Genomic DNA, 57,671 nt, shown 5'->3' on the forward strand with positions numbered 1-57,671 from the left:
TGATTCTTTTTTTTTTTTTGTTGGTTTTTTTTTTCCGTCTGGTGCAGTTCGCGGGGGGGGGGGGCCCGGGGGGCCCCCCCCCCCCCGCCCCTCCGCCGTTCCCGTCAGGCGCTGAGCGGGAAGACGTCTCCCAACTCCCGGAAGACGGCCGTGTTGAGCGCGAAGGCGCGCTTGCACTCGTCCACGATGCGCTGCCGCTCCAGGTCGTCGGCGTCGACCGCGTCCAGCAGCTCGCGGTAACCGCGCTTGAAAGCGGCGGGGTTGGCGATCTCCTCGAAGACGTAGAACCGCACCCCGTCGCCCTTGTGGGCGAAGCCCCAGGTCTTCTCGGCCCGGTCGCGGATGATCTGTCCGCCGGAGAGGTCGCCGAGGTAGCGGGTGTAGTGGTGCGCTATGTAACCGGCGGGCCAGTCACGGGCGCAGGTGGCGACCCGCTCGGCGTACGCGGCGGTGGCCGGCAGCGGCTCCAGGCCCTCGCGCCACTCCGGCCCCCGCAGGTGCGCCAGGTCCCGCTCCAGTTCGGCGAGCCGCATCAGCGGCGCCTGTATGAAGGGCCCCGCGACCGGGTCCCGCCGCAGCCGCTCGGCACCCTCTTCCAAAGCGCGGTACACGAACCACAGTTGCTCGGTGTAGCGGGTGTACGCGTCCACCCCCAGGCGCCCGCCGAGCATGTCTCCCATGAAGGTGGAGGTCTCCGCCTCCGTGTGCTGCTCGTGGGACGCGGTGCGGATGACCGTGGAGAACGGGGTGACGGGGGTGACGGTGCCGGTGGACGTGTCCAAGGCGGGCCTCCGGGGCCGAGAGAGCGGAAAACCGGGAAGGACGGAAACGTGTGGCACCGACGCGGCGGCTCGCGCCGCGTCGGCCACCCCCCGATCCTCTTACTTAGGCTTACCTAAGTCAACACGTTGCCGACTTCCTGTCGGTAAACACCCCGTGCCCGGGGAACGCGCGCGCCCGGTGGCCCGGAACCGGAATCGCCGGTCCCCGGCCACCGGGCGCGCGCTCCTGCCGGAGGTGCCCGCGGGTCCTACGGCAGGGTGAGGATGTCCGCTCCGGTCTCGGTCACCACCAGGGTGTGCTCGAACTGGGCGGTGCGCTTCCGGTCCTTGGTCAGCACGGTCCAGCCGTCGTCCCACATGTCGTACTCATGGGTGCCCAGGGTCAGCATCGGCTCGATGGTGAACGTCATCCCCGGCTGCATCACGGTGGTGGCGTGCGGGCTGTCGTAGTGCGGCACGATCAGACCGGAGTGGAACGAGGTGTTGATGCCGTGCCCGGTGAAGTCCCGCACCACGCCGTACCCGAAGCGCTTGGCGTACGACTCGATGACCCGGCCGATCACGTTGATCTGACGGCCGGGGCGGACCGCCTTGATGGCCCGGTTCAGCGACTCCCGGGTGCGCTCCACCAGCAGCCGCGACTCCTCGTCCACGTCGCCGCAGAGGTAGGTGGCGTTGTTGTCGCCGTGCACACCGTTGATGTACGCCGTCACGTCGAGGTTCACGATGTCGCCGTCGCGCAGCACCGTCGTGTCGGGGATGCCGTGGCAGATGACCTCGTTGACCGACGTGCACAGGGACTTGGGGAAGCCGCGGTAGCCGAGCGTCGACGGGTAGGCGCCGTGGTCGACCATGAAGTCGTGGGCCACCCGGTCCAGTTCGTCGGTGGTGACGCCGGGCGCGATGTGCTTGGCGGCCTCCCCCATCGCCTGCGCGGCGATCCGGCCCGCGATACGCATCCGCTCGACGGTGTCGGAGTCCTGGACCTCCGGGCCGGTGTACGGCGTCGGACCCGGCTTGCCCACGTACTCGGGGCGCCGGATATTTCCGGGTACGGAACGGACGGGAGAGATCTCCCCGGGTGCGAGCAGCGACTGACCAGACATGTCAGCGAGTCTAACCAGCGCCCCTGGGGCAAGCTGGCACAGAGGAAAGGAGTCCCGATGGCCCTGTTCAAGAAGCGCACGGTCGGCAAACCGGGCGAGTGGTACTACTGCCTGGAGCACAGAAAGGTCGAGGAAGGCCCCGAGTGCCCGGCGAAGGACCGCTTCGGCCCGTACGCCTCGCGCGAGGCGGCGCAGCACGCCATGGACACCGCGCAGGAGCGGAACCTGGAGTGGGACACCGACCCCAAGTGGCACGACCGCAACCGGCCCCCGGCCTCCTGAGCCCCGCGCGGTGACCGCGCTCAGAACGCCGGCACCCCCGGCGCGGCGGGCGCGTCCGGGTCCGCCGGGGCGGCCGTCGCGGCGTCCCGGCGGCGAACGGCGTCCTCGTCGGTGGCGGAGTCGTACCGGAGCAGCTTCGGGAGCGCCGCCGTCAGCAGGGCCACCGAGGCGACACAGGCGACCCCGCCGGTCCAGACCGCCGAGCGGGTGCCGGTCCAGCCCGCCATCGCCCCGGCCCGGACCTGGCCGAGCTGCGGCCCGACGCTGTAGGAGAGCACCTCGATGCCGGCCAGCCGGCCCCGCAGCTCCTCCGGGATGGTCTGGTTCCAGATGGCGGAGCGGCCGAGTCCGCTCAGCATGTCGCCCGCGCCCGCGATGCCCAGGCAGACCAGCACCGGCCAGACGCTGTCGAAGAGCCCCGCGCCCGCGATGGCCAGCCCCCACGCGGCGGCCCCGGACACCACGAAGAGCCCGTGCCGCCGCACCCGGGAGGTCCAGCCGCTGGTCAGCCCCAGCACCAGCGAGCCCACCGACCCGGCGGCGTACATCAGCCCCAGCGACCAGGGGGCGTCGAGGTCGTCCGCGAGGAACGGGAAGACCGCGTTCGGGAAGGCGAAGAACATCGCCGCCAGGTCGATCGCGTACGTCCCCAGCAGCACCGGCCGGCTCCACGCGTACGCCGCGCCCTCGGCGATCCCGCGCAGCGACGGCTTCCGCGCGGTGCGGGCGGGTGGCGCGGGAGTGAGCCGCAGGCAGAGGACGACCGAGACGGTGAAGGTGACGACGGTGACCCCGTACGCGGTGGCGTGCCCGGCATAGGCGACGACCAGGCCCGCCAGGGCCGGCCCCGCGATCGCGCCCGCCTGCCAGCGCAGGGCGTTCAGCGCGGCGGCCGCCGGCAGGTGCTCGTGCGGCACGATCCGCGCCAGCAGCGAGTCGAGCGCGGGCCGCTGGAGCCCGGCGAGCGCCGAGACGCCCCCGGCCACGACGTACAGCGGCCAGAGCAGCGGCTCCGGCAACAGGGCGTTGACCAGCAGGATCACGGCCAGCACACCGAGTCCGGCCTCCGTGCCGAGGATGACCTTGCGACGGTCCACCGCGTCCGCGAGCGCCCCGCCGTACAGCCCGAAGACCACCAGCGGCACGAGTTCGACCGCGCCCATCGCCCCGACCGCCAGCGGGGACCCGGTCAGCTCCTTGATCTGGAGCGGCAGCGCGATCAGCGCCATGAAACTGCCGAAGTACGTGATCAGGCCCTGGCCCCAGAGCAGCCGGAAGTCGGCGGAGGCGTGCCAGGGGGCGAGGTCGGGGAGGAGGGAACGGAGGGTACGGGAGGCGCGGCGCGGGCGCGGGTCGTTCACGAGAGATCATGGTCCGGCCCTCCGGGGGTCCGGCGCAACCCCTCCTCGGGCCCTGATACCCGCCCTACCAGCGAAGACGTCCCGGCGGCGGGTGCCCGGCGCCGCTGCCGCAGCGCGTGCCCGCGCTCTACCACCGCGCCGGTGGCGGTGCGGTGAGCCGGTCCGCCAGCCGCGAGAGCCGGTCCCGGAACGAGCGCCGCCCGTGCGCCGACGGCCGCCCGGTCTCCCCGGCCGCCGAGCTCACCAGATGCTGCACGGTGTCCAGGTCCACGTCGTCCTCCTCGGTCACCACCAGGGCCTCGTGGCCGAGCCCCCGCACCTCGGGATCGCCACCCCCCAGCGTGAGCACCGTCGCCCCCGAGCGCCGGGCGTCCCACACCCGTTCCATCAGCCCGCCGTCCGGCCGTTCGGGCGCCACCAGCAGCAGCGTCTCCCCCCGCCCGGCCGCCTCGATCCGGCCCAGCCCCACCGCCAGATGCGCCGGATCGGCCGGCCGCACCCGGTGGCGCACCAGCGTGGGAGTCAGCTCCGGCAGCCCCGACCACGCCGCCTCGTCGACGAGGTGCGCCGCCAGGTGCCAGGGCTCGTACGCCTCGGTCCCGACCAGCAACAGCCCGCCGCCCTGCGGGACGACGGACGAACGCAGGGCCCCGGCGAACCGGCGGGCCGCACCCGGCCACTCGGTCCCGGCGAGCACCTCACGCAACAGCGCCACGCGCACGGCATCCATGGCCCGGCATCATGCAGCAGCCCGCGGGCGTTCCGCAGCCGGACACGGAAGGTGCACCCGTACGGGACGCGTACGGGGCGCGCGCGGGACACGTACCGGACGTTCGCGCACGGGCCGGGGTGTGCCGCCGGAGAGCCGGTACTCCGCAGTAGTGTCGGGGCCATGACTACCCACGACAGTGCCGGCGCGCCCAAGGCGCCCGCCAAGGACCCCTGGGACCTGCCCGACGTCTCCGGACTCACCGTCGGCGTGCTCGGCGGCACCGGCCCGCAGGGCCGCGGCCTCGCCTACCGCCTCGCCCGCGCCGGGCAGCGCGTGACCATCGGCTCCCGCGACGCCGCCCGCGCCGCCGAAGCCGCCGCCGAACTCGGCCTCGGCATCGAGGGCGCGGACAACGCCGCCTGCGCGCTCCGCAGCGACATCGTGATCGTCGCCGTGCCGTGGGAGGGCCACGCCAAGACGCTGGAGTCGCTGCGCGCCGAACTCGCGGGCAAGCTCGTCGTCGACTGCGTCAACCCGCTCGGCTTCGACAAGAAGGGCGCCTACGCCCTCAAGCCGGAGGAGGGCAGCGCCGCCGAACAGGCCGCCGCCCTGCTGCCCGACTCCCGCGTCACCGCAGCCTTCCACCACCTCTCCGCGGTGCTGCTCCAGGACGCCGACATCGACGAGATCGACACCGACGTCATGGTGCTGGGCGAGGCCCGCGCCGACACCGACATCGTGCAGGCCCTCGCCGGCCGCATCGCGGGCATGCGCGGCGTCTTCGCCGGACGGCTGCGCAACGCCCACCAGGTCGAGTCGCTGGTCGCCAACCTGATCTCGGTCAACCGCCGGTACAAGGCACACGCGGGACTGCGCGCCACCGACGTGTGATCCGCGCCGGGTGATCGGTGATCCGTACCGGGTGATCCGTGGCGGGGAACCGTACCGGGTGATCCGTACGGGAGCCCGCGCCCCGGGGGCGGGCGTACCCGGGGCGGAACGGAACGGGGCATGAGGGACACTGGACGGGACCGCGCACCACCCCCGGACAGGAGCCGCCCCCATGCCCCGCATCGCCCTCTACCCGCTCGTCGTCTGCGTCCTCGCCGTCGTCGCCGCGGTGGTCTCCTTCGCCCAGGGCAGCCTGCTCGGCATCCTCTGGGTGCTGGTGGCGGGGCTCTCGTCCAACATGACCCTGTACTACGTGCGCCGTCACCGCGCGACCACCGGCGACTGACCACCGGGTCCGCGGGCGCGAGGAACTGGGGCCCGTTCCGGCGAGATCCTGGGGTCTACCCGGACAGCGCCGCCGACAGCGCCTCGCAGCGGGGGTCCTGCTGGTCGGAGAACGCCTGCCAGAAGCGGTAGGTGTCCAGCCCGCAGTACGTCTCGAAGTCGCTGACCCCGAGCCCCCGCAGCAGCGCGTCCACGGCGTCGAAGAACACCGCGTTCACCTCCGGCACCCACAGCAGTCCGAACACCGCGATCAGCCCGAACGGCGCGAACGGCTCCACCTGGCGCCGGACCTTGTACGACAGCCAGGGCTCGATCACCCCGTACCCGTCCAGCCCCGGCACCGGTACGAAGTTGAGGATCGCCGCCGTGACCTGGAGCAGCGCCAGGAACGCCAGCGCGAACCGGAACACCACCGGCACCCCGTCGAGGCCGCCCAGCCAGAACGGCGCCGTGCAGACGACGGCGAACAGGACGTTCGTCAGCGGCCCCGCGGCCGAGATCAGACTGTGCTTCCAACGCCCGCTGATCCGGCCCCGTTCGATGTAGACGGCCCCGCCCGGCAGCCCGATGCCACCCATGATCACGAAGAGCACCGGCAGCACGATGCTGAGCAGGGCGTGCGTGTACTTCAACGGGTTGAGCGTCAGATAGCCCTTCCCGGCGATCGAGATGTCCCCGCTGTGCAGAGCCGTACGGGCGTGCGCGTACTCGTGCAGGCAGAGCGACACGATCCAGCCACCCGTGACGAACAGGAAGACCGCGAACCCGGTCTGCTCGGCGAACCCCGTCCACACGGCCACGCCGGCGACGGCCGTGACGGCGACGATCCCGAGGAAGATCGGGCTGATGCGCCGGTCGTGGCGGCTGATCGCAGTGGTCATGCGAGGAGAGTAGGGCCTTTCGCGCGGATCGGGCCGAGCCCACCGGCCGCCGTCCGCCCGTCACTTCGGGCCGGCCTTCGGTGGGCCGCCTCTCCAGCCGCCCGCTCTCGTGGCTCCGGTTCCCCGACTCGCCCCTGATCGCCCGGGGTTCACCTCCGATGCCACGCGTCGCCCGCTGGAGCACCGCTCGGGGCGCGTCCCCGCGGTAGCCCGCGCTGCCGCCGGACCCATGCCCCGCTTCCGCACGGAGTGCGACCGGACCACCGCGTAAGGTCACCCGACGCCACGCGAGCTATCGGAATATATCGGGTGGCTGTGCGAGTCCCGATCCCCTTCACGGACAATGGCCCCGTGCGCTACTGCATCCTCGGTACGACCCAGGTACTTCGCGACGACGGCACGGCCGTCGCCCTCGGCGGGGCGCGGCTGCGTGCCCTGCTCACCGTTCTCGCCCTGAGCCCCGGCCGGGCGGTCCCGGTCGCGGTGCTCGTGGACGAGGTCTGGGACGGTGAGCCGCCCGCCGACGCGCCGGGCGCGGTCCAGGCGCTCGTGGGCCGGCTGCGCCGGGCGCTCGGCCGGGACGCCATCGCCTCCGTCGAGAACGGCTACCGGCTCGCCGCCGAGCCCGACGCGGTCGACCTGCACCGCTTCGAGCGGCTGGCGGGGGAGGGGAGCCGGGCGCTGGAGGCCGGTGACGGCGCGAAGGCGCTCGACGCGCTCGACGCCGCCCTCGCCCTGTGGCGCGGCCCCGCCCTCGCCGACCTGCCCGACCGCACCGCCGTCGCCGCCCGCTGGGAGGCCCGGCGGCTCGCGGCCCGCCGCGCCCGGGGCGGCGCCCACCTCGCGCTCGGCCGCGCCGAGGAGGCGCTGCCCGAACTGGTCGCGCTCTGCGCCGACCACCCGCTCGACGAACCGCTCCAGGCGCTGCGCATCCGCGCCCTGCACCACGCGGGCCGCACCGCGCAGGCCCTCGCCGCGTACGAGGAGGTGCGCGCCCTGCTCGCCGCCCGGCTCGGCACCGACCCGGGTGCCGAACTGCGCTCCCTGCACACAGAGTTGCTGCACCACGGCAGCGCCCCGCCGGCCCGCCCAGGGGCGGGCGCCGCCCGCCCCGGTCATCCCGGCGACCGCCCCGCGGTACCGGCCCGCCCGCTCGGCCCCGTCGTCCGGACACCCGCGAGCGGCGTCCCGGAGGTCCGTACCGCGGCCGCCCGGTCCGCCACCCCGGTCGCCCTGCCGCCCCTCCGCCCGGCGTCCGGCAACCTGCGGGCCCGGCTCACCAGTTTCGTCGGCCGCGAGACGGACATCGCGTCGCTGCGCGAGGACCTCGACAGGTCCCGGCTGGTCACGCTCCTCGGCCCCGGCGGCGCGGGCAAGACCCGGCTCTCGCAGGAGGCCGCCGAGACCGTCGCCGGCAACTGGCCGGACGGCGTATGGATGGCCGAACTCGCCCCCGTGGACGACCCCGAGGCCGTGCCCGAAGCGGTGCTCTCCGCGCTCGACGCCCGGGAGACCGTGCTGCGCGGCGCCGGTGCCGAGGAGATGCGCGTCGCCGAGGGAGGCACCGCGAGCCCCCTCGTACGCCTCACCGAGCACTGCGCGCGCCGCCGGATGCTCCTGCTGCTCGACAACTGCGAGCACGTCGTCGGCGCCGCCGCCGCGCTCGCCGACCACCTCCTCGCCCGCTGCCCCGACGTGACCGTCCTCGCGACGAGCCGCGAACCCCTGGGCGTGCCGGGCGAGTTCGTCCGCCCGGTGGAACCCCTGCCGGACCCCACGGCGCTCCGCCTCTTCGAGGAGCGCGGCAACGCCGCCCGGCCCGGCTTCCGGAGCGACGCCGACCCGGCGACCGCCGCGGCCAGCGCCGAGATCTGCCGCCGCCTCGACGGACTGCCGCTCGCCATCGAACTCGCGGCCGCACGGCTGCGGATGCTCAGCCCCCGGCAGATCGCCGACCGGCTCGACGACCGCTTCCGGCTGCTCTCCAGCGGCAGCCGCACGCTGCTGCCGCGCCAGCAGACCCTGCGCGCCGTCGTCGACTGGTCCTGGGACCTGCTCGACACCGCCGAACGCGCCGTACTGCGCCGGATGTCGGCCTTCGCCGGCGGCTGCTCCCTCGCGGCGGCCGAGGAGGTCTGCTCCCTGCGCGCGGGCGACTCCGGCGGCGCGGGACGCCAGGAGGGCCAGGAGGCGGTCGACTTCCGTGACGTCGCCGTCCTCCTCGGCTCACTCGTCGACAAGTCCCTCGTCGTCGCCGAGGAGTCGGGCGACGGCGAGATGCGCTACCGGCTGCTGGAGACCGTGGGGGAGTACGCCTCCGAGCGCCTCGACGAGGCGGGCGAGCGCGCCGCCGTCGACCGGTCCCACCTCGTGTACTACCGCGAGCTGGTGCGTACCGAAGGCCCCCGGCTGCGCGGCGCCGGACAGCCGGCCACCCTGGAGCTGTTCCGGCGCGAGTACGAGAACGTGCGCACCGCCTTCCGCCACGCGGCGGCCCTGGAGGACGAGCACGAGTGCCTCTGCATCGTCATGTCGATGGGCTGGTACTGGATGCTGCGCGACCTGCGCGACGACGCCCGTCAGTGGGCCGACGTCACGGCGGCGCTGGGCCCCGACCCGTTCGCCCCGCCCGGGACGCCCGCGCCCTCGCTGTACGAGCGGTGCACGGACAGGCCGCCGCCGATGGATCCCGACCAGCTCATGGAGGCGCGGCGCGGGGTACGGCTCATCCAGATCGCCAACATGGACCACGAGATGGACCTGTGGATGACCGAGGACAGCATGGAGCGGCTCCGGGTCATCGCCCGGACCTACACCCCCGGCCAGCCGCAGACCTGCCGCTCGCCCGGATCGCTCTGGATCTTCGCCGTCATCATCACCGGTGAGCGGGAGGAGCTGTACGGCGTGATGGACGAGACCGTGCGCGCCTGCCGTGAGTACGGCTACGAGTGGGAGCTGGGCGCGGCGCTCCAGACGCGGGCCAACCTCCTCGCCAACCGGCCCGAATCGACCCCGGAGGCCCGGGTCGACGCGGACGAGAGCCTGGAGATCTTCACCCGGCTGCAGGACGCCTGGGGCTCCGCCGAGGCCCTCGCCTCGCGCGGCGAGGCCAACGAGCAGTCGGGCGCGTACGAGGCGGCCGCCGAGGACTACCTCGCCGCCATGGAGTACGCCGAACAGCTCGGCGCGCAGTCGCAGGTCGCCGTGTTGCGCACCCGGTACGCGAACGTCCTCGCGGAGACCGGGCGGGAGGCGGCGGCGGAGGCCATCTTCCGCGAGGTCATCGGCATGGACCGGACGAACTCCGGGCACGAGGCCACACCCTTCGCCCGGATGCACCTGGGCATGCTCCTCGGCCGCACCGGGCGGGTAGGGGAGGCGCGCGCCCAGATGGAGCTGCTGGCGGCCGAGTTCCACTCGCAGACGCTGGCCATCTTCGAGGGCTTCGTCGCGGGCGTGGTGGCATGGCTGGACAACGAGGAGGGGCTGTACGCGCACGCCCTGGACACCGCGCTCAGGGCGGTGGAACGGGCGAACGACCGGCTGGCCCAGATGGTGGCCCCCCAGATGACCCCCATCCACCTGGTGTCGGTGGCCTGGGCGCTGGCCGGGCTCGGCGGTGAGGAACGCGGCCGGGACGCCGCCCGGTTGCTCGGCTCGCAGGCCGCTCATCTCTCGCGGATGCACGTGCCCACCATGGTGGAGCGGCAGAACCTCGTCCGCGCCGAGGAAGCGGCACGCGCCGCGATCGGGGACGCGGCGTTCGAGGCGGCATACGCCGAGGGCGGTGACCTCTCGCTGGAAGAGGTCACCGCCCTGGCGGACGCGCACAACGGGTGAACACCGTCCCGTGGTTCCCGCCAGGTGCGCGACGACCGCCACGGCACCTCGCCGCGTAGCCGGAGCGTTCGCGCACGGTGGCGCGGCAGGGGAGCGACACGCCCAGGCCGGGTGGGTCCGGGGGCGTCGCGGCCTTGGTGATTGCCTGTGTTCCCGCAGTCCGGTCGGAAGGGTGAGAGAGATGGGCACGCACGAGATCGGTCCACGCATGGTGGGCGAGAGGCTGATGTACAACCGCGCGGTCCGGGTCGAATCTCCACGGAACTGGCTCTTCGTCTCCGGGCACGAGGCCCGCGGCGACGACGGCGCCATCGCCTGCGAGGGGGACATGGCCGGGCAGATGAGGCTCACCCTGCAACGGCTCGGGCAGACCGTCGCCGAAGCGGGGATGACGATGGCGGATGTCGTGCAGATCCGGGTCTTCACCACCGACCTGGCCGGCTGCAAGGCCCACTACACGGTCCTCATGGACGAACTCGCCGCAGTCCGCTGTCGTCCGGCCAGCCTCCTGGCGGAGGTCAGTGCCCTGTCCGACCCCGACATGCTCATCGAGATCGAGGCCGTCGCGGTGGACTGAGTCGTCCCGCCGCTCCTTTCGCGGGAGCCTGCCTTCACGCGGGAGCGCGACGGCGGGAGACCGCGGCCGGGTTCGGCTCCCGGTGACCCGAGCCGGCCGGTGATCACGAATCCCCGCGCGCCCCGGTGCCGCGACCGGACCAGCCGTCCGCCGTACGTCCGGCTCCCGGGCGTACGGCGGACGGCGGGGCCCCGGCCGTCAGGACGCCTTGCGGAACTTGGCGACGGCGAGCGGCGCCATCACGACGGTGATGATGCCGGCCCAGGCGAGGGTCACCCAGACCGAGTGGGCGATCGGGCCGCCCATCATCAGGCCGCGCGCCGCGTCGGCGAGGTTCGACAGCGGGTTGTACTCGGTGAACGTCTGGAGCCAGCCCGGCATCGTCTGGGTCGGCGCGAAGATGGAGGATCCGAACTGCAGGGGCATCAGCACCAGCATTCCCGTCGCCTGGACCGCCTGGGCCGTCTTCATGGCCAGCCCGAGCAGGATGAAGATCCACATGATGGCGGCGCCGAACACCGCCGAGAGCGCGACGGCTTCGAGCAGACCGAGGAACGAGGTCTGGATCTCCATGCCGAGCGCGAAACCCATCGCCAGCAGGATGATGGTGGCGACCATCATCCGGCCCAGCTCCACCACGATCTTCGCGATCAGCACCGAGGACCGGGCGATCGGCATCGTGCGGAACCGGTCCATGACGCCCTTGCGGAAGTCGTCGTTGACCCCCGTGCCCACGGCGGAGGCGATGTTCATCCCCATCATGGCCATCAGGCCGGGGATCAGGTAGTTGAGGTACTCCTCCCGGCCGCCGCCGAGGGAGCCGCCGACCGAGCCGCCGAACACGTACGTGAAGAGCAGCGTGAAGATCACCGGCATCAGGAGCGCGTCGAACATCGACTCCGGATCCTTCTTGATCTGGAGCAGGTTGCGCCGGGTCAGCGCCCCGATGTGGCGCAGGTTGGCGCGCAGCCCGATCCTCCCCTCGTCGCTCGTGGGCCGGACCGGCGCCCGGTCGATGGGGGACTTCGTCAGTGTGGTCGTACTCATGCGGCGACCTCCTCGTCGGTCGGAGCGGCGGCGGACGTGGTCTTGCCGCCGGTGATGGCGAGGAAGACCTCGTCCAGGCTGGGCAGTGCGGTGGCGACGTGGGCGAGGGGGAAGCCCCGGGTGCCCAGCAGGCCGATGACAGCGGTCAGTTGCTCGTCGCTCAGGATCGGTACGTACAGCAGGCCCTCGTCCGGGACCGCCTGCGCGCCCGAGACCCCGTCGAGGCCGGTCTCGCGGAGGGCGCGGGCCATCGCAGGCAGGTCGGCCGGGTCGGACGGGCGGATCTGGAGGGTCCGGCCGCCGACCTTCGCCTTCAGCTCGTCGACGCCGCCGCGCGCGATGATGCGGCCCTTGTCGATCACCGTCAGCTCGCTGGCGAGCTGCTCGGCCTCTTCCATGTACTGGGTGGTGAGCAGCACGGTCGCCCCCTCGGCGACCATCCGCTGCACCTCGTCCCAGACCTCGTTGCGGGTACGGGGGTCGAGCCCCGTCGTCGGCTCGTCCAAGTAGAGGACGGCCGGGCGGCCGATCATGGAGGCGGCCAGGTCGAGCCTGCGCCGCATGCCGCCGGAGTAGTCCATCGCGGGGCGGCGGGCCGCCTCGGTGAGTGAGAACCGCTCCAGGAGCTCGTCGGCGCGGCTGCGGGCCTCCTTGCGGGGCAGGTCGAGGAGCCGGCCGATCATGTAGAGGTTCTCCCAGCCGGAGAGCTTCTCGTCGACGGAGGCGTACTGCCCGGTCAGGCCGATGGTGCGGCGCAGCTGCCGGGGCTGCTTGACCACGTCGTAGCCGGCGACCGTCGCGTAACCCGCGTCCGGCACGATGAGCGTGGAGAGGGCGCGTACGAGCGTCGTCTTGCCCGCGCCGTTCGGGCCGAGCACACCGAGCACGGTGCCCTCGCGCACATCGAGGTCGACACCGTCGAGTGCCTTGGTGGTGCCGTAGTGCTTCACCAGCCCCCGTACTTCGATGGCGATTCCGCGCCCGGGGTTCATGTCGTTTCGCGTCATGTCCACCATGGGACCAGACGCGGCCGACAGCTCACCGATATATCGCCGACAGCGGGACGTGGAACGGATTTCCGGGTGTCGATTCTCCCGTCGGCGCCCTGTCGGCCCTCTGTCGGCCCTCTGTCGGCTCTCTGCTGCCGGCCGGCCGGCGGGCCGTCGCGGGCACCCGCGCGCCGGGTGGACGGGGGGCGTGCGGGGGTGTGCGTCAGCCCGCCGATGGGGGAAGTCGGCGGGCTGACGGTGGTGCCGGAGGTGGCTGTGTGACCGGCGCGGCGGGTGCGCCCCGCACGGCCGGGGGGTGGCGTGGGGAGGGCCCGCCCGTACCGTCCACGGAGCGGGCGGGCCCGCCCGTACCGTCCATGGAGGCGGCGCGAGGGCGGGGCCCGCCCGTACCGTCAGTGGAAGGTGTGCTCCGGCGCCGGGAAGGCGCCGCCGACGACCTCGCCCGCGAACTCCTTCGCCGCGTCACCCAGGACCTGGCGCAGATTCGCGTACTGCTTGGTGAAGCGCGGCACCTTGCCGCCCGTCAGCCCGACCATGTCGGTGTAGACGAGCACCTGGGCGTCGGTCTCGTTGCCGGCGCCGATCCCGACGGTCGGGATGTGCAGGGTGCGGGTGACCTCGGCGGCCAGCTCGGCCGGGACCAGTTCCAGCACGACCGCGAACGCCCCCGCGTCCTGTACGGCCTTGGCGTCCCGCAGCAGCTGCTGCGCGGCCTCCTCGCCGCGCCCCTGCACCCGGTACCCCATGGAGTTGACCGACTGCGGGGTGAGGCCGATGTGGCCCATGACCGGGATGCCGGACTCGACCAGCAGCCGGATCTGCTCGTGGCTGCGTTCACCGCCCTCCAGCTTCACGGCGCCGACACCGGCCTCCTTGACCAGCCGGGTCGCGCTGCGGAGCGCCTGGACGGGGCCCTCCTGGTACGAGCCGAAGGGCAGGTCGCCGACGACGAGGGCGCGCTTGGTGCCCCGTACGACTGCGGCCGACAGCATGGTGATCTCGTCCATCGTGACGGGCACGGTGGTGTCGTAACCGAGGTGGCAGTTCCCCATGGAGTCGCCGACGAGCAGGACCGGGATACCGGCCTCGTCGAACACGGACGCGGTCATCGCGTCGTAGGCGGTCAGCATGGGCCACTTCTCGCCGCGCGCGGTGGCGGCGGCGATGTCGTGGACGGTGATGCGGCGGGTGCTCCTGCCTCCGTACAGCGCCTTGCCGCTGTCGGTGGAAGAGGGTCCGGCAGGGGGGTGGGCAGACTGATTCTGCGCAGCGTTGAGCGACATGGCCAACGGCTCCTTCGTCATCTCGAGGCGCCCTGACGGCGTCCCCGGATCCCTTCCATGGTGGCATCCCCCGGTGGTGCGCGGGAAGTGGGCCCGCGGTTCGCCTTCCGCCGGATCGTCGGGGCGGGCCCGGAGAGCCGGACGGAGACGCGGCGGGAAGGGTAAAGACTTTACAATACGAGACGGTCTCGTATCGAAATGACGCTACTCTCTTCACCATGTCCATACCGTCCGGCGCGCCTGCCGCCGTGTCCCGTGTCCCGGAGGCGGTCCACCGTCGCCGTTGGGCCATTCTCGCCGTGCTCATGTTCAGCCTGCTCATCGTGGTGCTGGACAACTCGATCCTGAACGTCGCGGTCAAGACGATCGCCAGTCCCGCGCCGGACGGGATCGGCGCCACCCAGAGCGAGCTGGAGTGGGCGATCAACTCCTACACGCTCGTCTTCGCCGGCCTGCTCTTCACCGCCGGTCTGCTCGGCGACCGGCTCGGCCGCAAGTGGGTGCTGCTCTGCGGCATCACCGTCTTCGTCGTCGGCTCCGCGCTCGCCGCCTTCTCCGACACCCCGGGCCAGCTCATCTCCTGGCGTGCGGTGATGGGTCTCGGTGCGGCCTTCGTGATGCCGGCCACCCTCGCCATCCTGATGAACGTCTTCGAGCCCGCCGAGCAGCCCAAGGCCATCGGCATCTGGGCCGGCGGCGTCGGCCTCGGCATCGCCATCGGCCCGATCACCGGCGGACTCCTGCTGGAGCACTTCTGGTGGGGCTCGATCTTCCTCGTCAACGTGCCCGTGGGCCTCGTCGCCCTGGTGGCGATGGTGATCCTCGTACCGGACTCGCGCGACCCCAAGCCCGGCCGGCTCGACCCGGTGGGCGTCGTCCTGTCCGTCGTGGGCCTCGTGCTTCTCGTCTACGGCATCATCCGGGGCGGCGAACTCGCCGACTTCACCGATGTCACCGTGCTCGCCCCGGTCATCGGCGGCGTGGCCGTCCTGGTCGCCTTCGTCCTGTACGAGAAGCGCGTCGAGCACCCCGCGCTCGACGTCTCGCACTTCAGGAAGCCGGCGTTCTCCGCCGCCGTCGCCGCCATCGCGCTGGTCTTCTTCGCGCTGATGGGCGTCACCTTCTTCTCCGCCTTCTACCTCCAGAGCGTGCGCGGCTACACCGCGCTCCAGTCCGGCCTGCTGGTCCTGCCGCTCGCCGCCGCGCAGATGATCTTCTCGCCGCGCGCCCGGATCGTCGTCCAGCGCTTCGGCGTCCGCGCGGTCTGCACCGTGGGCCTGATCCTGGTCGCCGGCGGGCTCGCCGCCTTCGCGGCCTTCGACGCCGGCACACCCGTCTGGGTGCTGTGCGTGGTCTTCTTCGTCCAGGGCACCGGAATGGCGCACATCATGCCGCCGGTCACCGTCGCCATCATGCAGACGCTGCCCCGCGAGAAGGCCGGTGCCGGTTCCGCCATCAACAACACCTTCCGCCAGGTCGGCGGGGCGCTCGGCATCGCCGTGCTCGGATCGGTGCTCTCCACCGTCTACCGGGGTGACATCGAGGGCCACCTCTCGGCCGTACCGGCCGGAGCCCGGGACGTCGCCGGAGAGTCGATCGAGGCCACGCTCGGCGTCGCGGCGAAGCTCGGCCCGGCCGGCAAGCCGCTCGCGGTGGCGGCCTCCGACGCCTTCATCGGCGCCATGCACGTCGCCGCCCTCGGCTCCGCCGCCATCGCGCTGGTCGGCGCCGTGGTCGTCGCGCTGTTCCTGCCCGGCAAGTCCGCCGCCGGTCCCCGGCCGCAGGCCCCCGAGCAGCCCGCCCCGGTCCCGGCCGAGCAGGGCCGCTAGGAGAGGGCCGCAAGCGCTGAGCCCCGCGGCCCCGGCCCGGACCCCCACGGCGTACGCCCGGGGGCCCGGGCCTTCGCACCGGCCCGGACCCCGCCGCGCCGAGGCCCGGCAGGAAGGCGGGGTTCCGGTCGGCGAGAATCGTCGCAGCGGTCGTAGGGCGAGGAGAGGCGGAACGCAGGTGCGGCATCAGGAGCGCGAGCAGGGCCTGGGGCACGACCTGGAGCACGGTCAGGAACCAGGCCCGGAGCAGGACCCGGCCCCAGGTCCGCAAGCCGGTCCGGGCCGCAGCCCGGAGGAGGATCCGGCGCACACCCGGGCACACGACCACGACCGGGGTCCGGGCCGCCCCCGCAGCGCCGCCGCCGAGCGGGCCATCCTGGACGCCGTCATCGCCCTCCTGGAGGCCGGTGAACCCCTCGCCGGACTCTCCATCGAACGCATCGCCCGTACCGCCAAGGTCGGCAAGGCCACCATCTACCGCCGCTGGCACGGCAAGGAAGAGCTCTTCCTCGACGTACTCCGCGACATGGAACCGCCGGACCCCGTCGTCTCCGGCACCGCCGGACTCGCCGACCTGCGCCTGCTCATGGAGTCCCAGCGCACCCGGGGGCTGGCGCAGCGCTCGTCGGTCCTGCTGCACAACGTGTTCGCACAGATGAAGAGCCACCCCCGGCTCTGGACCGAGTACCAGGAGACCGTCATCGCGCCACGCCGGGCCGCGATGGTCGACGCGGTCCGCCGCGCCGTCGACGCGGGCGAGCTGCGGGACGACCTCGACGTCGAGCTGATGGACGACCTGCTCATCGGCGCGATGCTCGTACGGACTCTGCACCGCCGTGACGCGCCGCTGCCGGAGGACCTGGTCGACCGGGTCATCGACGCCCTGATGCAGGGCCTGGCCCCGGTGCCCCGCCCCGCCGACGCTCCCCGCCCCGCCGACGCGTCGGGCGACTCCCGCATACGCTGATCCGTGCCGCCCGCCGCCACCGCTCCGGCCGCGGGCAACGCGAGCGCCGACGCGCCGGACCGGTCCGGCCGGAAATGAGGGGTCGGTCACAGGCCCGGACGGTCCGGCACAAAGCGGAACCCATGGCCCCGTTCCGGTCGTCCTCTTCTCCGTGCCGCCGACACCGGCGGAGGGAAAACGGTCGCCGATCCCCTAGGGTCAAGGGCGCGGCGACATGCAGGGCAACGCAGTGAGGAAGCGCGATGGTGCAGGCGTACGGAGCGGACACCGGCAACGACAACGCGGAGCCGCCGCGCGCCGGCTCCCGCTTCCGGGCCGGTCTGGCCCGCTTGAGGGCGGACCGGGGCATCTGGCGGCGCGGCATCCTGCTCGCGGTCTGCTCGGTCCTGGTGATGCTGGTGATGGTCTTCCACGCCGAGATCCCCAACCGGCTCGGCAACCTCGGCAGCCTCACCGAGACCTTCCTGCCGTGGATCGGGGTCCTCCTCCCGGTCCTGCTGGTCCTCGGCCTCGTACGCCGCTCCGCCACGGCGCTCATCGCCCTGCTGCTGCCCCTGGTGGTGTGGCTCAATCTCTTCGGCGGCCTGCTGCTCGACGACAAGTCGGGCCCCGGCGGCAACCTCACCGTCGCCACGCACAACGTGAACGCCGGCAATCCCGACCCTGCCGGCACCGCCGAACAGGTCGCCGGCTCCGGCGCGGACGTGGTGGCCCTCCAGGAACTCCCGAGCAGCCAGGTCCGCGCGTACGAGAAGGCGCTCGACGCGCCCTACCCGTACCACTCGGTCCAGGGCACGGTCGGTCTCTGGAGCAAGTACCCGCTCAGCAACACCCGCCCCGTGGACATCAAGATGGGCTGGGTCCGGGCCATGCGCTCCACCGTCACCGCCCCCGGCGGCAAGGTCGCCGTCTACGTCGCCCACCTGCCGTCCGTCCGCGTCAAGCTGCACGCCGGGTTCACCGCCAACCAGCGCGACAACAGCGCCGACGCCCTCGGCGAGGCCATCTCGGACGAGCCGCTGAGCCGGGTCGTCCTCCTCGGCGACCTCAACGGCACCATGAACGACCGCGCCCTGCGGGCCGTCACCTCGCAGATGCGGTCCACCCAGGGCGCCGCCGGCGACGGCTTCGGCTTCAGCTGGCCCGCCGCCTTCCCGATGGCCCGCATCGACCAGATCATGGTCCGGGGCGTCGAGCCGATGTCCTCATGGACGCTCGCCGCGACCGACAGCGACCACCTGCCGATCGCCGCCCGCGTCCAGCTCTGACCGGGGCCCGCACGAGCGGGGAGCCCCCACGCGAGGCGTCGCGGTGTCCGCCGGGGCCCTGGCGGACGCCTCGGCCGAACTCCGCCGAAACGACCCGTTCACCTCCAGGAACGGATTGTCTGCCACACTTTGTTCGGGTTGCTGACCTGAGCATGCCCGAGGTCAGCCCCTGGCAGAGCCGCCGGAGCACCGTCGCCCGTCCCATCGCCATCCGCCCGCCCCCTCCCCGCCCGGTCCGCGCGCACGTCCGCGCGGCCGACCGCTGCGCCACGTCCCCGTACGGTCCTGCCGTCCGCCCACGGACCAGGCGCGCGCCCTTCTGCTGAAAGGTTCCTTCCCCATGCCTCTGGCCTTGCTCGCCCTGGCGGTGAGCGCCTTCGGCATAGGCACCACCGAGTTCGTGATGATGGGGCTGCTGCCCAACGTCGCGGACGACCTGGGTACCTCGGTACCCACCGCCGGTTACCTCGTCTCCGCCTATGCGATCGGCGTCGTGCTCGGCGCCCCGCTGCTCACCGCCCTCGGCTCCCGCATCCCGCGCAAGCGGATGCTCCTGCTGCTGATGTCGCTCTTCGTCCTCGGCAACGCCGCCTCCGCCTTCGCCCCCGGCTTCGGCTGGCTCGTCGCGGGCCGCCTGATCGCGGGCCTGCCGCACGGCGCCTTCTTCGGCGTCGGCGCGGTCGTCGCCGCCCGGCTGGTCCCGGAGGGCCGCCAGGCGCGGGCCGTCGCACGTATGTTCCTCGGGCTGACCGTGGCCAACATCGTCGGCGTACCGGCGGCGACCCTGCTCGGCCAGCACCTCGGCTGGCGGGCCACGTTCGTCGTGGTGGCCGTGATCGGGCTGCTCTCCCTGGCCGCCCTGGCCCGGCTGATCCCGCAGATCCCGGTCGCCGAGCACCAGGACGTACGCCACGAACTACGGGCGCTCGGCAACCGACAGGTGATCCTCGGCCTGCTCACCGCCGTCTTCGGCTTCGGCGGCGTGTTCGCCGTGTACTCGTACCTCTCGTCCATGACCACCGAGGCGATGGGCTTCGGCGAGTCCTCGGTCACCCTCGTGCTGGCCCTGTTCGGCATCGGCATGACCCTCGGCGCGCTCGCCGCCGGACCGCTCACCGACCGCGCGCTGCGGCCCACGCTCTTCGGCTCACTGGGCGCGCTCACCGTCGTCCTGCTGGTCTTCCCGCTCACCGTGCACGTGCGGTGGCTGGCGCTGGTGATGGTGGTCCTGCTCGGAGCGGTCGGCTTCATGACGACGACCCCGCTCCAGATGCTGGTGATGCGCAAGGCCAAGGACGCCCCCACCCTGGCCTCAGCCTCCAACCACTCGGCGTTCAACCTGGCCAACGCGGGCGGCGCCTGGCTCGGTGGGGCGGCCATCTCGGCGGGCTGGGGCTGGACCTCGCCCGCCCCGGTCGGCGCGGCCCTCGCCGTCGTCGGCCTCGGCATCGCGGTCACCGCGACCGTCCTGGACCGCGACCGCAACCCCTCGCGCGTCGTCGCCGGGCGTACGGAGGAGACCGGCGCGGACAGCCGCCCGACCGTACGGAGCGCACCGGGGGAGTGAGGCAGCGCCCCGCCGTCGCACCGGAACGGGCCGGACCACGTCACCCACGTGGTCCGGCCCGTTTCTGCTCTGCGGAAGGTCCTTCGCGTGCTGCGGAAGGTCCTTCGCGGGCTACGGGAGGTCCTTCGCGGGCTACGGGAGGTCCTTCGCGGGCGTCTCGCGCCAGTGGTTCGTGACCGGCAGCCGCCGGTCCTTGCCGAACCCCTTCGGCGAGATCTTCGTGCCCGGCGGGTACTGCCGCCGCTTGTACTCGGCGGTGTCGACCAGCCGGAGCGTCCGGACCACCAGCTCCTCGTCGAAGCCCGCCGCGACGATCGCGTCCCGGCCCTGGTCCCGGTCGACGTACAGCTCCAGAATCCGGTCCAGCACCTCGTAGTCCGGCAGCGAGTCGGTGTCCACCTGCCCCGGCCGCAGCTCGGCACTGGGCGGCTTGGTGATCGACGCCTCCGGGATCGGCGGGATCTGCCCGCGCTCCTCGGCGGCCCGGTTGCGCCACCTCGCCAGCCGGAAGACCGACGTCTTGTAGACGTCCTTGATCGGCCCGTACGCCCCCGCCGAGTCCCCGTACAGCGTCGAATAGCCAACCGCCAGCTCGGACTTGTTGCCCGGCGCCAGCACGATCCGCCCCTCCTGGTTGGAGAGCGCCATCAGGGTGGTGCCGCGCAGCCGCGACTGGAGGTTCTCCTCGGCGAGCCCGGTGAGCTCCAGCGACTCCATGAACGCGTCGAACATCGGCTCGATCGGGACGGTGCGGTAGTGCAGCCCGGTACGCCGGGCCAGCTCGGCCGCGTCGTCCCGGGAGTGGTCCGAGGAGTACTTCGACGGCATCGAGACGCCGTGCACGTTCGCCGCCCCCAGCGCGTCGCAGGCGAGCACCGCGACGAGCGCGGAGTCGATGCCGCCGGAGAGCCCGACCAGCACACTGCTGAATCCGTTCTTCGCGGCGTACGCGCGCAAGCCCACGACCAGCGCGGAGTACAGCTCCTCGTCGTCGCCGAGCCGCTCGGCGTACCCGCCCGCCAGCTCGGGGGCGTACGCGGGGAGAGGTTCCGCGGAGAGGACGACGTGGTCGATGCGGAGCCCGTCGTTCACCTCCCCGGACGGCGGCTCGGCCGCCGCGGCCGGCAGTTCGAGGTCGATGATCACGCTGCCCTCCGCGAACTGCGGTGCGCGGGCGATCACTTCGCCTTCCGCGTCCACCACGATGGAGTCGCCGTCGAAGACCAGCTCGTCCTGGCCGCCGATCATCGCCAGATACGCGGTGGTGCACCCGGCCTCCCGGGCCCGCCTGCGGACCAGTTCGAGCCGGGTGTCGTGCTTGTCCCGCTCGTAGGGGGAGGCGTTGATCGACAGCAGCAGCCCGGCCCCCGCCGCGCGGGCCGCCGGGACGCGCCCGCCGTCCTGCCAGAGGTCCTCGCAGATGGCGAGCGCCACATCGATGCCGTGCACCCGCACGACCGGCATCGAGTCGCCCGGCACGAAGTACCGGAACTCGTCGAACACCCCGTAGTTGGGCAGATGGTGCTTGGCGAAGTTCAGCGCGACCCGCCCCCGGTGCAGCACCGCCGCCGCGTTGCGCGGCGAACCGGCGGGCTGGCCGTAGCGGGGGGCTGCGTGCTCGGAGCGGTCGAGATGGCCGACGACCACCGGCAGTTCGCCGAACCCCTCCGCGTCGAGCCGGGCGGCGAGCGCGCGCAACGCCGACCGCGAGGCCTCGACGAAGGACGACCGCAGGGCCAGGTCCTCCACGGGATAGCCGGTCAGCACCATTTCGGGGAACGCCACGAGGTGGGCACCCTGCTCGGCGGCGTGCCGGGTCCAGCGGACGATCGCCTCGGCGTTGCCGGTGAGATCGCCGACCGTCGAGTCGATCTGGTTGAGTGCGAGGCGTAGTTGAGGCACGCCCGCAGTCTAATCGTCTCTCTGACGCGATGTCCTGGGGGTCGGTGATTCCGGTTCCGCGCGCCCGAGTTGGCCGGGCCGTCGGCAGTTGGCCGCCCGCGCGCGGGAGTTGGTGTCGGCCCCGCGCCGGAGCTGGTGTCGGCCCCGCGCTGGAATCGGTCGGTCCCGCGCGAGGTCTGGTGCCGGCCCCTCGCGGTTGCCTGGTTCCAGCCCCGCGCCGGAGTCGGTCAGCCCCGCGCGTACACCTGGCCCGCCCAGTCGGCGATCTGATCCTCGCTGAGGTGCTGCGCCAGGTCGGCCTCGCTGATCATGCCGACCAGCTTCTTGTCCTCGACCACCGGGAGCCGCCGGATGCGGTGGGACTGCATCTCCTCCAGCACCGCGTCCACCCCGGCGCCGGAGTCGATCCAGCGCGGCGTCCCGTGGCAGAGGTCGCCCGCCGTCACCTCCGACGGATCGTGACCGCTCGCCACGCAGGCGACCACGATGTCCCGGTCGGTGATGATCCCGACCATCCGGTCCTCGGCGCCCTCGGCCGAAACGGGCAGCGAGCCCACTCCGTGGTCGCGCATCATCTGGGCGGCGCGGTCGAGCGTCTCGTGCGCCGGAATCCAGGTGGCGCCGGGATGCATGATGTCCTTCGCCGTGGTCATGGGGTTCCTCCTGCGTGCCGATCCGTGCCTGAGCACACCCCCGTACGGCCCCGAGTCCATCCCCATCGTCCTCGGGGGCACGCCCCATCGCCGACCGATATCACCCATTCGAGTGAGTACGGAAGGTGATGCGCCCCTCACCCGTCCGTGGGCGCAGGGCCGAACGGGTGGGTGAGGGGCAGGTGCGGCAGGCGCTCAGTCGCGGGGGCGCGCCCCCCGTTCGGCCAGCAACTGCGCCATCAGGTCCAGCTCGGCCTGCTGGGCGTCCACCATGCCCTGCGCGAGCCGCCGCTCGGCCGGTACCGCGCACCGCTCCGCACAGCTGCGGGCCATGGCGATGCCGCCCTTGTGGTGGTCGGTCATCAGCTGGAGGAACAGCACCTCGGCGGCCTTGCCCCGTGCCGCGCCGAGCTGATCCAGCTCGGCGCGGCTGGCCATGCCGGCCATCCGCGTACCGGCCGCGGGGCGGGCCGCGCCCTGCCCCATGCCGTCCGCCCCCGCCATGTCCTCCGGGTGGTCCATGCCGGCCATCCCCGCCATGTCGTGATCCATTCCGGCCGTGTCGCGGTCCATCCCGGCCGTGCCGCGGTCCGTCCCGGCCGTCCGGTCCGTCCCGCCCGACGAGGACGGTGCGTCCTGGGCGCCCATCCACGCCATGGTCCGTCCGGGCGGGGCGATCTTCGGCAGCCCCCACAGGTCGAGCCAGCCCAGCAGCATCCCGCGCTGGCTGGACTGGGTGTGGGCGATGTCGTACGCGAGACGGCGCACGTCCTCGTCGCGCGTACCGTCCCGCACCACGAACGACATCTCCACCGCCTGCTGGTGGTGGACGGCCATGTCCTGCGCGAACCCGGCGTCCGCCGAGTCCACGGCCGGCAGCCCCTGCCCAGGGCCGGACCCCTGCCCGTACCCCGCCGCGTACCCCGGCGTCCGTTCCTGGCCGGCCTCCTGGGTACCGCCGGAGCGGGCGGTCACCAGCGCCGCCGTACCGCCTCCGACCAGCACCGCGAGCGCCAGCACCCCGGCCACGGCCCAGCGCGGGCGCGCCGTACGCGCCGTACCGCCGGTCATCGGGGAGCCGCCAGTCCACCGGTGCACGGCGCGCCGGGCTCCGGGGTCTGCGGGCCCTGGACGTATGCGGCGAGGAACCGGTCCACCCGTGCGTCGTCCGGGCCGTCCACGGTGAGCTGCTTCCCCCAGGCGCTGAGCATGAGGGCGCCCGACTGGCCCGGATAGGGGCTGAGCAGCGTGAACGAGGTCGCCCTGACCCGGTCGGCGAGCTTGCGCACCGCGTCGGTGGAGGCGCTGCCGTTGTACGTGATCCACACCGCGCCGTGTTCCAGGGAGTGGACGGCGTTCACGTCCGCGAGCGGTGTTTTGTATACGTCGCCGTCACAGTTCATCCATGTCGGATTGTGGTCACCGCCCACCGGAGGCGTCATCGGGTAGTGCACCTCGCGGGTCACGTGATTGCGGGTGAGTTTGGTGGCGTCCCAGGACTTCACGCCCCGGATCGCCGGTACCGCCGCCGCGTCGGCCGCCCGCGAGGGCTCCGTACCGCCCGGCTTGGAGTCCCCGTCCGGCTCGGATTTCTCGGCCGCCGTGGTCATCGAATCGGCCCGCGAGGCCGGGCCGTCCAGCACACCGGAGCCGCCGAACCCCACCAGACCTGCGACGACGGCCACGCCGGCCGCTATGGCCAGGACCCTGCCGCGCACCGCGCGGCGCCGCTGGGGGAGCGGGGCCTGGGGCGTCGGAACCTGGGGAGGCGGCGGGGAAAGGCTCATGGTGTCGAGTCCTTCTGGGAGGAGCCGGGAGGGAGCGAACGAGTCGCGGGAACCCCTGTGCGAGAGTCGGTTGCGCGTGCGCCCGTGCTCCAGCACATGGGGGCCGCCGATCGTAGTGGGTGGCCGCGTGCTCTCTCTCACACCGTGTGCGTAATCTGGGTGAAATCCCGGGTCGTGATACTGGAGTGACTCCCCTACCCCGGGCGGTGGTGCGCGGACCGTCTGAACTGCAAGGATGTGGCTATGGACAAGCAGCAGGAATTCGTCCTCAGGACGCTTGAGGAACGTGACATCCGGTTCGTACGACTGTGGTTCACCGATGTCCTCGGGTTCCTCAAGTCCGTCGCCGTGGCTCCGGCCGAGCTGGAACAGGCCTTCGACGAGGGCATCGGCTTCGACGGTTCGGCGATCGAGGGCTTCGCCCGTGTCTACGAATCGGACATGATCGCCAAGCCGGACCCGGGCACCTTCCAGATCCTGCCCTGGCGCGCGGAGGCCCCCGGCACCGCCCGCATGTTCTGCGACATCCTGATGCCGGACGGATCGCCGTCCTTCGCGGACCCCCGCTTCGTCCTCAAGCGCATCCTCGCCAAGACGTCCGACCTGGGGTTCACCTTCTACACCCACCCCGAGATCGAGTTCTTCCTGCTGAAGGACAAGCCGGTCGACGGCACCCGGCCCACCCCGGCCGACAGCTCGGGCTACTTCGACCACACCCCGCAGAACGTCGGCATGGACTTCCGCCGCCAGGCGATCACCATGCTCGAATCGATGGGCATCTCGGTCGAGTTCAGCCACCACGAGGGCGCCCCCGGCCAGCAGGAGATCGACCTGCGGTACGCCGACGCGCTCTCCACCGCCGACAACATCATGACGTTCCGTCTCGTCATGAAGCAGGTCGCGCTGGAGCAGGGCGTGCAGGCCACCTTCATGCCGAAGCCGTTCTCGGAGTACCCGGGTTCGGGCATGCACACCCACCTCTCCCTCTTCGAGGGCGACCGCAACGCCTTCTACGAGTCCGGCGCCGAGTACCAGCTCTCCAAGGTCGGCCGCTCCTTCATCGCCGGCCTGCTCCGCCACGCCGCCGAGATCTCCGCCGTCACCAACCAGTGGGTCAACTCCTACAAGCGCATCTGGGGCGGCTCCGCCCGCAGCGCCGGCGCCGGCGGCGAAGCTCCCTCGTACATCTGCTGGGGCCACAACAACCGCTCCGCGCTCATCCGCGTCCCGATGTACAAGCCCGGCAAGAACGGTTCCGCCCGCGTCGAGGTCCGCTCCATCGACTCCGGCGCCAACCCCTACCTCACCTACGCGGTCCTCCTCGCGGCGGGCCTCAAGGGCATCGAGGAGGGCTACGAACTCCCGGCCGGCGCCGACGACGACGTCTGGGCCCTCTCCGACTCCGAGCGCCGCGCGATGGGCATCGAGCCCCTCCCGCAGAACCTCGGCGAGGCCATCTCGCTGATGGAGAAGAGCGAACTCGTCGCGGAGACGCTGGGCGAGCACGTCTTCGACTTCTTCCTCCGCAACAAGAAGCGCGAGTGGGAGGAGTACCGCAGCGAGGTCACCGCGTTCGAGCGGAAGGCGCTGCTGCCGGTGCTGTAGGGGCAGTTGGCAGTACGACGACGCGGGCGGGTCGCGGTCCATGGGACGCGACCCGCCCGCAGCCATGACCAGTGCGGTCGCTGTGGCGGGAGCGTCGGTCCCGCTGCGGCAGGCGGCAGCGCCGGTGCCCTTCCGGCCGGCGGTCGCCGGTGCGCCGGCGGGCCCGGTCGCTCGGCGGGTCGGCCGGGACCACCAGCCGATCCATTGGGCCGAGTCCGCCCGGGTGATCGGAGCGGGCCGTACCCGAGCCCGCCCACGTGGACTTCCGTACCGCGCTCCGGGTCGAGGGACAGGAGGGCGTGAGACGTGCGGGTCCACTTCACCCGGAAACAGGGCAGGGGGGAAAGTGTGCCGAAATCGGGAGAGGCGGAGACGGAGCTCTTCGGAAGGATCTCCTCGGATTCTGTGCTGCTCCCTTCTCGCTCCCGGTCTCACTCCCGGCAAGGGGTGAGGGGGGTGACAGTCCACCCGATGACGCCCTCCGCTTGAACATCGCGCAAGGAAGCTCTCTCGAACCGGGCGCCGGTGACGTTCGTCAGCCCGTGCGGGGGTGCGCCCGTGTTCACGCTTCCGAACCTGGCGTCGGTCAGGTCGGTGTCACGCAGGTCGGCACCCCGCAGATCGCATCCGGCCAGGCCGGCCCCGCGCAGTGAAGCCCCGCGCAGATCGGCGTCGGTGAAGTCGCAGAACTTGAACCAGCAACCGTCCAGGGTGGCGTGGCGCAGATCGGCCCCGCTGAACGAGCAGCCGGTGAAGCGCAGTTGCGACGCGTGAACGGAGGTGAGGTTCTGGCCGGTGAAATCCTCACCGTTCACGGCCGCATAGCGGTGGAGGGCGGCAAGGCGTTGTCTCGCAGTCGGTGCCGTGGTCATGTGCGCCAGAGTGTCAGCCGGGGCGGTGGCCGTCGCCCCGATTTCCCACCATGGGGTGCCGTCAGCCGCCCGTCCTCCGGCGCCTGTCCCGCTCCGGGCCGTCGGTGAATCCGTCGTCGGTGTGCTCGTGGGCATGCAGTCGTGAAACCTAGTTTCACAATATCCTCATATGATCCTCTGGATCTCCTCTATCCTGTCCTCCGCAGTGGCGCGCGCGTCGTCTTCCGGTGCGCAACCCAGGCCGGCATGCGCCGATGCGTGGTTCGCGCCAGTGCTGAGAACGAGAACCCAGGGGGGTGGCATGTCTCTTCGGTATGCGCCGAGATCGTCAGGATCGAACGGCGCCCAGGGCATGGGGAACAACATGAGGAAGGGCCGCCGGGCCTACGGGCGCCTGGTGGTCGGGCTGGTGGCCCTCGCGGTCGGGGTCGCGGGGTGCTCGGACGGGGATCAGGACACGGCTTCGGCGTCGGTGAGCACGCTCCCGACGGCCTCGGCCTCGGCGTCGCCGACCGCGTCCGCTTCGGCGTCGCCGACCGTCACGGCTTCGCCTTCGCCGTCCGCGACTCCTTCGAAGAAGCCGGCCGCCCGGGCGACGGTGGACAGTTACGGCGGATGGAACCTCGCGAAGGCCGTGGCGGACGCCCGCGCCCACCATGTCGCGTCGGTGACGTACTCCGACGCGAGCGAACTGCACCGTTCCGTGGTGCACACCTCCAACTGGAAGGTGTGCACGCAGAGTCCGTCCGCAGGTACGTACAGCACGTCCACGAAGGTCGCCTTCAAGATCGTGGGCGTGGGCGAGTCCTGCTCGAACCCGCCGAGCGTCTCGTCGTCCAGCAGCTCGTCCGGCGGTACGTCCGCCGGCGGCGGGTCGTCGTCCTCCGGTGGCAGCAGCGGCTCGGGCGGCGGTACGTCGAAGAGCAGCGGCAGCGGCAGCGGTTCGGGTGGAAGCACGGCCACGGGCGGCGGCTCGGCCAATGCGGCGACCTGCAGCATTCGCTCCAACGCGGGCAACTGCTACCGCGCCGGGCAGTTCTGCCGTAACGCCGATGTGGGTGCGACCACCACGGACGAGGCCGGGCGGGCGATCACGTGCGGCCTCTCGTCCGGCAGGAACCGCTGGCACTACTGAGACGCCCGTAGTGCACAGGGCGCTGCTGTCGAGGCGGGTGTGTGCCTCCGCTCGATCCGGAACGGCCGGGTCGAGCGGGGTCCGCTCTCCGCGCATGCCGACTTCGAGGGTCGTCCCGACAGGGCGGAGGCGGGGAGCGGTTGCGGGATGTCCGGCCCCGCCGGGGCAACCCCGTACCCGCCCGAGGAGTCTTGATCCCGACACCCGCCCCTCCCTGCCGGAAGGCCCCCGATGAGACTCCCTGCCCTCGTGCGAGCGGTCAACGAGCTGCTGGCGTTCTACGTCGAGGTCGTGGCCATCGGCGAGTTCGCGCGGTGGGGGTGGAACACCTCGGAGAACACCGTGCCGCGGGTCGTCCTCGCCGTGGGGCTTCCCGTGGTGGCGGCGGTCGTCTGGGGGATGTTCGCCTCGCCCAAGGCGCGGTTCACGCTGCCGGTCGCGGGGGTGGTGGGGGTCAAGGTGCTGGTTGGTCTTCGCGTGCGCGGTGGCCGCGCTGTACGACCTCGGCGGCGCCTGGTCGGCCCTGTCGTACGCCGCTCTGGTGGCAGTCAACACCGCGCTGCTGACCATGGACCGGCGCGCCCGCGCCCGTACGCGGCGGGCTGCCTGAGCGCCCGCGCCCGTACCCAGGCCGCCTGACCGAGCACGTCCGGCCCTCACTCGAAGCTGCGCCCCATCTCCTCCAGGACCTCCGCGATCAGCTCGGCCGGCTCGCGGTCCGGGGCCTCCTCGATCCAGGTGCGCATCGCGATCCGCAGCGACGAGAGGGAGCCCGCCGCCAGGATCAAGGGGCGGACGGGCCGTGCGGTGGGGCCGGGGCGGTCGGCTACGGCTTCGGCGAGGTCGCGTTCGAGTGCCGCGTGATTGGCCAACTGGCGCGCCAGCAGCGAGGGGTGGCGCAGGGCGAGACGGGTGTGGACCGCCCATTGGCGGTTCAGTGGCGGGACTTGGACCGCGAACTGGAGCATCGCGCCGCGCAGGGCGGTCCAGGCGGGTTCCCCGGCGGGGCGGTCGCGCACCAGGCGGACCAACGCCCTGATCTGCCGCTCCTCGCCGTAGAGGAGGGCGTCCTCCTTGTTGGTGAAGTAGTTGGAGAAGGTTCTGCGCGAGATGCCGGCCGCGTCCGCGACCGCTTCCACCGTGACGTGGTCGAAGCCGTGCTCGACGGTCAGACGCAGCGTGGCCTCGTGCACCGCTTGACGGGTGGCTTCCTTCTTGCGCTCCCGCAGTCCCACAGAGTTCTCCATCGGGCCATTGTCGCTTGGCCGTTGATTATTGCGCACGCGGCAAGATTGCCCATGACGCATGTATGGTGAAGTGTTCCTGTCATTTCACTCCTGCCGTTCCACGCGCGAGGCCGGGGTGCTGGGTGACTCGCTCCGCCGCGCGCGGCGTGACGTCCTCCGGTGCGAGCCTCGAACTCCAATGCTGGACAGCGGAGTTCGTGGGGAATGCGCGAAACCCGGTCGCTCACGGCCGGGGCGTTCGGCCGTCGATGTTCGTCCGTCTCGTTGTCCGTCCATCTCCCTACGAAAATCCGGAGGTTGCGCGTGAGCGCAGAAACGGCCACGCCGACCGAAGCCGTGCCGATGACGCACCGCGAGGTGCTGCGGGCGCTGAGCGGTCTGCTTCTCGTGCTCTTCGTCGCCCTGACCAGCAGCACCGTCGTCTCGGTGGCGCTCCCGCAGATCATCGGAGCACTCAACGGCACCCAGTCCCAATACACGTGGGTGGTCACCGCCACCCTGCTGGCGTCCACCGCGTCCACCCCGATCTGGGGCAAGCTCGCCGACCTCTTCAGCAAGAAGCTGCTGTTGCAGACGGCCATCTGCCTCTTCGTGATCTCGTCCATCGCCTGCGGATTCGCCCAGTCGACCGGCCAGTTGATCGCCTTCCGGGTCATCCAGGGCCTGGGCATGGGCGCGGTGCAGGTGCTCGTCCAGGTGATCATCGGGGCGATGATCAGCCCCAAGGAGCGCGGCCGGTACAACGGTTACCTCGGCGGCGTCATGGCCGTCGCCACCGTCGGCGGCCCGCTGCTCGGCGGGTTCATCACCGACACCTCGTGGCTCGGCTGGCGTTGGTGCTTCTTCATCACCGTGCCGTTCACAGTGGTCGCCTTCGTGATGCTGGCCCGCACCCTGCACCTGGTGGAGAAGCGCCGCCCCGACGCCAAGGTCGACTACCTCGGCGCCTCCCTGATAGCCGCCGGGGTCAGCCTCCTGCTGCTCTGGGTCACCTTCGTCGGTGACGACTTCGACTGGATCTCCTGGCAGTCCGCCGCGATGGTCGCCGGCAGCCTGCTGATCCTCGGCGCGGCCGTCTTCGTGGAGGCGCGGGTCAAGGAGCCCGTCGTACCGCTCCACGTCGTCCGCCGCCGGGACCCCGCGCTCGCCATCGTCGCGAGCCTCTCCGTCGGCATGGCCATGTTCGGCGGCGCCGTCTTCCTCGGCCAGTACTTCCAGACCGGCCGCGGCTACTCGCCGATCCAGTCCGGACTGCTCACCATCCCGCTGATGTTCGGCGTCCTGCTCTCCTCCACGATCGCGGGCCGGCTCGTCTCCCGTACCGGCAAGGTCAAGCCGTTCATCCTCACCGGTGTCGTCGTCCTCACCCTCGGCTTCCTCGCACTGTCGACCATCGACCACACGACGAACCTGGTCTTCGTGGGGGCGGGCATGTTCGCGGTCGGCGCCGGTGTCGGCATGTCGATGCAGAACCTCGTGCTGGTCCTCCAGAACACCGTCCCGCTCAGGGAACTCGGCGCGGCCAGCGGCGCGATCACCTTCTTCCGGTCGCTCGGCGGCACCATGGGCGTCTCCGTGCTCGGCGCGGTGCTCGCCGCCCAGGTCACCACGAAGATCACGGACGGGCTGAAGAAGCTCGGCATCGATCCGGCCGCCTCCTCCTCCGGCGGCTCCACGCTCAACCTGAAGGCGATGCCGCCGCAGATCCAGGAGGTGGTCCGCGCCGCCTACGGAGACGCGACCGGCCACATCTTCCTCATCGCCGCGTGCATCGCCGTCGTCGGTGTGCTTGCGGCGTCCTTCCTGACCCCGACGAAACTCCGCGACAGCGTGGACCTCTGACGGGCAGCCCGGACCGCTCAGGCCCCGTGCCCGCACCGCACTCCGGTGCGGGCACGGGCGCGTCCGGCCCCGGGAAGCTGCGGTAGTGTGACCGGCACCCCCGCACAGGGGGCCGTCCCCGCGCGGGGACCAGGACCGAGGAGGTGAGCCCCCATTACCGCTGCGTCAGGCTGGGTGCTCACCCCGTGCGGTCGCGACGTCCACCGGACGTGAGCGAACGCGGAGCGCCCATCGGCTCCCGAAAGGCTCCGTCATGTCGGTACTTCCTCCTCCGCTCTCCCACCGCACGATCGTCACCGCGCTCCGCTCCGCCGGCTGTGTCTTCGCCGAGGACGAAGCGGAACTGATCCTCTCCACCGCCGCATCCCCGGCCGAGGCCGCCGCCATGGTCCGGCGCCGCGCCGAGGGGCTGCCCCTCGAACACGTCCTCGGCTGGGCCGGGTTCCACGGTCTGCGGGTCGCCGTCGACTCCGGCGTCTTCGTACCCCGCCGCCGCAGCGAGTTCCTCGTCGACCAGGCCGCCGCCACCCTCGGCGACACCACCGGGCACGGCGCCGGGAACCGCATCGCACCCAACCCCGTCGTCCCCGTCGTCGTCGACCTCTGCTGCGGCTCCGGCGCCCTCGGCGCCGCGCTCGCCCAGGTTCTCGGGCGGGTGGAGCTGCACGCCTGCGACATCGAACCGGCGGCGGTACGGTGCGCCCGGCGCAACCTCGACGGCGTCGGCCAGGTCCACGAGGGCGACCTCTTCGCCGCACTGCCCACCGGGCTGCGCGGCCGGATCGACGTACTCCTCGCCAACGTGCCGTACGTACCGACCGGCGACGTGCCCCTGCTGCCGGCCGAGGCCCGCGACCACGAACCGCTCGTCGCCCTCGACGGGGGCGACGACGGCCTGGACGTGATGCGCCGCGTGGTCGCCGCCGCCCCCGGGTGGCTCGCGCCCGGCGGCAGCCTCCTCATGGAGACCAGCGAACGCCAGGCGGACAACGCGCTCGCCACCGTCCGCGACGGCGGTCTCGACGCCCGCACAGCGACCTCCGACGAGCTCTGGGCGACCGTCGTCATCGGTACCCGGCCACGCTGAGAAGCCGGTTCCGAAGCCTCCGGAACTTTGGAGGCTTCGGTGGTTCTCCCTCCCGTCTCGGACCACGGCCCCCACGGCCCGCGCCGCGCCCGTGCGCCCTGCCGCCGGACCGGGACCGCGACCGACCCCCCGCCCCCGGGACGAACTCCCCGGCGCGGGGCTACGCTCGAACCCCCACCACACGCGGGGTACGCGGGGCAGGAGAGCACGGTATGACGACGCCGGTACCGGTTCCGGGGCGCAGGAGCAGCACGTTCACCAGGCTGCTGCGCCACGGCTTCACGGACCCCTCGGGCGCGGAGCGGCTGCTGCAGCTGCCCGCGCTCACGGCCGTACGGTCCGACCCGGTCCTCGTGGAGGCGCTCGGCGCCTCCGCCGACCCGGACCTGGCGCTGCGGGGCCTCGTACGGATCGTCGAGGCGCAGCCGGAGGAGGAGCAGCGGCTGCTGCTCGACACCCTGGTGACCGCGAAGCCGCTGCGGGACCGGCTGCTCGGTGTCCTCGGCGCCTCCGAGGCACTCGGCGACCACCTCGCCCGCCACCCGGACGACTGGAAGGAGCTGGTCACCTACGAGGCGGCCGACCTGCACCCCGGGGTGCCCGAGTTCGAGCACTGTCTCGCCGAGGCCACGGACCCCGACTCGCTGCGCGTCGGCTACCGCCGCTGCCTGCTGGCCATAGCGGCCAGGGACGTCTGCGGTACCACCGACCTCGCCCAGACCGCCGCCGAGCTGGCCGACCTGGCGACGGCCACCCTGCGGGCGGCGCTCGCCATCGCCCGTACCGCGAACCCTCAGGACGCCGCGCTCTGCCGCCTCGCCGTCATCGCGATGGGCAAGTGCGGCGGCCACGAGCTGAACTACGTCTCCGACGTGGACGTCATCTTCGTCGGCGAGCCCGTCGACGCGGGCGCTCCCACCGCGGAGAACGAGACGGCGGCCATGCGGGCGGCAGGCCGGCTCGCCGCCCACATGATGCGGATCTGCTCCGACACCACCGTCGAGGGCACCATCTGGCCCGTCGACGCCAACCTCCGGCCGGAGGGCCGCAACGGTCCCCTGGTGCGCACCCTCTCCTCGCACCTCGCCTACTACCAGCGCTGGGCCAAGACCTGGGAGTTCCAGGCGCTGCTCAAGGCCCGCCCGGTGGCCGGCGACCCCGAGCTCGGGGCCGCGTACGTGGAGGCCGTCGCCCCTCTGGTCTGGCACGCGGCCGACCGGGAGAACTTCGTCCCGGACGTGCAGAAGATGCGCCGCCGGGTCGTCGACAACATCCCCGCCGACCGGGTCGACCGGGAGCTGAAACTCGGCCCCGGCGGACTCCGCGACGTCGAGTTCGCCGTGCAGCTGCTCCAGCTGGTGCACGGCCGCAGCGACGCCTCCCTGCACAGCGGCACCACCCTGGAGGCGCTGCGGGCGCTCGCCGAGGGCGGCTACGTGGGCCGCGCGGACGCCGCCCAGCTCGACGACGCGTACCGCTTCCTGCGCCTCATGGAGCACCGCATCCAGCTCTACCGGCTGCGCCGCACCCACCTCGTCCCGGAGGCCGAGGCCGACCTGCGGCGCCTCGGCCGCTCCCTGGGACTGCGCACCGACCCGGTGACCGAGCTGAACCGGGCGTGGAAGCGGCACGCCTCGGTCGTCCGCAAGCTGCACGAGAAGCTCTTCTACCGGCCGCTGCTCGATGCCGTCGCCCAGCTCGCGCCCGGCGAGAGCCGGCTCTCCGCCAAGGCGGCGGGCACCCGCCTCGAAGCCCTCGGGTACGCCGACCCGGCCGCCGCGCTACGGCACCTGGAGGCCCTGTCGTCCGGGGTCTCCCGCAAGGCGGCGATCCAGCGGACGCTGCTGCCGGTTCTGCTCGGCTGGTTCGCCGACTCCGCCGACCCGGACGCCGGACTCCTCGGCTTCCGCCAGGTCTCCGACGCGCTCGGCCGCACCCCCTGGTACCTGCGGCTGCTCCGCGACGAGGGCGCGGCGGCCGAGAACCTCGCCCGGGTACTCTCCGCCGGGCGGCTCGCCCCGGACCTGCTGATGCGGGCGCCGGAGGCCGTCGCCATCCTCGGTGACCCCGGGGGCCTCGCCCCACGCAGCCGGGAGCACCTGGACCAGGAGGTGCTGGCCGCCGTCGGCCGGGCCCCCGACGCGGAGTCCGCGGTCGCCGTCGTACGCGGCGTGCGCCGGCGCGAACTCTTCCGCACGACGGCGTCCGACCTCATCGGCAGCTACGGCACCGAGGAGAACCCCGCCGAGCCCGACCACGGCGCCCTCGCCGACCGGATCGGCTCCGCCGTCACCGACCTCAACGCCGCCACCCTGGCCGGCGCCCTGCGCGCCGCCGTCCGCGCGCAGTGGGGCGACACCCTGCCGACCCGGTTCGCCGTCATCGGCATGGGCCGCTTCGGCGGGCACGAGCTCGGCTACGGCTCCGACGCCGACGTGCTCTTCGTGCACGCCCCCCGCGAGGGGGTGAGCGACGAGGAGGCCGCCCGCGCCGCGAACACCGTGATCGCCGAGATGCGCAGGCTCCTCCAGCTGCCCACCGCCGACCCGCCGCTGCTCATCGACGCCGACCTGCGGCCCGAGGGCAAGAGCGGCCCGATGGTCCGCTCCCTCAAGTCGTACGAGGCGTACTACCGCCGCTGGTCGCTCGCCTGGGAGAGCCAGGCGCTGCTGCGCGCCGAACCGGTGGCGGGCGACGAGGATCTCGGACGCGCCTTCATCGAGATGATCGACCCGCTCCGCTACCCGGCGGAGGGGCTCGGTGACGACGCGGTGCGCGAGATCCGCCGGCTCAAGGCCCGGATGGAGTCCGAACGCCTGCCGCGCGGCGCCGACCCCACCCTCCACACCAAGCTCGGCCGCGGTGGCCTCAGCGACGTGGAGTGGACCGTGCAGCTGATGCAGATGCAGCACGGCTGGGCCGAGCCCGGCCTCCGTACGACCAGGACCCGCGAGGGGCTCGCGGCCGCCTGCGCGGCCGGGCTGATCCCGGCCGACGAGGCGAGCGTGCTGGACGAGGCCTGGGTGCTGGCCACCCGGGTCCGCAACGCCGTGATGCTGGTGCGCGGGCGCCCCGGGGACACCTTCCCGTCCAGCCCCCGCGAGCTCGGCGCGGTCGGCCGCTACCTGGGCTACGAACCGGGCACCGCCGGAACCATGCTCGACGACTACCGGCGCATCACCCGCCGGGCCCGCGCGGTGGTGGACGAGCGGTTCTACGGGGCGTGAGCGCCGCGCGCCCGGCGTGAGCGCCGGGCACGCGGTGTCACGAGCCCGAGCGCGGCGAAGTCTCCGGCACGGTGGAAGCCGCAGACGGCTCGGACACGGGCGTCACCTCGCCGGCGTTCCCCGCCCGGTACGAGGACCACCGCGCGGCCCGGCTCACCGCGCCCGCGCCCCGGGCCGTACCGAGCCCGACCAGCCGGGTCCGCAAGGGCGTCCGGGGCGGCTCGACCCGGCGCGGGAGGCGGTACGGGAGCATGCCGTACACGAGGGTCGCGACGGCGAAACCGAAGCTCAGGCAGACCACGCCGCCCACCGCGTCCAGCCAGAAGTGGTTGGCGGTCGCCACGATCACCGTGAGGGTGACGACGGGGTACAGCAGCCCCAGCACGCGGACCCAGGGCACCGAGGCGAGGGCGAAGATCGTCAGCCCGCACCAGAGCGACCAGCCGATGTGCATCGACGGCATCGCAGCGTACTGGTTCGACATGTTCTTGAGGTTGCCCGAGGCCATCGAGCCCCAGGTGTGGTGCACCAGCACCGTGTCGACGAAGGAGCCGCCGTTCATGAGGCGCGGTGGCGCCAGGGGAACCAGGTAGTAGCCGAGCAGCGCGACGCCCGTGGTCGCGAAGAGGACCAGTCTGGTCGCCGCGTAACGGCCCGGATGACGGCGGAACAGCCACACCAGTACCGCGATGGTCACGATGAAGTGCAGGGTCGCGTAGTAGTAGTTCATCGACACGATGAGCCATGTCACCGAGTTCACCGCGTGGTTGACGCTGTGTTCGAAGCCCGCGCCGAGCGAGTTCTCGAAGGACCAGACCCGGTCGGCGTTCCGCAGCGCGGCCGTCCGCTGTTCCGGGACGGCGTTGCGCACCAGCGAGTAGAGCCAGTAACTGACCCCGATCAGAAGGATTTCGAACCACAGACGTGGCCGGCGCGGTGACCGCGTCGTCCGCAGTCGCGCCGTCAGGCCTTTCCTGCCGCGTCCGTCCGTGCTGTCCGTCCTGTCCTTGGTGGGTGACGGACAGGCCACCGACGTGCCTTCCTGTGTACTCACCTGAGAATCACCCATGGGCACAGAGTCTGCCAGATACGCCCCCCACCGCCCGATCATCCTCCGGTCGGGTTCCGGTCGCACGTCCTGCACCTTGCGGAGGAGGATGCCATCATCGGGAGAGGCGTCAGGAGGGGCCGGGCCCCGCGGCGGTCGAACCCCGGACGACGAGTTCGGGCATGAAGACGAACTCGCTGTGCGGGGCGGGCGTACCGCCGATCTCCTCCAGCAACGTCCTTACGGCGGCCTGGCCCATGGCGGTCACCGGCTGCCGGATGGTGGTCAGCGGCGGGTCCGTGAACGCTATGAGCGGCGAATCGTCGTAACCGACCACCGAGAGGTCGCGCGGCACCTGCCGCGAGAGGCGGCGGGCCGCCCGGATCGCGCCCAGCGCCATCATGTCGCTCGCGCAGACGACCGCGGTGCACCCGCGCTCCATCAGCGCCGTGGCCGCCGCCTGGCCGCCCTCCAGGGTGTACAGGGAGTGCTGCACCAGCTCCTCGACCTGCTCCTCGCTCAGACCGAGCTGCTCCCGCATCGTCGCGTGGAAGCCCTCGATCTTGCGGAGCACCGGCACGAAGCGCTTGGGGCCGACCGCGAGGCCGATCCTGGTGTGGCCGAGCGACACCAGATGCGTCACCGCCAGCCGCATCGCCGCCCGGTCGTCCGGCGAGATGAACGGCGCCTGGACCTTCGAGGAGAACCCGTTCACGAGTACGTACGGGACGCCCTGCGCCCGCAGCTGCTCGTAACGCCCCATGTCGGCCGAGGTGTCGGCGTGCAGCCCGGAGACGAAGATGATGCCGGAGACGCCCCGGTCGACGAGCATCTCCGTGAGCTCGTCCTCGGTGGAGCCGCCGGGTGTCTGGGTCGCCAGCACCGGGGTGTACCCCTGCCGGGTCAGCGCCTGGCCGATCACCTGCGCCAGCGCCGGGAAGATCGGGTTCTCCAGCTCCGGCGTGATCAGACCGACCAGCCCGGCGCTGCGCCGGCGCAGCCGGACAGGGCGTTCGTACCCGAGGACGTCGAGTGCCGCGAGGACGGATTCACGGGTGGCCGCCGCTACACCGGGTTTGCCGTTCAGGACCCGGCTGACCGTCGCTTCGCTGACCCCCGCCTGAGTTGCGATATCGGCAAGCCGTGCGGTCATGAAAGGGGACTGTACCGGGCGCCTCCCGGATTGCCCACAGGGCCCGGGTTCCAGCCGCTTCCGGCGCTTCCGGCGCGGATGCCGGTGCCGCCGAGGGGTGGCCGCGGCAACATCTTGCAAGGCCTTGCGGTCACCTCTGCACACCTTGCGGTCGGATCGTCACATCAACCCGACCCCGTGTGTGACCTGCGGCAGCAGGGGTATGCAGTCCGCGTCAAGCATCACGGCGGCAACCTTGAGGACACGCGCATGTAACGATCGCCGCGTCTTGCAGAAAAGTTCCGCAAGGTCTTTCGGACTTCTTTCATCCTTGTTACGTTCCTGGTCGACCCGGCGCCGCGACGGAGCGGTACGGCAGTTGAAGGAGTTCACATGCGACGTGGCATAACGGCCACCGTCCTGGTCGCGGCCCTGGCGCTCGCGGCGACCGCGTGCGGCAGCGACGACAAGTCCGGCAGCGGCAGCAAGAGCTCGGGCGAGCTCTCCGGCACCGTCACCTGGTGGGACACCTCCAGCGTCGGCAGCGAGGACAAGGTCTTCAAGAAGATCGCCGAAGGCTTCGAGAAGCTGCACCCCAAGGTCGACGTCAAGTACGTCAACGTGCCCTTCGGTGACGCGCAGAACAAGTTCAAGAACGCGGCCCAGGCCGGCGACGGCGCCCCCGACGTGATCCGCTCCGAGGTCGCCTGGACCCCGGACTTCGCGAACCTCGGCTACCTCGCCCCGCTGGACGGCACCCCGGCCCTCCGGGACCAGGACGACTTCCTGAAGCAGGCCGTCGCGTCGACCAAGTACGACGGCAAGACGTACGCCGTGCCGCAGGTCATCGACTCCATGGGTATCTTCTACAACAAGGCCATGTTCGCGAAGGCCGGTGTCAAGGTCCCGACCACGGTCGACGAGCTGAAGACCGCCTCCGCCGCCATCAAGAAGAAGACCGGCAAGACCGGCCTCTACCTCCGTGGCGACGACGCGTACTACTTCCTCTCCTTCCTGTACGGCGAGGGCGGCGACCTGGTCGACGCCGGCAGCAAGACCGTCAAGATCGACGACCCGGAGGCCGTCAAGGCGTTCTCGGTCGTCAAGGACCTGGTCGACTCCGGTGCCGCGAAGACGGACGCCACGGACGGCTGGGAGAACATGATGCAGTCGTTCAAGTCCGGCGACGTCGCCATGATGATCAACGGCCCGTGGGCCGTGGCCGACACGCTGACCGGCGACCAGTTCAAGGACTCCTCCAACCTCGGCATCGCCACCGTCCCGGCGGGCTCCGTCGCCCAGGGTGCGCCGCAGGGCGGTCACAACCTCGCCGTGTACGCCGGCTCGAAGAACCTCGACGCCTCCTACGCCTTCGTCGACTACATGACCTCGGTCGACGCGCAGGCCACGGCCGCCGGTGAGCTGAACCTGCTCCCGACCCGCACCTCGGCGTACGCCCGCAAGGAAGCCGTCGACAGCGAGATCGTGAACTTCTTCAAGCCGGTCGTCGAGACCTCGGTCGAGCGCCCGTGGATCCCCGAGGGCGGCAGCCTCTTCGCCCCGCTGGTCACCCAGTACACCGAGGTCCTCACCGGCCAGACCACCCCGGAGAAGGCCGCCGCGGCGAGTGGCGACGCCTACCGCAAGCTCCTCAAGGGCTGGAAGTAACAGGAAGGTTGGCCGACTGATGGCTGTCCACACCAGCCAGTCGGTGGCAAAGGCCGCGGGTGACGACGTCGCCCGCGGCCGGAGCCGCGCTACTGGCACCCCCACGCCGAGCAAGCTCCGGCGCTCCCTGTCCACGCACTGGTACGCCTGGGTCATGGTGGCCCCGGTGGTCGTCGTCATCGGCGTGATCATCGGATACCCGCTGGTCCGCGGCATCTGGCTGTCGCTGACCGACGCCAACGAGCGCAACGTCGCGCGTTCCATCGGCGTCAACGAGATCCCCGCGACCTACAAGTTCGTCGGCCTCGACAACTACAAGGACGCGCTCACCGGCGGCGAGTTCATGTCGACGCTCGGCTGGACCCTGGTGTGGACGATCGCCTGCGTGAGCATCACGTTCTGCCTCGGCATGGCGCTCGCCAACATCCTGAACCGGCGCATCGCCGGCCGCTCCGCCTACCGCATGGCCCTGATCCTTCCCTGGGCCGTGCCGGGCTTCGTCTCCGTCTTCGCCTGGCGCTTCCTCTACAACGAGGACCGCGGCATCCTCAACGCGATGCTCGGCGGCGTCGGCATCGACGGCATCCCCTGGCTGAACGACCCCACCTGGGCGAAGTTCTCCGTGATCGCCGTCAACGTCTGGCTCGGCGTCCCCTTCATGATGGTCGCCCTGCTCGGCGGTCTGCAGTCCATACCCGCGGAGCAGTACGAGGCCGCCGAGATGGACGGCGCCACCGCCTGGCAGCGCTTCCGGCACATCACCGTGCCCGGGCTCGCCCCGGTCTCCACCACGGTGGTCCTGCTCTCCACCATCTGGACCTTCAACATGTTCCCGGTGATCTTCCTGCTCACCCGGGGCGGTCCCGGTGAGTCGACGCAGATCCTCGTCACCCAGGCGTACAAGTTCTCCTTCGAGATCAGTCCGCGCGACTACGCACAGTCCTCCACGTGGGGCGTGCTGATCCTCGTCCTCCTCATGCTCTTCGCCGCGGTCTACCGGCGAGTGCTCCGCAAGCAGGGAGATGCCTGGTGACCACCCTCACCCCCACCCGGCCGGCGCGCGCCCCGCGGCTGCGCGGACAGCGCTCGCCGCTCGCCTCGGTGGCGCTGCACGTCACGCTGATCATCACCTCGGTGATCGCGGTCTTCCCGGTGCTCTGGGTCCTGCTGACCTCGCTGAAGCCGGCCAAGTACGCGACGACGACGGACTTCTTCAAGGACACGACGTTCGTCAACTACACCAACCTGATCAAGGACACCGAGTTCCTGACCTGGTTCGGCAACTCGGTGCTCGTCGCGGGGCTCTCCACGGTCCTCGGCGTCTTCGTCTCCGCGACCACCGGATACGCCGTCAGCCGCTTCCGCTTCCCCGGCAAGCGCGGCCTGATGTGGACCCTGCTCGTCACGCAGATGTTCCCGGTCGCCGTGCTGATCGTGCCGATCTACAACATCATGGCGACCCTCGGACTGCTCAACCAGCCCGCCGGCCTCGTGATCACCTACCTCACCATCTCGGTGCCCTTCTGCGCCTGGATGATGAAGGGCTTCTTCGACACGATCCCGCGCGAACTCGACGAGTCCGGACAGGTCGACGGCCTCACCCCGTTCGGCACGTTCTGGCGGCTCGTCCTCCCGCTGGCCAAGCCCGGCCTCGCGGTCACCGCGTTCTACTCCTTCATCACCGCCTGGGGCGAGGTCGCGTACGCCTCCGCGTTCATGGTCGGTGACGAGAACCTCACGCTCGCCGGCGGACTGCAGAAGTTCGTCAACCAGTACGGAGCCCAGTGGGGCCCCATGACCGCCGCGTCGGTCCTCATCGCCATCCCGGCGGCCCTGGTCTTCCTGTTCGCGCAGAAGCACCTGGTCACCGGAATGTCGGCCGGAGCAGTCAAGGGCTGACCCGAGGCGGTGCCCGACCCTGACCCGCGGACACCGCCGAACCGTCACCCACCCCCACGCGTCACCGCATTCGTCACGGCGGCGCCGGACCCCCCGACCGGGACCCCGGCGCCGCTCCCCACCCAGACACCCCAGGGACGACATGACCCAGCACCTCGCTGCCCCCTCCACCGGCACGTCCGACGACGCCCCGGACAACCGCACCGGCTGGTGGCAGGATGCGGTGATCTACCAGGTCTATCCACGGAGCTTCGCCGACGGCAACGGCGACGGCATGGGCGATCTCGCGGGCGTCACCGCACGGCTCCCGTACCTCCGGGACCTCGGTGTCGACGCCGTCTGGCTGAGCCCCTTCTACGCCTCCCCCCAGGCCGACGCCGGTTACGACGTCGCCGACTACCGGGCCATCGACCCGATGTTCGGCAACCTCCTCGACGCCGACGCCCTCATCCGCGAGGCCCACGCCCTGGGTCTGCGCATCATCGTCGACCTGGTCCCCAACCACTCCTCCGACCAGCACGAGTGGTTCAAGCGCGCGCTGGCCGAGGGCCCCGGCTCCGCCCTGCGCGAGCGCTACCACTTCCGCGCCGGCAAGGGCGAGAACGGCGAACTCCCGCCGAACGACTGGGAGTCCATCTTCGGCGGCCCGGCGTGGACCCGGACCACCGACGCGGACGGCACCCCGGGCGAGTGGTACCTCCACCTCTTCGCGCCCGAGCAGCCCGACTTCAACTGGGAGCACCCGGCCGTCGCCGACGAGTTCCGCTCGATCCTGCGCTTCTGGCTCGACATGGGCGTAGACGGCTTCCGCGTCGACGTCGCGCACGGCCTGGTCAAGGCCGAGGGCCTGCCCGACCTCGGCTCGCACGACCAGCTCAAGCTGCTCGGCAACGACGTCATGCCGTTCTTCGACCAGGACGGCGTGCACGCCATCTACCGCAGCTGGCGCACCATCCTCGACGAGTACCCGGGCGAGCGCATCGCCGTCGCCGAGGCGTGGACCCCGACCGTCGAGCGCACCGCCAACTACGTGCGCCCCGACGAGATGCACCAGGCGTTCAACTTCCAGTACCTGTCGACCGACTGGGACGCCGACGCGCTGCGTACCGTCATCGACTCCTCGCTCGCCGCGATGCGTCCGGTCGGCGCCCCCACCACCTGGGTGCTCTCCAACCACGACGTCACCCGGCACGCCACCCGCTTCGCCAACGAGCCGGGCCTGGGCACCCAGATCCGTACCGCCGGCGACCGCGCGATGGGCCTGCGCCGCGCCCGCGCGGCGACCCTGCTGATGCTGGCGCTGCCCGGCTCCGCCTACGTCTACCAGGGCGAGGAACTCGGCCTGCCGGACGTCACCGACCTGCCCGACGAGGCCCGCCAGGACCCGTCGTTCTTCCGAGCCGACGGCCAGGACGGCTACCGCGACGGCTGCCGCGTCCCGATCCCGTGGACCCGCGAGGGCAGCAGTTACGGCTTCGGCGACGGCGGCAGCTGGCTCCCGCAGCCCGAGGGCTGGGGCGAACTGTCCATCGAGGCGCAGACCGGCGTGGAGGGTTCCACCCTGGAGCTGTACCGCTCCGCCATCGCCGCCCGCCGCGACCTGCCGGGCCTCGGCGCCGGTACGGACGTGGAGTGGCTGGACGGCCCCGAGGGCGTCCTCGCCTTCGCCCGCCCCGGCTTCGTCTGCACCGTCAACACGACCGGCGCCCCGGTGCGGATCCCCGCGCCCGGCACGGTGCTGGTCTCCAGCGCCACGGTCACCGTCGAGGGCGGCTCGGCCGAGGTTCCCGCCGACACCACGGTGTGGTGGACGGTGTGACCGTCCCCGCACCCCGGACGGGCTCGGCGCTGCGGCTCTCCGACATCGCCGGGCAGGCCGCGGTCAGCGAGGCCACCGTCAGCCGGGTGCTCAACGGCAAACCGGGCGTCGCCGACAGCACCCGGAAGCGGGTGCTGGCGGCGCTGGACATCCTCGGCTACGAACGTCCCGTGCGGCTGCGCCAACGCAGCGCCGGGCTGATCGGGTTGGTGACACCTGAACTCATCAACCCGATCTTCCCGGCCTTCGCGCAGTCCGTCGAGCAGGTCCTGGCCGGGCACGGCTACACCCCGGTGCTCTGCACCCAGCTGCCGGGCGGCGCCACCGAGGACGAGCTCGTCGAACAGCTCGTCGAGCGGGGCGTCGGCGGCATCGTGTTCCTGTCCGGGCTGCACGCCGACCTGTCGGCCGACCCGTCGCGGTACGCCGAACTCTCCGAGCGCGGCGTACCGTTCGTCCTGATCAACGGGTACAACGAGCGCATCAGCGCCCCGTTCGTCTCGCCGGACGACGCAGCCGCCGTACGGATGGCCGTCGGCCACCTCGCGGCCCTCGGACACCGCAGGATCGGCCTGGCGGTCGGGCCGCAGCGGTACGTGCCCTCCCGCCGCAAGCGGGACGGGTTCCTCGACGCGGCCGTACGCACCCTGGGGATGACCCGCGACGAGGCCGAACTCCTGGTCTGTTCCACGCTGTTCGGCGTGGAGGGCGGCCAGGTGGCGGCCGGCGCGCTCCTCGACCAGGGGTGCACGGGCATCGTCTGCGGCAGCGACCTGATGGCGCTGGGCGTGGTGCGCGCGGCCCGGGGGAGGGGCCTGGAGGTCCCGCGCGACGTCTCCGTGGTCGGCTTCGACGACTCGCAGCTGATCGCCTTCACCGACCCGCCGCTGACCACCGTGCGCCAGCCGGTGCAGGCGATGGCCGCCGCCGCTGTGGGTGCGCTGCTGGAGGAGATCGCCGGAAGTCCGGTGCAGCGCACGGAGTACGTGTTCCAGCCGGAGCTGGTCGTACGCGGTTCGACCGCGGCGCTGCGCACGGCGCGGGCGGTACGGGGGATGTGAACGGGCGGCACGCGGCCGGAGGGGGGTCGCGTGCCGCACGGGGGACCTGTGCCCCCACCGCGGACCGGTGCGCCCGGTGTGAACCCGGTGCGGGTCCTGCGTATGCCGAGGAGAGGCGCCGGAAGTCGGCCCAGGACTGGGCCGGCGGGGAGTGTGACTCCCGGCGCCTCTCATCCGCGTCGACCGGCCCGGCCGGCCGGGCGCGTGGGGCCCTGCGCCGGAGCGCGGACCCCCGGCCGGCCGGACCGGAGTCACCAAGAACGTAACAGGCTCGCAATATCTTGCGTAAGTCCTTGCAGGCAGAAAAATGCAGCGTTTCGTGGATGTGAGCGGGTCATGTCCAAAGGGTTGACCCCGGCCTGACGGGCTCGTACGGTCTGCGCTGCGACTGGGTTTCCAGTCTTGCTGCAAGAACATTCAAGCCTTCCGGCACGGCGCGTTGTCACGTGAGGCTGCTCGGTCACCCGCGTTTCCCCCACAGCAGGAGGAAGAACATGGCACGCAGACCGCTGTCCGCCGCTCTCGCCCTCGCGGCCGGAGTCGCCGCGCTGGTCGTCCCCGCAGGCGTCGGAGCCGGGACCGCCCAGGCCGCGGCCCCGGGCACCAAGGACGTCACCGCCGTCCTGTTCGAGTGGAAGTTCGCCTCCGTGGCGCAGGCGTGCACCAGCACCCTCGGCCCGGCCGGCTACGGCTTCGTCCAGGTCTCCCCGCCCATGGAGCACATCCAGGGCAGCCAGTGGTGGACCTCGTACCAGCCGGTCAGCTACAAGATCGCCGGGCGGCTCGGCGACCGCACCGCCTTCGCGAACATGGTGACCACCTGCCACAACGCCGGAGTGAAGGTCGTCGCCGACACCGTCATCAACCACATGTCGGCGGGCTCGGGCACCGGCACCGGCGGGTCCTCGTACACGAAGTACGACTACCCGGGCGTCTACTCGGTCAACGACATGAACGACTGCCAGTCGCAGATCAGCAACTACGGCGACCGTGCCAACGTCCAGAACTGCGAACTCGTGGGCCTCGCCGACCTGGACACCGGTGAGGAGTACGTACGCGGCAGGATAGCCGGGTACATGAACGACCTGCTCTCCCTCGGCGTCGACGGGTTCCGGATCGACGCGGCCAAGCACATGCCGGCCGCCGACCTCGCCAACATCAAGTCCCGGCTGACCAACCCGAACGCGTACTGGAAGCAGGAGGCCATCTACGGCGCGGGCGAGGCCGTCCAGCCCTCCGAGTACACCGGCACCGGGGACGTCCAGGAGTTCCGCTACGCCCGCGGCCTCAAGCAGACCTTCCTCAACGAGAACCTCGCCAACCTCAAGAACTACGGCGAGGGGTGGGGCTTCATGCCCTCCGCGCAGTCGGCGGTCTTCGTCGACAACCACGACACCGAGCGCGGCGGCGACACCCTCAACTACAAGGCGGGCGCCTCCTACACGCTGGCCAACGTCTTCATGCTGGCCTACCCGTACGGCTCCCCGGACGTGCACTCCGGCTACGAGTTCAGCGATGTCGACGCCGGACCGCCCAACGGCGGCCAGGTGAACGCCTGTTACACCGACGGCTGGAAGTGCCAGCACGCCTGGCCGCAGATCTCCTCGATGGTCGCCTTCCGCAACACCGCCCGCGGTGAGGCCGTCACCAACTGGTGGGACAACGGCGCCGACCAGATCGCCTTCGGACGCGGCGCCAAGGCGTACGTCGCGATCAACCACGAGACCTCCTCACTGACCCGGACCTTCCAGACCGGACTGCCCGCCGGCTCCTACTGCGACGTGCAGACCGGCAACGCCGTGGCGGTCAACTCCAGCGGGCAGTTCACCGCCACCCTCGGCGCCGACACCGCCCTCGCCCTGCACGTCAACGCCCGCACCTGCACCGGTACGGGCACCGGGACCGGCACGGACACCGCTACCACCGCGTCCGGGGCGACCTTCGGCGTCAACGCCACCACCAGCCTCGGCCAGAACATCTACGTCACCGGCAACCAGTCGGCCCTCGGCAACTGGGACCCGAACAGCGCGCTGAAGCTCGACCCGGCCACGTACCCCGTCTGGAAGCTCGACGTGGCCATGCCCGCCGGCACCTCCTTCGAGTACAAGTACCTCCGCAAGGACGCCGCCGGGAACGTCACCTGGGAGAGCGGCGCCAACCGCACCGCCACCGTGCCCGCCACCGGAAAGACCACGCTGACCAGCGACGTCTGGCGCAGCTGAACGACCAGGGGCGGGCCGGGGGTGCGGACAGACGCCTCCCGGCCCGCCCCTTTCCCGTGCCGCCCCCGCCGGGCCGGCCGTACCACCCCACCACCGTCCGAGGAGAACCCTCCGTGTCCCGAACCACCCTCCGCCGGGGAGCCGTCGCCGCGCTGTGCGCCGCGCTGCTGCCCGTCGTACCGGCGGCGTCCGCGTCCGCCGCGACCAGACCACCGTCCCCGCCCTCGGACGCGTCCCTCGCCAAGGAGTCGTCCCGCCAGGACCTCACCCGCGAGCAGTTCTACTTCGTCCTGCCCGACCGGTTCGCCAACGGCGACACCTCCAACGACAAGGGCGGCCTCACCGGCTCCCGCCTGGAGACCGGGTACGACCCCACGGACAAGGGCTTCTACCAGGGCGGCGACCTCAAGGGGCTCACCAACCGGCTCGACTACATCAAGGGCCTCGGCACCACCGCGATCTGGCTCGCCCCGATCTTCAAGAACCGCCCCGTGCAGGGCACCGGAGCCGACGCCTCGGCCGGCTACCACGGTTACTGGATCACCGACTTCACGCAGGTCGACCCCCACTTCGGAACCAACGCCGACCTGGCGAAGCTGATCGACAAGGCCCACGGCAAGGGCATGAAGGTCTTCTTCGACGTCATCGCCAACCACACGGCCGACACCGTCGACTACACCGAGAAGACCTACGGCTACCGGCCCAAGGGCGCCTACCCCTACCTCGACACCGAGGGCCGCCCCTTCGACGACAGCGACGGCATGGCGAAGGTGGACGCGGACTCCTTCCCGTACACCCCGAAGGTGACCGCGAAGAAGGTCCCGTCCTGGCTCGACGACCCGACGATGTACCACAACCGGGGCGACTCCACCTACGCCGGCGAGTCCACCGAGTACGGCGACTTCTCCGGGCTCGACGACCTGTGGACCGAGCGTCCCGAGGTCGTCTCCGGCATGGAGAAGATCTACGAGAAGTGGGTCCGCGACTTCGACATCGACGGGTTCCGCATCGACACCGTCAAGCACGTCGACATGGACTTCTGGACCCAGTGGGCGACCGCCCTCGACGCGTACGCCGCGAAGCACGGCCGCGACGACTTCTTCATGTTCGGCGAGGTCTACTCCGCCGACACCGCGATCACCTCGCCGTACGTGACCCAGGGCCGGCTCGACGCGACGCTGGACTTCCCCTTCCAGGAAGCCGCCCGCCAGTACGCCTCCCAGGGCGCCCCCGCCGCCGAGCTCGCCGCGCTCTACGCCGACGACTACCGGTACACCACCGACAAGGCGAACGCCTACGAGCAGGTCACCTTCCTCGGCAACCACGACATGGGCCGCATCGGGACCTTCCTGAAGCAGGACAACCCGAACGCCTCCGACGCCGAACTCGTCCAGCGCGACAAGCTCGCCAACGAGCTGATGTTCCTCGGCCGCGGCAACCCCGTCGTCTACTCCGGTGACGAGCAGGGCTACACCGGCGCCGGCGGCGACAAGGACGCCCGCCAGCCGCTCTTCGCCACGAAGATCGCCGACTACCTCGACGACGACCAGCTGGGCACCGGCCGTACGCACGCCTCCGACGCGTACGACACCACGCACCCGCTGTACAAGTCGATCGCCGCGCTCTCCAAGCTCACCAAGGACAACCCGGCCCTCAGGGACGGCGTCCAGACCGAGCGCTACGCCGAGGGCTCCGTCTACGCGTACTCCCGCATCGACGCCAAGCACTCCAACGAGTACCTCGTCGCCGTCAACAACGGCACCGAACCCCGGACCGTCGAACTCACCACCGAGTCCGCCCGGATGAACTTCCGTACCATCTACGGCGGTTCCGCCACCGTGCGCAGCGGCGCCGACATGAAGGTCACCGTCACGGTGCCCGCCCTGTCCAGCATCGTGCTCCGCGCCGACCAGCCCCTCGCCGCTCCCGCCACCAAGCCCTCGCTCACCCTGAAGGCCCCGGCGGCCGGCGCGACCGGCACCGTGGAGATCTCCGCCGACGTCACCGGCGGCCAGCTCGACCGCGTGGTGTTCGCCGCCCAGACCGGCAACGGGAAGTGGCGCACCCTCGGCACCGCCGACCACGCCCCGTACAAGGTCACCCAGGTCGTCGACGACACCGTCGCCGCCGGAACGCCGCTGCGGTACAAGGCCGTCGTCGTGGACCGCGCCGGCCGCACCGCCGGCGCGCTCGCCTCCACCACCGCGGGCCAGGCGCCCCCCGCCGCCAAGCCGGTGGCCGTGGAGCGCGACTACGCCGTGGTCCACTACAAGCGCGCGGACGGCGACTACACCGGCTGGCAGCTCACGTCCGGTGACACCACCGCCGGGTTCACCGGCCGCGACGCGTACGGCGCGTTCGCCTGGCTGAAGCTGGCGGAGGGCACCTCCACCGTCCCGTACACCATCGAGAAGGACGGCACCGCCGACGGCCCCGAGCGGACAGTCGACCTCTCCACCACCGGCCAGGTCTGGGTCACCCAGGGCGACGACGGCCAGGTCACCGAGGTCCCCGACGGCGCCGGCCCCTCCACCGACACCACCAAGGCCGTCCTCCACTACCACCGCGAGGACGGGAACTACGACGGCTGGGGCCTGCACACCTGGACCGGCGCCAAGGACCCGACCGACTGGGCCAAGCCGCTCCAGCCGGTGAAGAAGGACGCCTACGGGGTCACCTTCGAGGTCCCGCTCGCCGACGGCGCCACCTCGCTCAGCTACATCCTCCACAAGGGGGACGAGAAGGACCTCCCCAGCGACCAGTCCCTCGACTTCGCCGGCAAGGGCTTTGAGGTCTGGATGCTCGGCGGCACCGCCAACTACCTCCTCCCGGCAGCCGCCGGGGTTCCCGCCCCCGACCTGACCAAGGCCGAGGCGCAGTGGATCGACGCCGACACCGTCGTCTGGAAGGTCAAGGCCACCGCCGCCACCAGCCAGCAGCTCGTGTACGCGAAGAACGGCGGGATCTCCGTCGTCGACGGAGCGCTCTCCGACGAGGGCCAGTGGCTCCGCCTCAACCAGACGACTCTGACCGACGCGCAGAAGGCGAAGTACCCGCACCTCAAGGACTACCCGGCCTTCCAGGTCGACGTCCGCGACCGCGACCGGATCCGTGAATCCCTGCGCGGCCAGCTGATCGCCACCCAGCGCGCCGCCAACGGCGCCCTCCTCGCCGCCACCGGCGTACAGGTCCCCGGCGTGCTCGACAGCCTCTACCCCAAGGCCACCGGCGCAGCCCTCGGCCCCGTCTTCGACAAGGGCACGCCCACCCTCTCCGTGTGGGCCCCCACCGCCCGTACCGTCGCGCTCGAACTGGACGGCAGGACCTTCCCCATGCGCCGCGACGACACCACCGGCATCTGGTCCGTCAAGGGCACCAGGTCCTGGAGCGGCAAGCCCTACCGCTACGTCGTCCAGGTCTGGGCGCCCACCGTCCAGAAGCTCGTCACCAACAAGGTCACCGACCCCTACTCCACCGCCCTGACCACCGACTCCGCCCGCAGCCTCGTCGTCGACCTCGCCGACCCGAAGCTCGCCCCCGCCGGCTGGTCCACCCAGAAGAAGCCCGCCGCCGTCCCGATCAGCGGCGCGCAGATCCAGGAACTCCAGATCCGCGACTTCTCCATCGCGGACCCCACCTCGAAGCACCCGGGGGAGTACCTCGCCTTCACGGACACCGGCTCCGACGGCATGAAGCACCTCAAGGAGCTCGCCGGCTCCGGCACCTCCTACGTGCACCTGCTGCCCGCCTTCGACATCGGCACCATCCCCGAGAAGAAGTCCGACCAGCAGCAGCCCGCCTGTGACCTCAAGGTCTACGCCCCCGATTCCGCCCAGCAGCAGGCCTGCGTCACGGCCGCCGCCGCCAAGGACGGCTTCAACTGGGGCTACGACCCGCTGCACTACACCGTCCCGGAGGGCTCCTACGCCTCCGACCCGAACGGCACCAAGCGCACCGTCGAGTTCCGGGAAATGGTCCAGGGCCTCAACAACGCCGGACTGCGTACCGTCATGGACGTCGTCTACAACCACACCGTCGCCTCCGGCCAGGACGACAAGTCCGTCCTCGACCGGATCGTGCCCGGCTACTACCAGCGGCTCCTGGAAGACGGCTCCGTCGCCAACTCCAGCTGCTGCGCCAACACCGCGCCCGAGAACGCCATGATGGGCAAGCTCGTCGTGGACTCGATCGTCACCTGGGCCAAGCAGTACAAGGTCGACGGGTTCCGCTTCGACCTGATGGGCCACCACCCCAAGGCGAACATCCTCGCCGTGCGGAAGGCGCTCGACGCGCTGACCGTCGCCAAGGACGGCGTCGACGGAAAGAAGATCATCCTCTACGGCGAGGGCTGGAACTTCGGCGAGATCGCCGACGACGCCCGCTTCGTCCAGGCCACCCAGAAGAACATGGCCGGCACCGGCATCGCCACCTTCGACGACCGTGCCCGCGACGCCGTGCGCGGCGGCGGCCCCTTCGACGCCGACCCCGGCGTCCAGGGCTTCGCCTCCGGCCTCTACACCGACCCCAACACCTCCACCGCCAACGGCACGGAGGCCGAGCAGAAGGCCCGCCTCCTGCACTACCAGGACCTGATCAAGGTCGGCCTCTCCGGCAGCCTCGCCGGCTACACCTTCACCGACACCTCCGGCAACCAGGTCACCGGCGCCGGCGTCGACTACAACGGCCAGCCCGCCGGATACGCGGCCGCGCCCGGCGACGCCCTCGCCTACTCCGACGCCCACGACAACGAGAGCCTCTACGACGCCCTCGCGTTCAAGCTCCCCGCGGACACCCCGGCCGCGGACCGGGCCAGGACGCAGGTCCTCGCCATGGGCATCTCCACCCTCTCCCAGGGCCCTTCGCTCTCCCAGGCGGGCACCGACCAGCTGCGCTCCAAGTCCCTGGACCGCAACTCCTTCGACAGCGGCGACTGGTACAACGCCATCCACTGGAACTGCCAGGACGGCAACGGCTTCGGCCGGGGCCTGCCGCCCGCCGCGGACAACCAGGACAAGTGGTCGTACGCCGCACCGCTGCTGACCAACCCCAGCCTCACCCCCGGCTGCGCGCAGATCAACGGCGCGTCCGCCGCCTACCAGGACCTGCTGAAGATCAGGAGCACCGAGAAGGCGTTCGCCCTCACCTCCGCCTCCCAGGTCCAGTCCACCCTCGCCTTCCCGCTCTCGGGCAAGGACGAGACCCCCGGCGTCATCACCATGACCCTGGGCGACCTGGTCGTCGTCATCAACGCCACTCCCTCCGCCACCACCCAGAAGGTGGACACGGCGGCGGGCGAGAAGTACGCCCTGCACCCCGTGCAGGCGGCGGGCGCCGACCCTACCGTCAAGCAGTCCCGGTACGAAGCGGAATCCGGCAGCTTCACCGTCCCCGGACGGACCGTCGCCGTGTTTTCACATCGCTGACACCGACGGGCTACGGTGTGACCGCACGCGTCGGCGACGGAGCCGCAGCGGCCCGGCGTCGAGCACCGTAACTCCGAGGAAGAACCGGCCGGTCACGGCGCCGCCCCCACGGGAGGGGCGCCGGGGCCGGCCGGTCCGGTCGGGTGGCGGACCCCGGCCGCCCCGTCGGCGCACCAGGCCCGAGCACGCCGGACGGTGATGATGAAGATCGTGGGAAACCTGCCCGAGGAGACGAGCAGTTTCATCGGCCGCAACGTCGAACTCCTGCGCCTCGAATCCGCCCTGACGCCCTATTTCCTCGTCGGCCACCGGCTCACCCCGCACCGCATGACCACCCTCGTCGGCCCCGGCGGCGTCGGCAAGTCCCGCCTCGCCGGCCGTGCCACCCGCCTCGTCGGCCACCGCTACCAGGACGGCGTCCGCTGGGCCGACCTCTCCCCGCTCTACGACGACGACCTGCTGCTGCCCACCGTCTCCGACGCCGTCGGCCTCGCCGACCACGCCCTGCGGATGCCCGTCGACGCGCTCTGCGAATGGCTCGCCGACAAGAACATGCTGCTCGTCCTCGACTCCTGCGAACACCTGCGCGCCCCCACCGCCCACCTCCTCGGCGAACTCCTCACCATCGCCCCCGGCCTGACCGTCGTCGCCACCAGCAGACAGCCCCTCGGCGTCCGCGGCGAGAACGTCGTGGAAGTCCCCCCGCTGCCCTACGAGGGCGAGAGCGACGCACTCACCCTCTTCCGCGACCGGGTCCGCGTCTCGGCCCCCGGCATCACCTTCCGGCGCCCCGCCGACACCAGGGCCGCCGACGAGATCTGCCGCCGCCTCGAAGGACTCCCGCTCGCCCTGGAACTGGCCGCCGCCTCCGCCCGCCGCCACACCCTGCGCCAGATCGCCGACCGCCTCGGATCCCGCCCGGACGTCCTCAGCGACGACTCCCCGCGCCCCCGCCGCCACCGCGCCCTCATCACCACCATCGGCTGGAGCCACGAGCTCTGCACCCCGCTCGAACGCCTCCTGTGGGCCCGCCTCACCCCGCTCCGCGGCGACTTCGACGAAGAGGCCGCCCGGGAGGTCTGCGCCGGCGGGCCGCTCACCCCCGACGGGGTCACCGAAGCGCTGCGCGGACTCGTCGCCAAGTCCGTCGTGAAACGCGACGGCGGACGCCACCACATGCTCGACACCCTGCGCGAGTACGGCCGCATGTGGCTCGGCGAACTCGGCGAGGAGGAAGTCGCCGGCGCCGCCCGCCGGCACGCCGCCCGCTTCCTCCGCCTGGCCCGCCGCGCGCACACCGGGTGGACCGGCCGCGACCAGGTCGCCTGGTACCACAAGGTCTCCGACAGCCACCTCGACCTCTGCGCCGCCCTCGACCACCTACTCGTCCACGACGTCCGCGCCGCTCAGGAGATGGCCGGACGCGTCGGCTTCTTCTGGGCCTGCTGCGGCCACCTGACCGCCGCCCGGAGCTATGCCCGGCGCGCCCTGGAAGGCGGCCCCGTCACCGGACCCGACCGCACCCGGCTGCTCTGGGTCATGGGCGTCGCGGCGCTGCTCCAGGGCGACTTCGAAGCAGCCGAACGGCTCGGCGCCCAGTGCACGGCCCACGCCGAGACCGACGGCGACGACGAGGGCATCCTCAACTCCACCTATCTGGGCGGGCTCACCCACATCATGAAGGGCGAACCGCAGACCGCCCTCGAAGCCGCCGGCCGCGCCCTGAGCCTGACCGAGGCGAGACCGGTCGAATCCGCCTACCGCCTGCGCTGCCACCTCATCACGGTCTTCTCCCTCAGCGGCCTCGGCCGGCTCGACGAGGCGGCCGAGGCCGCCGCCGTCCTCAGGGCCGCCTGCGAGGTGCACGACGAGCACTGGACCCGCAGCTACGCCGACTACCAGCTCGCCCTGATCGCCCTGCTCCAGGGCCGCCCGGACGCCTCGGCCGCGCACGCCCGCACCATGCTCCAGGGCAAGCACCGCCTGCGCGACAGCTTCGGCATCGCACTCGGCCTGGACATCCTCGCCTCCGCCATCGCCGCCCAGGGCCAGGGCGCCCGCGCCGCCCGGGTGTACGGCACCGGGCAGGTGTACTGGCGGATGGTCGGCCACCCCCAGCGCGGCACCCCCGACATCGCCCCGGTGCGCGAGACCTGCGAGCGCCAGGCCCGGGAGGCCGTCGGCGACGCGGCCTACCAGCGCGCCTTCGAGAGGGGCCGTACCGAGAGCGCCGAGGCGGGGCTGGCCGCGGCGCTGTGGGGCGACTCCCGCATCTGATCCGCACCGGCGCGCGGCGGCGAGCGGTGAGACACGCTTGTGCGGCCGGGGCGCACCCGGTCAAGGTGGGCGACGACAATGCCCGCCCCACCCGCAACGGGAGCGCCTGATGCCCCACATCACCATCGACTACTCCGCCGGACTCGAGGACGCCTTCGACAGCCGGGGCTTCGCCACCGAGCTGCACCCGCTGATCGCCCGGACGATCACCACCTCGGCCGCGGCCTGCAAGACCAGGCTCCGCCGGGTCGAAGAGACGCTGGTCGGTGAGGGGGCCGTCGACGGCTCGGTCGTCCACGTCCTCATCGCCATACAGCCCGGCCGGACCCCGGAGGTGCGGGCGCAGCTCACCGAGTCCGTCCTCGCGCTGCTGGGTGAGCACCTCAAGCCGGCCGACGGGCTCCGGATCGACGCCTCGGTCGAGACCCGCGACCTCGACCTCTCGTACCGCAGGAACTGATCCCCCGGCTCGTCCCGCGGCGGACGCCCGTTACGGCTGCCGCTGCGGGGGGACGGCCGGCGCCCCGGCGATCAGCGTCCCGAGACGGGTGAGCAGCTCGCCGAAGGGGCCGTCCGGGGGCTCCTGTTCGAGGACCCGCAGCACGATGGAGGCCAGCTCCGGGTCGTACGCGGCGCTCACGGCTGCCAGCGCCGCGAAGTCGTGCACCAGCTGGAGTTCCAGCTCGGCGCGGGGGACGCGCTTGCCGTCCAGCCAGAGCAGCGCCGTCGCCTCGGCGAGCGACACCCAGGTGCGTACCACCAACTCCAACCGGGCAGAGGGGACCTCGACCTCGAGGTGGGCGAGTATCTGCTCGTAGGCGGCCTGCCGCACCCCGTCGATCATGGCGTTGGTGGTGGAGGAACCGGCCGCCGGGCCGCCCCGCATGAGCGCGGAGAAGCCGGGGCCGTGGTCCTCCACGAAGTCGAAGAACCGGCCCATCACCCTCAACAGCCGGGTGCCCAGCGGGCCTTCGTGCGGCTCCACGAACCGGTCCGCCAGTTCGTCCGCGGCCCTGCGCAGCGCGGCCTCGTAGAGGTTCTGCTTGCCGGGGAAGTAGTGGTACACCAGCGGCCGGGAGATGCCCGCGGCGGCGGCGATCTCGTCGATCGACACCTCGTCGGGGGAGCGACTGCTGAACAACTCCAGTGCGACGCCGATCAACTGCTGTCTGCGCTCGTCGACACCCATTCGGCGCCGCACCCCGGTGGTCATGCGAACAGCCTAACCGGGGTGCGGCGGACGGCGGGACCGGCCCGGCGAACCTACAGATCGAGGACCAGCCGCCCGCCCCGGCACCGGGAGACGCAGATCAGCATCGAGTCGGCGCGCTCCGCGTCCGTCAGCAGCTCGTCGCGGTGGTCGATCTCGCCGTCCAGAACCCGCTGTTGACAGGTGCCGCAGAAACCCTGCTCGCAGGAGTACGAGACATGGGGCAGCTCCTCGCGCACGGCCGCCAGCACCGACTGCCCGGCCGCGACGGACACCGTCCGGCCCGAGCGCCGCAACTCCACGTCGAAGCCGCCGGAATCCGCGTCGGTGCCGGCACCGGGCGCCTCGGTCCCGGTCGGCGCCGTGGGTGCTGCGGATGCTGTTGGAGCCGTGGGCGCTGCGGGTGCGAAGCGCTCCAGGTGCAGGGTGCACCCGTCCGGCAGGGCGCCGGCGACCGCGTCCATCAGGGGGCCGGGGCCGCACACGTACACGGCGGTCCCCGGCGCGAGCGCGGCGAGCGCACCGGCCACGTCCGGGTGCCCGGCGGTGTCCTGCGGGACGACCGTCACCCGGTCCCCGTCCGCGCCGAGCTTCTCGATCTCGTCGAGGAAGGGCATGGCGGCCCGCGACCGGCCCCCGTACAGCAGCCGCCAGGGCGCCCCGGACGCGGCGACCGCCCGCAGCATCGGCAGGACCGGGGTGATCCCGATGCCGCCCGCGACGAAGAGGTAGCCGTCCGCCCCGACCAGCGGAAAGCGGTTGCGGGGCGCCCGGACGCCGACCTCCTCGCCCTCGTGGAGCTGGGCGTGCACCTCCCGGGAGCCGCCCCGCCCGTCCTCGTCCAGCCGGACCGCCACCGTGTACGTCTCCGGGTCGGCAGGGTCGCCGCAGAGGCTGTACTGCCGGACCGCGCCGGAGGGCAGCACCAGGTCGAGATGGGCTCCCGGCTCCCACCGGGGCAGCCCGGGCCCCTCCAGCCGCAGCTGGACGACCCCCTCGGCGGGCGAGGTCCGCTCGGTGATCAGCAGCCGCCGGGTGGTGGTGGCACCGCGCCCCGCCCGCCCGGAGGTGGGTTCCTCCAGGGCGGGCATCGGCCAGAGCGGCGAGGCGGCGACCCGCTCGCGCAGTGCCCGCCGGGCGAGCAGCGCGGCACCGGCACCGGCGATCAGCAGCACGGTGCGGGGGCGGGGCAGGGGTATGGGCAGGGCCATGGGTCAGTGGTCTCCCGTCGTACGGGCCTTGGCGGCTGGGTGGTGTCCGGCCGTGATTCGCTGGACGCCGCCTCGTGCCGCGGGCGAGCGGGCGAGATAGTCGACGGCCTGGGCGGTGCTGCCGGTCCGCGAGGGGTGGTAGCGGCGGCTCAGGTAGTCGGGGACGGAACGCAGGATGTCCGCGGCCGCGGGCAGGGTGCCCTGCTTGCCGCAGGCGTGGAACGCCCGGAACGACGCCCGGCCGCCGGGGAGGTCCGGATCGTTCGCCACGAAGAAGCGGACCCCGCGCTGCCACAGGAAGACCATCGCGGAGAAGGCGGTGGCCCAGGTCCGCACCCGGCGCCGGTAGCCGCCGTCCACGTGCAGGAACACCTCGAACGCCACCGAGCGGTGCTCGACCTCCTCGGCACCGTGCCAGCGCAGCAGGTCCAGCATCGTGGGGTCGGCGCCCCGCCGGTCGAGGGCGTCCGCGTTGAGTATCCAGTCGCCGAGGAACGCCGTGTAGTGCTCGATCGCCGCGATCGTCGCGACCCGCTCCTTGAGCCACCACTCCCGCGCCCGCCCGGGCGGCAGGGTCCGGTCGCCGAGCAGCTTCTCGAAGAACCAGTCCACCTGCGCGGTGTACGGCGTCGGGTCGATCCCCAGCTTCTTCAGGTGCGGCAGGACGTCGTCGTGCGCCTGGGAGTGCACGGCCTCCTGGCCGATGAACCCGATGACGTCCGCGCGGAGCCGGTCGTCGCGGATGTACGGCAGCACCTGCCGGTACACATGGACGAACCAGCGCTCCCCGGCCGGCAGCAGCAGATGGAGAACGTTGATCGTGTGGGCGGCGAAGGGGTCTCCGGGCACCCAGTGCAGCGGGGTGTGCTCCCAGTCGAACGAGACGTTGCGGGGCTTGAGGGGTGCCCGCTCCGAAGTGACCGCCGCCGGCTCCTTGTTGGACATGGTGTCAATGTACTGACGAGTACGGCGCAGGAACAGATGCGTGCAGGCCCTTCCTCGGACCGGTCGCGGGTACGGACGCCCGAAGCCGGCCGCGGACGGCACGGGGCCCCGGCCCGCGCGGTGCGAATCCGCGCGGACCGGGGCCCCTTTCGTGCGACATCCCTGTCAGGGTGCGTACTTGTAGCCCACCCGACGGACGGTCTGGATCGAGTGGCGGTGCTGGGCGCCGAGCTTGCGGCGCAGCCGGGCGACGTGGACGTCCACGGTCCGGCCGTCGCCGACGTGACCGTAACCCCAGACCGTGGTCACCAACTGGTCGCGGGTGTGCACCCGGTGGGGGTGGGCGACCAGGTGGGCGAGGAGCTCGAACTCCAGGTAGGTGAGGTCGAGCGCCGCACCGTCCACGGTCGCGATGCGCCGGGTGGAGTCGATGAGCACCGGACCGTCCGGCGCGGACGCGGCGGGCGCCTCGCGCACCACGGCCTGCGGGACGAGCGCGCCCTGCGGGAGCGCTCCCGCGGCGAAGGGCCGGGCGTCCGGGAACGCGCCGGCGAGAGCGGCCTGCTGGTCGGCCGGTACGAGGACGAGGTAGCCGATCATCGGCGGCCGCCCCGGCAGGGTGGGCAGGGAGTGCTGAGGTGCGGGCAGCCA

General features: G+C 71.8%; 44 protein-coding genes (1 of these 44 running past the window's edge). 23 read left to right on the forward strand and 21 right to left on the reverse strand.

What is annotated here, in order from left to right; translation table 11 throughout:
* Window positions 1–104: 104 nt before the first annotated feature.
* Both ACWCSV_RS21310 and map read right to left on the reverse strand, forming a co-directional pair.
* Window positions 105–782 (reverse strand): biliverdin-producing heme oxygenase, encoded by a 678-nt coding sequence (locus ACWCSV_RS21310; RefSeq protein ID WP_451144450.1) that lies wholly within the window; start codon window positions 780–782, stop codon window positions 105–107.
* Window positions 783–1,030: 248 nt separating this feature from the next.
* Window positions 1,031–1,888, reverse strand: a complete 858-nt coding sequence (gene map / locus ACWCSV_RS21315; protein ID WP_451144452.1) for a type I methionyl aminopeptidase — start codon at window positions 1,886–1,888, stop codon at window positions 1,031–1,033.
* Between the two features lie 57 nt (window positions 1,889–1,945).
* Between map and ACWCSV_RS21320 the strand changes: the two genes are divergently transcribed.
* Window positions 1,946–2,170, forward strand: coding sequence for a hypothetical protein (locus tag ACWCSV_RS21320; protein ID WP_387367821.1), 225 nt, complete (start codon window positions 1,946–1,948; stop codon window positions 2,168–2,170).
* 20 nt (window positions 2,171–2,190) lie between these two features.
* Here ACWCSV_RS21320 and ACWCSV_RS21325 read toward each other — a convergent pair whose 3' ends face one another.
* Both ACWCSV_RS21325 and ACWCSV_RS21330 read right to left on the reverse strand, forming a co-directional pair.
* Window positions 2,191–3,531 (reverse strand): MFS transporter, encoded by a 1,341-nt coding sequence (locus ACWCSV_RS21325; protein ID WP_451144455.1) that lies wholly within the window; start codon window positions 3,529–3,531, stop codon window positions 2,191–2,193.
* A gap of 127 nt (window positions 3,532–3,658) precedes the next feature.
* Window positions 3,659–4,261 (reverse strand): hypothetical protein, encoded by a 603-nt coding sequence (locus ACWCSV_RS21330; RefSeq protein ID WP_451144457.1) that lies wholly within the window; start codon window positions 4,259–4,261, stop codon window positions 3,659–3,661.
* 162 nt (window positions 4,262–4,423) lie between these two features.
* Between ACWCSV_RS21330 and npdG the strand changes: the two genes are divergently transcribed.
* Entirely contained in the window at window positions 4,424–5,134 is a 711-nt protein-coding gene (npdG, locus tag ACWCSV_RS21335; RefSeq protein ID WP_386891545.1) for an NADPH-dependent F420 reductase, read from the forward strand.
* A 172-nt stretch (window positions 5,135–5,306) separates the two neighbouring features.
* Window positions 5,307–5,480 carry a hypothetical protein gene (locus ACWCSV_RS21340; RefSeq protein WP_451144459.1) on the forward strand — a complete coding sequence of 58 codons (174 nt, stop codon included), beginning with the start codon at window positions 5,307–5,309 and terminating at the stop codon, window positions 5,478–5,480.
* Between the two features lie 55 nt (window positions 5,481–5,535).
* Here the strand turns inward: ACWCSV_RS21340 and ACWCSV_RS21345 are convergent, their stop codons facing one another.
* The gene (locus tag ACWCSV_RS21345) at window positions 5,536–6,360 is read right to left on the reverse strand and encodes a site-2 protease family protein (RefSeq protein ID WP_451144461.1); all 825 of its coding nucleotides are present in this window, start codon (window positions 6,358–6,360) and stop codon (window positions 5,536–5,538) included.
* A 351-nt stretch (window positions 6,361–6,711) separates the two neighbouring features.
* On the opposite strand from ACWCSV_RS21345, the gene ACWCSV_RS21350 reads away from it, so the two are divergent.
* Both ACWCSV_RS21350 and ACWCSV_RS21355 read left to right on the forward strand, forming a co-directional pair.
* Entirely contained in the window at window positions 6,712–10,200 is a 3,489-nt protein-coding gene (locus ACWCSV_RS21350) for an AfsR/SARP family transcriptional regulator (RefSeq protein WP_451144463.1), read from the forward strand.
* A 181-nt stretch (window positions 10,201–10,381) separates the two neighbouring features.
* Window positions 10,382–10,777, forward strand: coding sequence for a Rid family hydrolase (locus ACWCSV_RS21355; protein WP_451144465.1), 396 nt, complete (start codon window positions 10,382–10,384; stop codon window positions 10,775–10,777).
* A 198-nt stretch (window positions 10,778–10,975) separates the two neighbouring features.
* Here ACWCSV_RS21355 and ACWCSV_RS21360 read toward each other — a convergent pair whose 3' ends face one another.
* The 3 genes from ACWCSV_RS21360 to panB all read right to left on the reverse strand — a co-directional run bounded on the left by ACWCSV_RS21360 (window position 10,976) and on the right by panB (window position 14,117).
* The gene (locus ACWCSV_RS21360; RefSeq protein ID WP_451144467.1) at window positions 10,976–11,824 is read right to left on the reverse strand and encodes an ABC transporter permease; all 849 of its coding nucleotides are present in this window, start codon (window positions 11,822–11,824) and stop codon (window positions 10,976–10,978) included.
* Complete coding sequence (locus ACWCSV_RS21365; protein WP_451144469.1) at window positions 11,821–12,840, reverse strand: ATP-binding cassette domain-containing protein; 1,020 nt, start codon at window positions 12,838–12,840, stop codon at window positions 11,821–11,823. The genes ACWCSV_RS21360 and ACWCSV_RS21365 overlap by 4 nt, the downstream gene beginning before the upstream one ends.
* Window positions 12,841–13,226: 386 nt before the next feature.
* Entirely contained in the window at window positions 13,227–14,117 is an 891-nt protein-coding gene (gene panB / locus ACWCSV_RS21370; protein ID WP_451144471.1) for a 3-methyl-2-oxobutanoate hydroxymethyltransferase, read from the reverse strand.
* Between the two features lie 218 nt (window positions 14,118–14,335).
* Here panB and ACWCSV_RS21375 point away from each other — a divergent pair, with 218 nt between their 5' ends.
* The 4 genes from ACWCSV_RS21375 (at window position 14,336) to ACWCSV_RS21390 (ending at window position 19,748) form a co-directional block, all read left to right on the forward strand.
* Window positions 14,336–15,946 (forward strand): MFS transporter, encoded by a 1,611-nt coding sequence (locus ACWCSV_RS21375; RefSeq protein ID WP_451144473.1) that lies wholly within the window; start codon window positions 14,336–14,338, stop codon window positions 15,944–15,946.
* Window positions 15,947–16,163: 217 nt separating this feature from the next.
* On the forward strand, window positions 16,164–16,913 hold the full coding sequence (locus ACWCSV_RS21380) for a TetR/AcrR family transcriptional regulator (RefSeq protein ID WP_451144613.1): 750 nt from the start codon (window positions 16,164–16,166) through the stop codon (window positions 16,911–16,913).
* 242 nt (window positions 16,914–17,155) lie between these two features.
* A complete protein-coding gene (locus ACWCSV_RS21385; RefSeq protein WP_451144475.1) occupies window positions 17,156–18,181 on the forward strand; it encodes an endonuclease/exonuclease/phosphatase family protein in 1,026 nt (341 codons plus the stop codon).
* 340 nt (window positions 18,182–18,521) lie between these two features.
* The gene (locus ACWCSV_RS21390) at window positions 18,522–19,748 is read left to right on the forward strand and encodes an MFS transporter (RefSeq protein ID WP_451144477.1); all 1,227 of its coding nucleotides are present in this window, start codon (window positions 18,522–18,524) and stop codon (window positions 19,746–19,748) included.
* A gap of 132 nt (window positions 19,749–19,880) precedes the next feature.
* Here the strand turns inward: ACWCSV_RS21390 and ACWCSV_RS21395 are convergent, their stop codons facing one another.
* The 4 genes from ACWCSV_RS21395 to ACWCSV_RS21410 all read right to left on the reverse strand — a co-directional run bounded on the left by ACWCSV_RS21395 (window position 19,881) and on the right by ACWCSV_RS21410 (window position 24,090).
* Window positions 19,881–21,650 carry an NAD+ synthase gene (locus ACWCSV_RS21395; protein ID WP_451144479.1) on the reverse strand — a complete coding sequence of 590 codons (1,770 nt, stop codon included), beginning with the start codon at window positions 21,648–21,650 and terminating at the stop codon, window positions 19,881–19,883.
* Window positions 21,651–21,877: 227 nt separating this feature from the next.
* On the reverse strand, window positions 21,878–22,303 hold the full coding sequence (locus tag ACWCSV_RS21400; protein WP_451144481.1) for a CBS domain-containing protein: 426 nt from the start codon (window positions 22,301–22,303) through the stop codon (window positions 21,878–21,880).
* Window positions 22,304–22,498: 195 nt separating this feature from the next.
* Window positions 22,499–23,374 (reverse strand): DUF305 domain-containing protein, encoded by an 876-nt coding sequence (locus tag ACWCSV_RS21405; protein ID WP_451144483.1) that lies wholly within the window; start codon window positions 23,372–23,374, stop codon window positions 22,499–22,501.
* On the reverse strand, window positions 23,371–24,090 hold the full coding sequence (locus tag ACWCSV_RS21410) for a DUF3105 domain-containing protein (protein ID WP_451144485.1): 720 nt from the start codon (window positions 24,088–24,090) through the stop codon (window positions 23,371–23,373). Before ACWCSV_RS21410 ends, ACWCSV_RS21405 begins: the two co-directional genes overlap by 4 nt.
* A 243-nt stretch (window positions 24,091–24,333) precedes the next feature.
* Between ACWCSV_RS21410 and glnA the strand changes: the two genes are divergently transcribed.
* Window positions 24,334–25,695, forward strand: coding sequence for a type I glutamate--ammonia ligase (glnA, locus tag ACWCSV_RS21415; RefSeq protein WP_266703648.1), 1,362 nt, complete (start codon window positions 24,334–24,336; stop codon window positions 25,693–25,695).
* 431 nt (window positions 25,696–26,126) lie between these two features.
* Here glnA and ACWCSV_RS21420 read toward each other — a convergent pair whose 3' ends face one another.
* Both ACWCSV_RS21420 and ACWCSV_RS21425 read right to left on the reverse strand, forming a co-directional pair.
* Window positions 26,127–26,567 (reverse strand): pentapeptide repeat-containing protein, encoded by a 441-nt coding sequence (locus tag ACWCSV_RS21420; protein ID WP_451144487.1) that lies wholly within the window; start codon window positions 26,565–26,567, stop codon window positions 26,127–26,129.
* A gap of 606 nt (window positions 26,568–27,173) precedes the next feature.
* Window positions 27,174–27,566 (reverse strand): hypothetical protein, encoded by a 393-nt coding sequence (locus ACWCSV_RS21425; protein WP_451144489.1) that lies wholly within the window; start codon window positions 27,564–27,566, stop codon window positions 27,174–27,176.
* A 367-nt stretch (window positions 27,567–27,933) separates the two neighbouring features.
* On the opposite strand from ACWCSV_RS21425, the gene ACWCSV_RS21430 reads away from it, so the two are divergent.
* Window positions 27,934–28,341 carry a YrdB family protein gene (locus ACWCSV_RS21430; protein WP_451144491.1) on the forward strand — a complete coding sequence of 136 codons (408 nt, stop codon included), beginning with the start codon at window positions 27,934–27,936 and terminating at the stop codon, window positions 28,339–28,341.
* A 17-nt stretch (window positions 28,342–28,358) separates the two neighbouring features.
* Here ACWCSV_RS21430 and ACWCSV_RS21435 read toward each other — a convergent pair whose 3' ends face one another.
* The gene (locus tag ACWCSV_RS21435) at window positions 28,359–28,949 is read right to left on the reverse strand and encodes an acyl-CoA-like ligand-binding transcription factor (RefSeq protein ID WP_451144493.1); all 591 of its coding nucleotides are present in this window, start codon (window positions 28,947–28,949) and stop codon (window positions 28,359–28,361) included.
* Window positions 28,950–29,291: 342 nt separating this feature from the next.
* On the opposite strand from ACWCSV_RS21435, the gene ACWCSV_RS21440 reads away from it, so the two are divergent.
* The 3 genes from ACWCSV_RS21440 to ACWCSV_RS21450 all read left to right on the forward strand — a co-directional run bounded on the left by ACWCSV_RS21440 (window position 29,292) and on the right by ACWCSV_RS21450 (window position 35,105).
* A complete protein-coding gene (locus tag ACWCSV_RS21440) occupies window positions 29,292–30,791 on the forward strand; it encodes an MDR family MFS transporter (protein WP_451144615.1) in 1,500 nt (499 codons plus the stop codon).
* Window positions 30,792–31,044: 253 nt separating this feature from the next.
* A complete protein-coding gene (locus ACWCSV_RS21445; protein ID WP_451144495.1) occupies window positions 31,045–31,878 on the forward strand; it encodes a putative protein N(5)-glutamine methyltransferase in 834 nt (277 codons plus the stop codon).
* A 212-nt stretch (window positions 31,879–32,090) separates the two neighbouring features.
* A complete protein-coding gene (locus ACWCSV_RS21450) occupies window positions 32,091–35,105 on the forward strand; it encodes a bifunctional [glutamine synthetase] adenylyltransferase/[glutamine synthetase]-adenylyl-L-tyrosine phosphorylase (protein ID WP_451144497.1) in 3,015 nt (1,004 codons plus the stop codon).
* Between the two features lie 37 nt (window positions 35,106–35,142).
* On the opposite strand, the gene ACWCSV_RS21455 is transcribed toward ACWCSV_RS21450, so the two are convergent.
* Window positions 35,143–36,174 (reverse strand): phosphatase PAP2 family protein, encoded by a 1,032-nt coding sequence (locus ACWCSV_RS21455; RefSeq protein WP_451144499.1) that lies wholly within the window; start codon window positions 36,172–36,174, stop codon window positions 35,143–35,145.
* Between the two features lie 109 nt (window positions 36,175–36,283).
* Entirely contained in the window at window positions 36,284–37,306 is a 1,023-nt protein-coding gene (locus tag ACWCSV_RS21460; protein ID WP_450778909.1) for a LacI family DNA-binding transcriptional regulator, read from the reverse strand.
* A gap of 372 nt (window positions 37,307–37,678) precedes the next feature.
* Between ACWCSV_RS21460 and ACWCSV_RS21465 the strand changes: the two genes are divergently transcribed.
* From ACWCSV_RS21465 to ACWCSV_RS21505, 9 genes are all read left to right on the forward strand, one after another.
* Window positions 37,679–38,953 (forward strand): extracellular solute-binding protein, encoded by a 1,275-nt coding sequence (locus ACWCSV_RS21465; protein ID WP_451144501.1) that lies wholly within the window; start codon window positions 37,679–37,681, stop codon window positions 38,951–38,953.
* 19 nt (window positions 38,954–38,972) lie between these two features.
* Window positions 38,973–39,986 (forward strand): carbohydrate ABC transporter permease, encoded by a 1,014-nt coding sequence (locus ACWCSV_RS21470; RefSeq protein ID WP_327175363.1) that lies wholly within the window; start codon window positions 38,973–38,975, stop codon window positions 39,984–39,986.
* A complete protein-coding gene (locus tag ACWCSV_RS21475; RefSeq protein ID WP_451144504.1) occupies window positions 39,983–40,852 on the forward strand; it encodes a sugar ABC transporter permease in 870 nt (289 codons plus the stop codon). The genes ACWCSV_RS21470 and ACWCSV_RS21475 overlap by 4 nt, the downstream gene beginning before the upstream one ends.
* Before the next feature lie 142 nt (window positions 40,853–40,994).
* Window positions 40,995–42,671, forward strand: coding sequence for a glycoside hydrolase family 13 protein (locus ACWCSV_RS21480; protein ID WP_451144506.1), 1,677 nt, complete (start codon window positions 40,995–40,997; stop codon window positions 42,669–42,671).
* The gene (locus tag ACWCSV_RS21485) at window positions 42,656–43,732 is read left to right on the forward strand and encodes a LacI family DNA-binding transcriptional regulator (protein WP_451144508.1); all 1,077 of its coding nucleotides are present in this window, start codon (window positions 42,656–42,658) and stop codon (window positions 43,730–43,732) included. Before ACWCSV_RS21480 ends, ACWCSV_RS21485 begins: the two co-directional genes overlap by 16 nt.
* 494 nt (window positions 43,733–44,226) lie before the next feature.
* A complete protein-coding gene (locus ACWCSV_RS21490; protein WP_451144510.1) occupies window positions 44,227–45,954 on the forward strand; it encodes a carbohydrate-binding module family 20 domain-containing protein in 1,728 nt (575 codons plus the stop codon).
* 113 nt (window positions 45,955–46,067) lie between these two features.
* On the forward strand, window positions 46,068–51,377 hold the full coding sequence (pulA, locus tag ACWCSV_RS21495) for a pullulanase-type alpha-1,6-glucosidase (RefSeq protein ID WP_451144512.1): 5,310 nt from the start codon (window positions 46,068–46,070) through the stop codon (window positions 51,375–51,377).
* 201 nt (window positions 51,378–51,578) lie between these two features.
* Complete coding sequence (locus ACWCSV_RS21500) at window positions 51,579–53,654, forward strand: ATP-binding protein (protein ID WP_451144514.1); 2,076 nt, start codon at window positions 51,579–51,581, stop codon at window positions 53,652–53,654.
* A gap of 109 nt (window positions 53,655–53,763) precedes the next feature.
* Window positions 53,764–54,114, forward strand: a complete 351-nt coding sequence (locus tag ACWCSV_RS21505) for a 5-carboxymethyl-2-hydroxymuconate Delta-isomerase (RefSeq protein WP_451144516.1) — start codon at window positions 53,764–53,766, stop codon at window positions 54,112–54,114.
* A gap of 30 nt (window positions 54,115–54,144) precedes the next feature.
* Here ACWCSV_RS21505 and ACWCSV_RS21510 read toward each other — a convergent pair whose 3' ends face one another.
* The 4 genes from ACWCSV_RS21510 to ACWCSV_RS21525 form a co-directional block, all read right to left on the reverse strand.
* Window positions 54,145–54,867: a TetR/AcrR family transcriptional regulator gene (locus ACWCSV_RS21510; RefSeq protein ID WP_451144518.1), complete on the reverse strand. Its 723-nt coding sequence runs from the start codon at window positions 54,865–54,867 to the stop codon at window positions 54,145–54,147.
* A 50-nt stretch (window positions 54,868–54,917) separates the two neighbouring features.
* Window positions 54,918–56,063, reverse strand: coding sequence for a PDR/VanB family oxidoreductase (locus tag ACWCSV_RS21515; RefSeq protein ID WP_451144617.1), 1,146 nt, complete (start codon window positions 56,061–56,063; stop codon window positions 54,918–54,920).
* 15 nt (window positions 56,064–56,078) lie between these two features.
* Window positions 56,079–57,020, reverse strand: a complete 942-nt coding sequence (locus tag ACWCSV_RS21520) for a metal-dependent hydrolase (protein WP_451144520.1) — start codon at window positions 57,018–57,020, stop codon at window positions 56,079–56,081.
* A 165-nt stretch (window positions 57,021–57,185) separates the two neighbouring features.
* A protein-coding gene (locus ACWCSV_RS21525; RefSeq protein WP_451144522.1) for a winged helix-turn-helix domain-containing protein crosses the window boundary here: on the reverse strand, window positions 57,186–57,671 show its 3' portion. 174 nt of this gene lie beyond the right edge of the window; the window shows 486 of its 660 coding nt (coding positions 175–660); the start codon falls outside the window, past its right edge — the gene reads right to left on this strand; its stop codon occupies window positions 57,186–57,188.

The organism is Streptomyces sp. NPDC001770, from assembly GCF_053596135.1.

Bases quoted from the DNA above. Each gene is read 5' to 3' on its own strand.
- map (WP_451144452.1), bottom strand. From the start codon at position 1,888: ATGTCTGGTCAGTCGCTGCTCGCACCCGGGGAGATCTCTCCCGTCCGT.
- ACWCSV_RS21320 (WP_387367821.1), top strand. From the start codon at position 1,946: ATGGCCCTGTTCAAGAAGCGCACGGTCGGCAAACCGGGCGAGTGGTAC.
- ACWCSV_RS21330 (WP_451144457.1), bottom strand. From the start codon at position 4,261: ATGGATGCCGTGCGCGTGGCGCTGTTGCGTGAGGTGCTCGCCGGGACC.
- npdG (WP_386891545.1), top strand. From the start codon at position 4,424: ATGACTACCCACGACAGTGCCGGCGCGCCCAAGGCGCCCGCCAAGGAC.
- ACWCSV_RS21340 (WP_451144459.1), top strand. From the start codon at position 5,307: ATGCCCCGCATCGCCCTCTACCCGCTCGTCGTCTGCGTCCTCGCCGTC.
- ACWCSV_RS21345 (WP_451144461.1), bottom strand. From the start codon at position 6,360: ATGACCACTGCGATCAGCCGCCACGACCGGCGCATCAGCCCGATCTTC.
- ACWCSV_RS21355 (WP_451144465.1), top strand. From the start codon at position 10,382: ATGGGCACGCACGAGATCGGTCCACGCATGGTGGGCGAGAGGCTGATG.
- ACWCSV_RS21360 (WP_451144467.1), bottom strand. From the start codon at position 11,824: ATGAGTACGACCACACTGACGAAGTCCCCCATCGACCGGGCGCCGGTC.
- ACWCSV_RS21365 (WP_451144469.1), bottom strand. From the start codon at position 12,840: ATGGTGGACATGACGCGAAACGACATGAACCCCGGGCGCGGAATCGCC.
- panB (WP_451144471.1), bottom strand. From the start codon at position 14,117: ATGTCGCTCAACGCTGCGCAGAATCAGTCTGCCCACCCCCCTGCCGGA.
- ACWCSV_RS21375 (WP_451144473.1), top strand. From the start codon at position 14,336: ATGTCCATACCGTCCGGCGCGCCTGCCGCCGTGTCCCGTGTCCCGGAG.
- ACWCSV_RS21385 (WP_451144475.1), top strand. From the start codon at position 17,156: ATGGTGCAGGCGTACGGAGCGGACACCGGCAACGACAACGCGGAGCCG.
- ACWCSV_RS21390 (WP_451144477.1), top strand. From the start codon at position 18,522: ATGCCTCTGGCCTTGCTCGCCCTGGCGGTGAGCGCCTTCGGCATAGGC.
- ACWCSV_RS21400 (WP_451144481.1), bottom strand. From the start codon at position 22,303: ATGACCACGGCGAAGGACATCATGCATCCCGGCGCCACCTGGATTCCG.
- ACWCSV_RS21405 (WP_451144483.1), bottom strand. From the start codon at position 23,374: ATGACCGGCGGTACGGCGCGTACGGCGCGCCCGCGCTGGGCCGTGGCC.
- ACWCSV_RS21410 (WP_451144485.1), bottom strand. From the start codon at position 24,090: ATGAGCCTTTCCCCGCCGCCTCCCCAGGTTCCGACGCCCCAGGCCCCG.
- glnA (WP_266703648.1), top strand. From the start codon at position 24,334: ATGGACAAGCAGCAGGAATTCGTCCTCAGGACGCTTGAGGAACGTGAC.
- ACWCSV_RS21420 (WP_451144487.1), bottom strand. From the start codon at position 26,567: ATGACCACGGCACCGACTGCGAGACAACGCCTTGCCGCCCTCCACCGC.
- ACWCSV_RS21425 (WP_451144489.1), bottom strand. From the start codon at position 27,566: ATGCTGCAGGTCGCCGCATTGGCCGAGCCGCCGCCCGTGGCCGTGCTT.
- ACWCSV_RS21430 (WP_451144491.1), top strand. From the start codon at position 27,934: ATGAGACTCCCTGCCCTCGTGCGAGCGGTCAACGAGCTGCTGGCGTTC.
- ACWCSV_RS21435 (WP_451144493.1), bottom strand. From the start codon at position 28,949: ATGGAGAACTCTGTGGGACTGCGGGAGCGCAAGAAGGAAGCCACCCGT.
- ACWCSV_RS21440 (WP_451144615.1), top strand. From the start codon at position 29,292: ATGACGCACCGCGAGGTGCTGCGGGCGCTGAGCGGTCTGCTTCTCGTG.
- ACWCSV_RS21445 (WP_451144495.1), top strand. From the start codon at position 31,045: ATGTCGGTACTTCCTCCTCCGCTCTCCCACCGCACGATCGTCACCGCG.
- ACWCSV_RS21450 (WP_451144497.1), top strand. From the start codon at position 32,091: ATGACGACGCCGGTACCGGTTCCGGGGCGCAGGAGCAGCACGTTCACC.
- ACWCSV_RS21455 (WP_451144499.1), bottom strand. From the start codon at position 36,174: ATGGGTGATTCTCAGGTGAGTACACAGGAAGGCACGTCGGTGGCCTGT.
- ACWCSV_RS21460 (WP_450778909.1), bottom strand. From the start codon at position 37,306: ATGACCGCACGGCTTGCCGATATCGCAACTCAGGCGGGGGTCAGCGAA.
- ACWCSV_RS21465 (WP_451144501.1), top strand. From the start codon at position 37,679: ATGCGACGTGGCATAACGGCCACCGTCCTGGTCGCGGCCCTGGCGCTC.
- ACWCSV_RS21470 (WP_327175363.1), top strand. From the start codon at position 38,973: ATGGCTGTCCACACCAGCCAGTCGGTGGCAAAGGCCGCGGGTGACGAC.
- ACWCSV_RS21480 (WP_451144506.1), top strand. From the start codon at position 40,995: ATGACCCAGCACCTCGCTGCCCCCTCCACCGGCACGTCCGACGACGCC.
- ACWCSV_RS21490 (WP_451144510.1), top strand. From the start codon at position 44,227: ATGGCACGCAGACCGCTGTCCGCCGCTCTCGCCCTCGCGGCCGGAGTC.
- ACWCSV_RS21500 (WP_451144514.1), top strand. From the start codon at position 51,579: ATGAAGATCGTGGGAAACCTGCCCGAGGAGACGAGCAGTTTCATCGGC.
- ACWCSV_RS21505 (WP_451144516.1), top strand. From the start codon at position 53,764: ATGCCCCACATCACCATCGACTACTCCGCCGGACTCGAGGACGCCTTC.
- ACWCSV_RS21510 (WP_451144518.1), bottom strand. From the start codon at position 54,867: ATGACCACCGGGGTGCGGCGCCGAATGGGTGTCGACGAGCGCAGACAG.
- ACWCSV_RS21520 (WP_451144520.1), bottom strand. From the start codon at position 57,020: ATGTCCAACAAGGAGCCGGCGGCGGTCACTTCGGAGCGGGCACCCCTC.